The following is a 57,671-nucleotide window of genomic DNA, read 5'->3' on the forward strand; positions in this document are numbered from 1 at the left end:
GTACTCGGTTTCAACCACAACGCGAGTACCATCTTTTAACTCAGCCTGAACATAGTCTACCAACAGATTGCTGCCGTTTGCTTGGTAGTACGCTTTAAGATTGCGCTCTTTACGTTCGATTTCATTGGGTAGGAAGCTATTTGCCCATATTTGTCCGTGTGGATGGGGTTGCGAGCATCCCATGGTATCGCCTTTGTTTTCAAACGCTAGAACCCAAATGAAATCTTTACCCAGCTCTTCTATTTGCTCATTCCAAGTGTCAACCACACGACGAATTTTATTGACCGATAGTTCAGGCAAAGTTTTGCTATGATCGGGCGAGAAACAAATTACCCGACTTAAACCACGTACACCTTGAGTTTTGAACAATGGGTTATCCGACTCTGGAGCATCTGGCGAGTCGACCATCAACGCAGCGAAATCATTATTGAACACATAGGTGTTTTGGTAATCTGGGTTTACGTCACCAGAAATGCGCTCATTGGTTGGACAAAGGAAACATTTTTCGTCATAGCTTGGTAACTCATCCAACGCCAACGATTCATCTGCTCCGCTCCACGGGCGTTTAGCACGATGTGGAGAGACTAAAACCCACTGTCCTGTTAATGGGTTGAAACGACGATGTGGATGTTCCACAGGGTTAAATTCAACGTTAAACATTTTACTTACTCGATTATTAAAGTTTTCTCGCTTTTTCTTTCCTGCCCATCATTCTGAGACATTCTAAGTTACCCCCGTACGGAGTACGTTTGCCAAAAGCTCAACCTTGAGTGTCCACTTTGCTTTTTCCATGATGGAACTTGTCGTAGAAATTAAGACGGGATCTTTGTAATTGAATGTGAGTGGTAAACTGCCTAAACGTCCCTAGTAGGTAGCTTAGGCAGTTAGAGTAGCTCAATTATTGCATCAACACCTTACGTGTGAATTGCTTGCTTATTTGCGAAGCATAAGCTGCGCTAAAAGGCGCTGTAGAGTTAGCACGCATTTCGTTTGACACCAACGAGTTAGAAGCGTCAGCCTCCGGGTGCTGCGGTGCGCTACCAAATTGCTTATTCAATAAACCCTGAGCTTTGGCAGAGGTCAACCAATCAACAAACACCAGCGAAGCTGCAGGATTTCGCGTGTTGCGTGCAATAGTGACAAAGTTACCGCCACCAGACATACCAAATTCCGGAATATAGAATTTGATGCGTTTAGTGATTGCGCCACGCTCTTGTAGCCCAGCAAGGTGGTCCTCCCAAGCAGGTGCGATAGTAATTTCACCATCATTAATTCGTGTTAGGCTATCCGCATTTGACGCTGTGATGAGCATGTTGCCTTTATTTGCTTGAAACCAGTCCCACGTTTTCGACCACGATTTGACGACTTTTTTATCAACCACATCGGTTAAGTTTTGTTCACCATTGATTTGGCGAATAGCGGCTTCAATAAAACGACCACCAGAACCGCCACCGTTAGGATCATTCACGCCAAAGCTGTGCGGGTTGTTCTTAATATACTGCTCTAGTTCTGCGAAAGTTTGTGGTAGCTCACTCTCATCAATGCGTGCCGGATCATAGGCTAGACCGGTTTGATTTCCCCAGAATGTGACGCCATAACCTTGAGAATCCACACCCTCTGACTTGGTTTTTAGCTTGCTAAGCTCCGGCAACTTATCAAGCTTTAATAGCGTCTCTTGGAAGTCGAATGTCTTCATTGTCGCCGCGCCTAACGCAACAACATCCATAGCGCCTTCGTCACGTCGTGCTTCTGCAACAAGCTTGTTGCGATTCGCATCCAGTGTCCCTTCAGGGATTCTTACGGTGATTCCTGTTTCATCTTCAAACGCTTTCACAAACTCACGCCATGCTGGTTGTAAGTACCAGACTGAAAATGTAACTGAACCCTCTTCTTTCGCTTGAGCTTCGATTTCTTCCCAGCTCATGCTGTTGATGTCATACGCTGAGGCTGGCAATGCCATCGCCGCTACCAGTAGTGACAGAGCAGATACTTTCTTCATAATAATCTCCATTGTTCTAAGCTTTCCCGGTAGATTGGGACAAGTAGTTTCCTTTTAATAGGCGTTCAATCACCAACATCAGTAATACGTTCGGTATCACCAGTATCAACGACACAACAGCTGCGTCAGGTCGAATAAAGGAATAACCTAAAAACGAATACAAGATAGTTGGAACAGTGATAAAGTCAGGGGCACCTAACACGTATGCCATATTGAACTCTTCGATACTGATCACTAGGCAAAAGATCGTAGATGCGAGAAGGCTTGGCTTAAGCATCGGTAAAAAAGCGTGTTTAAAGGTACCAATTTTGCCTGCGCCCATATCAGCACAAGCATCGATAAGATCTTGAGGAATGGCTTTAAATCCCGCAGATAAAATTCGTATTGCATACGGCAGCGCAAGTACAGTGTGAGCAATAACGATGTTCAGGTAAGGCTCGGTTAATCCCAGCTCCAGCAACATAGAACTAAAAAAAACCGCCAAGATCATTGATGGCATTACCATAGGTAAAAGAGAAACCATTTCTGCCACTTTTTTACCTCTAAACTCCATCCGCCCGAACGCATAAGCGGTTGGCAACGCAAGAGTTACGGTCAGTAAAGCGACTGCAGGTGCAAGCGTATAGCTGTTACGTAATGCATCAGGCAGTGAGGTGGTTTGCCACACGTCAACCCAACGACCAAACGATAGCACCGTGGGAAACAAATCTGGGTAGCTCCAAGGATGCGCAGGGTCAACCACAGACCATAGAATTGCCATTGAAAACGGAATGCCAAGCCAAATAACATTTACAATGAGGAAAAAAGCAATGGAAATGATGATTATCCAACTGGCATTTGAGCGAGATTTCGTTAACTTCATTTCGCATCCTCCCATTTAACAATTGGTTTTTTACGTGTTGCAAAAGGCTGTGTAAGAAGGGTTAATACCACCGCAGATAGACCAGCAAGCAACATAATGACCATTGCAATCACTGCCGAGTTTTCCCACTCATAATATTGCAAAGCAGTAATATTCATCAGCATGGCAAGAGAGTAGCTACTACGCGAACCCGCTACGGCGGCGAATGAAAAATCGCCGAGTGCACCAATGAAAATGAGAATAGAAGTCGCTTGTAGTGCTGGGATGGTGAGTGGAAAAACAACATTCCAAAAACGAGACCAGCGTGATGCACCCAAATCAAGAGCGGCATCCATAAGATCAGTACGAATACTGGCGATCGCTCCGGTGATTAAAATGAGCGCAAAGGGTAAGTTTTTCCAGATTTGTAGAACTACGATGCTCCAGCCAAACTCATCATTGGCGAGACGCAATGGTTTATCGATCACACCAAGCATCATGAGTGATTCATTAAATATGCCGTGATAAGCGATAACGTTCATCAATAAAAACGCCGCGACCAAGCCAGGAACGAACATAGGTGCACGTAACAAACCAATAATGGCAGGTTTTGCTGGGATCTCTTTTTGCAACCAGAGTGCGATAGGATACGCAAACATCACCGCACCTAGCGTGCCGAGAAAAGACGTACGTAGTGAGTAACCGACAGAACGCCAAAGAATGACATCGTTTAACATGGCATTCCAATATTCGAGAGTAGCGGATGTTCCGTCCGACATACCAAAGCTTTGTACGACAACAACATACAGCGCGCTTCCCATCAATAGGACAATTGTGCCAACGCCAGGAATGATGAGCAGATAAGGTTTTATGTTCATGCGCTCACCTTTTCTAAAAATCGCATTGCGTAACTTGGCAACTGAATATGTAAAACATCACCGTGTTTGATATCTAACCGGCCTGCCAGTTGGACGCGAACTTTGTGTTCATTTAAGCTTCCAACCCAACCAAATACGCTTAAGGTATCCCCCTGAAAAGCGACCGAGCTAACCGTTAGCGCAAAACTGTTTGGCTTTCCTGGTTCACAAACAGTGGCATCTTCTGGTCTCCAACAGATATAGATATTGTCATCAACTGGTGGAGTCTCAGACTCAACATGGAACTCACCCATATCGCAGCTCACATTGTAGTTACCACTGTTGCTGTTGCGTTCAACATACGCCGTATGGATATTGGCAGCACCAATAAAGTCCGCGACGAATCGGCTAGTAGGACGGAAGTAAATGTCTTCGGGTGTGCCGACTTGTTCTATTTCCCCGCGATTGAGAACAATAATGCGATCGCTCATCGCCAATGCTTCAGCTTGGTCGTGCGTTACATATATTGAGGTAAGATTGTGTTGGCGCTGGAGTTCTTTAATTTCGAAGCGAACGCCTTCACGCATTTTGGCATCTAAGTTTGAAAGTGGCTCATCAAATAAGATGATGTCAGGTCTTGTCACCATCGCTCGAGCTAAGGCAACACGTTGCTGCTGACCGCCAGACAGCTGCCCTGGTAGCTTATCTTTGTGATCTTGCAATCCAACTTGGTGAAGAATGTCACTTAAACGCTCTTGCTGCTCACGCTTGTCAACTTTCTGTTGTTCAAGTCCGAAACAGATATTGTGAGAAACACTTAAGTGCGGAAACAATGCGTAGGATTGAAAACACATCGCTGTATCACGTTTCTCTGGCGTGACATTCGTAACGTCACGGTTCGCAATCAAAATTTCACCTTCAGTAGGTTGTTGAAATCCACCGATCATTTTTAACAATGTTGTTTTTCCACAACCACTTGGCCCGAGTAAGGTAACAAACTCCCCTTTCTCGACTACAAATGAAATGTCTTTCGATGCATAAAAGTCACCGTACTTTTTGGTAATGGAACGAAGCTCTAGCACACTCATTGAATAACCTTTTAATGAAAGCTTAATTTGTAAATCAGAATAGATTTAGTTTATGTCAAAATTATTAACAAGCGACAAAAACGGCACAAAAATAATACTCAGATCACAAGTAAAAACACCAAGTAACTGATTTTAAAGATATTTTATTTTTCATTATTTTGTATTGACAACAATGAGGCATGGGAGGAAACTCATATTATACTTTTTAAAAAAGCTTAACATGAGTAGGAAACATACAGATGACTTTTAAATTCAATGTGACTCAATCCGGTAAAGTGTTGGTAAATCCCCACCGAGGTGACTGCTTGTTTTACCCTGAAAATACTCTTCCCGCTTTTCAAAGTGCCGTTGACAAAGGCGTAACCTGTATCGAAATTGACATAGCGATGACCGCTGACAATCACCTTGTGGTTATCCACGATCCAAGTATTGATAGGACGTCAAACGGTTCTGGGTATGTCGAACAGATGTCTTTGACAGAGCTACAACAGTTTGATTTTGGTGCTTGGTTTGGCGAAAAACACGTATCAACGCCTATCTCAACGTTTGAAGAAATCTTAGATTGGGCGATCAATAATGGTGTTGGACTGGTTGTTGAAGCAAAGCAGCGCCGCAGGCATGAAGAATTTGCCCGTACTTTTGTTCAATTGATGAAGGGAAAAGATCAAGTTGCACTAGAACACATCTTGTTGCTTAGCTTTGACCACACGCTAATTAATAGAGTCAAAACACTGCTACCAGAGGTCGCTCTTCAGGTTGTCACCTTAGCTCGATACCAAGATCAATTAGGAGCAGTGCTCGCTTCTAACGCACAGAGTGTTTGTGTTGAATACCCCCATGTGACTGAAGAAGTACTGATGCAATACAAACAAGCAGGGTTGAGCACTCGACTATTTCTGCCGAATAAGGGTAACAATGTGAACACCGCTCGTTGGTTCGACACTTATTATGGTTACGATGTATACAATGAAATTATTAGTTGGATTAACAAGGGACTAATTGACATGCTCAGCCACGATGATATTGATATGATTAGCGCCATGATTCGAGAAGCGGAAATGGAACCGATCTAAGGAAAACACATGCTAAATCCGGTTAAACCCGTTCAACTAGAACTGACACCAGGACAAAAAAAATTGCTGGCCATTTGTCGCCAACATGGGTCAGTGTCTAGAGCGAAAATCGTTGAATTGACAGGTCTAAGAAGCGGAAGTGTTACCAGCCTCTCGAAAGAGTTACTGGCAATGAATTTAATCAAGGAAGGGACGAGAGAACGAATTGGTCGAGGCCAGCCTATTATTCCACTTGAGTTAAACCCATACGGAGCCTTTTCTTTTGGTGTAGCATTTCGAATCAAGCAAATCGAAATCGGCCTTGCGAATTTTTGTGGCGAAGTACTAGAACAAGTCAGTATGCCATATACCGAAGCATCACCTATCGAGGAAGTGCTTGATAAACTGCATAGACGAATTCATTCACTTATCGATAAACATAAGCTACATCGTGCAAGAATATTGGGCATTGGCGTATCAATGCCAGGTCCGACAAACGCCGATGGTAAAACGGTACATACAATACAAGCACTGGCTCATTGGCGTTCAGTGCCGCTATCAGAAAAGTTTGGCGCTTACTTCGATTGGCCAGTGTGGATAGATAACGATTGTAATGCCGCTGTGGTTGGTGAGTACTATTCCGGCCGATGGCCCAATGTCAATAATATGGTTCTGATTGAGGTTGGTCATGGTGTTGGGGGCGGCGCCATCGTCAATGGCCAATTGTATTGTGGTAGCCGTATGAACGCCGGCGAAATAGGCACTTACTTTTCCGTTGTAGGTGATGAAAAGCGTCCAACCGTGCGTAAATTAGTGCAGTCTCTCATTGATGCTGGCTATGACATACACTCGGTAGACGATATTCCCAATGACTCTGACCCGATAGTTAGAGACTGGGTGGTGAGCGCCGCAGAGCAACTTAAACCAGTGATATTTTTAACATTGGGTTGGTTAGACCCAGACTGTTTAGTAATAGGTGGAGAATGTCCTAGTCAATTAAGCACCGCATTGATTAAAGAAATGAACCTGAAAGCGGCTTGGCAGAAATTCGGCCAAGACTACCCTTTGGCAACAATTTCTTCTACAAGAGTCGGTGAATCACTCAACACCTATGGTGCATGTATGTACCCTGTATTTCGTACATTAGGTATTTGATATTTGTACGGAACATTTTTCGACAGTTGTAAGTTCGCCACTGTTCAGCCGCAAAACGAACGTCAACAATAAACCATTCAGCCCCGATAATCGGGGCTGTAATTTTATTCATGTTCACTGAGACTGGATTAGTCAATGCTTGCTTGGTGCGCCGGCATGTAGCCCCAGTTTTCAACCGAAAAGCCTTTTCCACCTTTTGCATTTGCAGCAACTCCGATAAACGCCATATTAAACAGGCCCGGCTTAGACAGCGCGGAAGCCGTTGATCACATTGCTCATTCTCATGTCCTATCCGACCATTCCAAAAAGTAAACGATGATGTATACTTTAGGCACAACAAAACAAAAGGAAACACCATCGTTTACTTTTGGTTGTAGTAGGTTGAGTTCATGATTAAAAGAAGTGATATAAAACAAGAAGATATCATCAAATCCGCTATTGAGGTTTTTTCTCATAAAGGGTTTGAGCAGGCAAGCATGGAAGGTATTTCAAAGCATGCGGGAGTATCCAAGCGCACGCTTTACAAGTACTACCCCAACAAAGACGCCCTGTTTGAAGTGATTGTAGATAGACTGATGTGCCGCTTTGATGACCAATGTGAGCTGAAGTTTGAACCTTCTGTTTCAATCGAGCAGCAGTTGACAGACCTGACTCGTAAACAGATGTGCTATATCAATACCGAAGACTTCCAGATGACTGCACGTTTGGTTATGGCGGAGTGCATACGTTGTCCGCATACTTCTCAGCTCCTGATGAAACGTTTTGAAGCGATTGGAGACACGTATGGATTGCATCAATGGGTTCAGCAAGGTATTGAGGCGGGCGCACTAGAAATAGACAACATCCCATTAGCGATCGATCAGTTTATCGGCAGTATCAAGGCGATTGTCTTTTGGCCACAGCTGCTTGCCCACCAGCCACCGCCAGCCGAAGAACAAGTTCAAGCGGTGATCCAACAAGCCGTTAATTGCTTTGTCTCAACCTATAAGTCAGCCAAATAACTCAAATGTAATCAGGTATTTCACCATCTGGTTACATCCTAACACCACTATTCCCCACACTTTCGAAACCTTCGGCTCAGATTCCGTGAATTAGCTTAGAATATTCGCTTTCCATTTATGTGAGTCCATATTGTGTGAACGCACCATCAGCAACTTGGTCAATATCGCCGGAAAATGAACATATCTTATTATTATAAAAGGGATAATTGGTATGTTGTATTTTGAATTCCTGTTCCTATTGCTGATGCTTTACATTGGCTCCCGTTATGGTGGCATAGGTCTTGGGGTAGTGTCCGGTATTGGCTTGGTTATCGAGGTGTTCATCTTTAAGATGCCACCGACGTCGCCACCCATTACGGTGATGTTGATTATTTTGGCGGTGGTGACCTGTGCTTCGATTCTTGAAGCGGCGGGCGGCTTAAAATATATGTTACAGGTCGCGGAGCGTTTACTGCGTAGAAACCCAAAACGCGTGACGTTAATCGCGCCGTTTGTCACCTATACCATGACGTTTTTACTGGGTACCGGACACGCGGTGTATTCCATTATGCCGATCATCGGCGATGTCGCGCTGAAAAATGGTATTCGACCAGAGCGTCCAATGGCGGCTTCGTCAGTGGCGTCTCAAATTGCGATCACCGCATCGCCGATCTCCGCCGCAGTTGTTTACTACCTAGCGCAATTGGCTGACATTCAACACGACATCACTCTACTTTCTATCTTGTTAGTCACCGTGCCAGCTACGCTATTTGGTACATTGTTGATGTCTCTTTACAGCTTGAAACGCGGTAAAGAGTTAGACGATGATCCTGAGTACCAAGCACGCTTGAAAGACCCTGAGTGGAAAAAGCGGATCGAAACGACAACAGCAACCTCGCTGGATGAAGTGCTGCCAAGCTCAGCACGCAACTCAGTGCTGATCTTTATTGCGTCTATCTTGATGATCGTTGTAATCGCGATGGTGCCAGAAATTCGCACCATCGTTGATGGCGACAAACCGATTAAGATGTCAGTCATCATCCAAATGATGATGCTCTGCTTTGGCGGTATTATCTTGCTTGCGACAAAAACTGATCCGCGTAATGTGCCAAATGGGGTGGTGTTTAAATCAGGTATGGTTGCGGCCATCGCTATCTTTGGTATTGCTTGGATGTCCGATACTTACTTCCAATACGCAATGCCTCAGTTCAAATCTGGTATCGTTGATATGGTAACGACCTATCCATGGACTTTCGCGCTAGCGCTGTTTATCGTTTCTGTCGTAGTCAACTCGCAAGCCGCAACCGCGCGTATGATGCTACCGGTCGGCTTAGGTCTCGGTTTAGATCCTGCGCTGCTCATTGGTATCATGCCTGCGGTTTACGGGTACTTTTTTATTCCAAACTACCCTTCAGACATCGCAACGGTGAACTTCGACACCTCAGGTACAACCAAAATCGGCAAGTGGTACTTTAACCATTCATTCATGTCTGTGGGTTTAATCGGCGTAATTGGTGCTTGCTGCTTAGGTTATGTTCTAGGCCAGATAATTATCGGTTAGTTTCATATACATAACGTATAATATACGCCTGCATAATTTTCTATATTTTGCAGGCGTTTTCATCTGAAACAAGATGATATAAAACAGTATACAGAACGATATTTTGTTATTTAATTGTCTAAATTAACGCTCAAAATTGATGCTTTTATTTTTGCGACCTATTTCACTAAATCTATATGCTTATCAAAACATTTCTCTCAATTGATTATTATATAACCTATTGAGTCAGTGCTATAAAAATCAAAACCACAGGATTTGTCTCAAAAATGAGAAACAACTTAACAAACACCAATAATTAGCGTGATTGAATTCTTAACATACTTATTTCGCTAACATAAGTAGGCGTTTACCTTTTATAGTGGGTCTAGACTGTTGGCCAGAAATACTCTCAATGACTCGAATAACTTCAATTTTAAATAAAGTGGTGAAAGCAGTTTCCACTCATTTCCCACATATTATTCCGATCGCCGCAATATTCATTGCCGTATTTCTCGTTACTGCAGCCACTAATCATTATCAGCTCCGCGAACACGTCATCGCGGACGGCAAAAACTCAATCGCTAAGTTGGAACAGTACATTGATGGCATCGCCGATGACCTGCAGTTATTGCAAGACAGAGTCGGTAACAATTGCACCTTCGAAGATCGGCTAAAACTGAAAGAGCACGTGTTTAACTCGCACATGATCAAAGAAATCGGCCTGTATAAAAACGGGGCAGTTTACTGCACCAATGAAGGTCCCACGAACATCCGCCTTTTTAATTCGACTTTACAACGTATCGCCGCTTCGCCTAAACACATCACAGTGTCACTGAGCAATTCACAAAGTCGACTGAGCACGTTTTTTATCTATACTTCTGAAGGGAAAGATAGCGGCATCAACGCTCTGCTACACCCAGACCAATTTCTCGAACTGATCTCACCAGCCTTTGACCGCCGTAACTACGGCTATCAAATTCAAGTGCTCCACAAAGTGATTCAGTCCCATCAAGAGCAGCAATTAAAAAGCAATCACCTATTCGAGTTTTCTTCTGACCTTTACCCGTTTTCACTGACCATTTTTCTGACACCTGCATCCTACAGAACCCACTACTTCTCTCATCTGGGAGAAACGATTTTGCTGGCGTTGGTGCTATCACTGATTTATTTCATCGTCCGCTATCAAGCACTGGCAAAGCTCTCGGTCGAATACTCACTATTGCACGCGATTAGGCAAGAGCAAATTGAGCTTTACCTGCAACCTATCGTTGATATCCACTCACGAACTGTCGTCGGTAGCGAAGCTTTGATTCGTTGGAATCATCCTGCTCAAGGGCAAATATCACCTGAGCAATTTATCCCTTTAGCAGAGAAACTCGGTGCGATTGACCAAATCACCAAATACGCGTTTAAAGAAGTTACCCGTTTCTTAAAACGTAACCCAAACTACGTTAGTCAAAGTTATATCAGCATTAACATCAGCCGTTTCCAGATCCTCAAACCTGAGTTTGTTAGCTTCATCAACAGCTATGCGAAACGATACCCGCAATACGTCCGTCGCATCGTGTTAGAACTGACCGAAAACGTTGATCTCACGCCAGAGCAGTTAGATATTGCCATCGCCAATCTTAAGCACTTCCAGCAACTGGGCTTTGAGATTGCGATTGATGACTTCGGCACTGGTTACTCTGGTTTGAACTTAGTGCGACAAATGAAGTTTGATGTGGTTAAAATTGACCAAGTGTTCACTAAGAGTCTGCATACCGACTCCAACATTAAACCAGTCCTTAAGTCGATGATTCAGCTTGCAGCGGATCTGGGGATGAAAGTGATCGCTGAAGGGGTAGAAAACGAGTCGCAGATCGAACAACTCGAGCAACTCGGAGTGAAGTACATTCAGGGCTTTTACTACGCAAAGCCAATCAAACCTGACGATTTAGCGCGCTTCCACCAAATGACCAATGAAGCGATTGTGCTCTCAGATCCAATCCCGAGATGGAAAAGCTAACCAAGATTGAAAGCACAAAAAAGCCAGCATATTGCTGGCTTTTTTAGTCATCGACTTCGATCTTTCTATGGCACACCATGACCTTTAGATGCCACCCAAACTCGATACCATTGCTCACGCGTCAACTCGATGTCCATCGCGGCCACCGCCGCTGAAACACGTTCAATTTTACCTGAACCAATGATTGGTAGAGGTTTAGACGGTAAGCGACGTACCCAAGCATAAATCACTTGATCAATGCTCTTCGCTCCGACTTCCTGACGAATCAGTTCTAGTTCAGCACGTACACGTTCTGCTTGTTCGGTTTTACCTGAGAAAATGCTACCACCACCTAAGCAAGACCACGCCATTGGTCGAACACGCAACATTTGCAGTTGGTCGAGTGTACCATCGTGCGCAACCTCGAAGTTGAGTGGGTTGATCTCAACCTGATTGGTCACCAATGGTTTAGAAACACGCGATTGCAACAACTCAAACTGACGTGGAGTAAAGTTAGACACCCCAAAGTGTTTCACTTTACCGACTTTGTGTAGCTCACTGAATGCTTCCGCTACTTCATCAGCATCCATCAACACGTCTGGGCGGTGGATCAACAGCACGTCAATACAGTCAATGTTTAAACGCTCAAGCGAGTTGTTCACGGATTCGTAGATATGCGCTACGCCAGTATCGTAGTGGTTGATCTTACGTTCTGGAGTTTTATCACCACACAATTTGATATCGCACTTGGTCACGATCTCAATTTGGTCACGAATAGACGGCTCTAGCTTAATGGCTTCTCCGAACAATTTTTCGCATTCGTAGTTACCATAAATATCAGCGTGATCGACAGTCGTAATACCCAGTTCAATGTGCTGCTTCAAAAAAGACAGTCGTTGCTGCGGGGTCATACCCCATTCAGCCAATCGCCAATAGCCTTGGACCAGTTCCGACATTTCCGGTCCTTGCGGGGCGATAGTTACTTTCGACACCATATTTTACCTCCTAAAATATCTGCCTATAACACTATGCTTGTTTAACCGTTTGCTCAACGTATACTGTCGATTAATTCGAACTGGAGTACGAAAAATGAGTTTTTCCGAGCGCCTCAAATCACTGATTGGCGAAGAAAGCGTCAGTGGTTTTGCAAGACGTGTCGACATATCCGAAGCCTTGATTCGCAAGTACCTGAAGGGCAGTGAACCGAGCTTCAGTAAAGCCACCCAAACAGAGCAGAGCTAACCCTACTACCTTCGCCTATAAAGCGTGAGCAGCGGCAAGTTTTGGGGCGTAGAAACTAGGAATGATGTCAGGCCTTCTCCTTCAATTTATGATTAAAAAACATCATAAGAACAGGACGCCACGTGAAACACTCAACCTTAGCCACCATGATAGGATTATTGCTTGCCAGCACTGCATCACTGGCGCAGCCTACCCTCTCGCTTTCGACGACCACCACCAGCCGCGACTTTCCGTTAAACACAGCAGAACCATTAGTCGTGCCGCTGACGAAGCAAACCTATCAAATCAAGGTCTCTGAACTGTCTGGTGACTGCCAAGCACCGGTTACACAAAAAGTAAAGTTTCGTTCCCCACTGCAACTGAACTGCGACAAAGAGACCATGTTGGAATTAAAGGTTCGCTTTGCTGGTGATTACTCTTTCACGTTCGACCAAACACAGTACACTCTCTCGATTGCCCGAGAAGCGAAAAAAAACACTAGCGCCATCTTTAAGCGCCCGATTCCTCAAGTCACCTGCGAAACGTATGCGGGCGGCCCGGTGACGATCGCTTTGGATGATAGCTTTCAGGATGGTACGCAATTGCGTGACGCTTATTCAGGACAAATCATCACTGTTACACAGGGCAGTGTCACGCTGACTCCAAGCGCAGAAAGTGGCGGCTTAATACTGCTTGAAACGGTCGAAAGCGAAGACACTAAACAACCCTTTAGCTACCAAAATGCCAATATCTACTTTGTGATGGTCGACCGCTTTAATAACGCCGATGCGACTAATGACAACAGTTATGGGCGCAAGAAAGATGGCAAACAAGAAGTGGGAACCTTTCACGGTGGCGACCTGAAAGGGATCACAGAAAAGCTGGATTACATTCAAGACTTAGGTACCGACGTTATTTGGCTTTCGCCAATCGTAGAGCAAGTGCATGGATTCGTTGGCGACGGTGAAAGCGGCAGTTTTCCATTTTACGCCTATCACGGCTATTGGACGCGAGATTTCACCAAAATAGACGCGAACTTTGGCACAGACGCGGATTTAAAACAGCTCGTGGACGAAGCTCACAAACGAGGCATCAAGGTTTTCTTAGACGCCGTCATCAATCACTCCGGCTATTCAACATTGGCTGACCTACAATTCGACGGTATCCCTGTTGTCGATAGTAGTAAGATGCCAAAACAGTGGTCAGACTGGTCCCCAAGCGAAGGTGAGAATTGGCATAGCTTCCACAAGTCAGTAGACTATCAGAGTCACCAGTGGGCGAATTGGTGGGGAGCCGATTGGGTAAGAGCAGGCTTGCCGAGCTACACACCTCCGGGTTCAAGCGATATCACCATGACATTAGCAGGCTTACCCGACTTCCTGACCGAGTCTGAACAAGCGGTTCAACCTCCCCAATGGCTGCTAAACAATCCAGGTACTCGTGTTGCTGTCAAATCGGACTACCGCGTCTCTGATTATCTAATCGAATGGCAATCTGACTGGGTTAAACGATTTGGAATCGATGGGTTTCGCGTTGATACAGTCAAGCACGTTGAAGGTGAAGTTTGGCAACGTTTAAAAGCATCAGCCAGCGCGAGTCTCGACCAGTGGCGTAAACAAAACAACCAGCAGGGCGAACCATTTTGGATGATGGGAGAAGTATGGGGACATTCAGCCTACCGCTCGCCGTATGCTGATGACGGTTTTGACGCGCTGATTAATTTCGATATGCAGAAGAAACTGGATAAAGGCGCGGCGTGCTTTAGCCAAATGCAGCCGACGTATCAAAACTACGCCGATTCAATGCAAGAAACGCCAGACTTTACGCCAGTGAGTTACATGTCATCACACGACACCGAACTGTTTTTTGACCGTTTTAAGTCATTTGAAATGCAACAAAGCGCCGCGAACGCCTTGTTGCTCAGCCCTGGAGCGATCCAAGTTTATTACGGAGATGAAGTCGCTCGAGAGCTTGGATCTTACGCAGATGACTTTCATCAAGGCACCCGCTCAGACATGGTGTGGGAGCTAGATAAAAAACGCCAATCGTTACTGCAACACTGGCAAACGCTCGGCCAGTTCAGACAACGCCATCCAGCAATTGGCGCGGGGCTACATAAGGTGCTAGAGAACGAATCCGCTTATGTGTTCTCTCGCACGCTAGGCCAAGACAAAGTGGTTGTTGCATTTGTCGGCAAATAAACCACATCTAACAAAAAAAGGGCTCTCAGATGAGAGCCCTTTCTAGATAAAACCATTACTTGTTGTTACGACGCGTTTCTACCGCACCAGCCAATTGACGCAATACTTTTTCAGTGTCATCCCAACCGATACATGCATCAGTAATAGATTGACCGTAAGTCGGTGCAACGCCGTCTACCAAGTCTTGACGACCTTCAACTAGGTGTGACTCGATCATCACGCCGAATACTGCATCTTCACCGTTAGCGATCTGACCAGCGACATCTTCCGCGACCAACATTTGGCGTTGGTACTGTTTAGAGCTGTTCGCGTGGCTGAAGTCGATCATCACTTTCTGTGGTAGACCTGAACCCTCTAACTCAGATTTGATCGCTTGAACGTGTTGCGCGCTGTAGTTTGGCTCTTTACCACCACGTAGAATGATGTGGCAATCTGGGTTACCCGCCGTCTCAACGATGGCTGAGTGGCCATATTTAGTTACTGACAAGAAATGGTGAGACGCGCCTGCTGAGCGAATTGCATCCGATGCAATCTTAATGTTGCCATCTGTACCGTTTTTGAAACCTACCGGGCAAGAAAGACCAGACGCTAACTCACGGTGTACCTGAGATTCCGTCGTACGCGCACCGATAGCACCCCAGCTGATCAGGTCCGCCACGTATTGAGGGGTGATCATATCAAGGAACTCACTTGCGGTCGGCAAGCCCATATCTGTCAGGTCTAGCAGTAGTTTACGACCAAGGCGCAAACCATCGTTGATCTTGAATGTGTCGTTTAGGTACGGGTCGTTAATCAGCCCTTTCCAACCTACTGTGGTTCGTGGCTTTTCAAAGTAAACGCGCATCACGACTTCAAGGCGGTCGCCTAACTCATCACGCAGCACTTTCAATCGTTTACCGTATTCAATCGCCGCTTCAGGATCATGGATTGAACATGGACCGATGATAACCAATAGGCGATCATCTTTACCATTGAGAATATCTGAGATCGCTTGACGTGAACGGAACGTCGTTGAAGATGCGGTTTCAGTCGCTGGAAACTTCTCTAAAACAGCAACTGGTGGCAATAATTCTTTTACTCTACTAATTCTGACATCATCGGTTTGGAACATGGCTTACTACTTCCTATTTTCTTGGTTTGAGCGCCGCACCTAAAAGGTTGGTGCATAAATGCTCAACTTTGTTATTTCCTGTTCCCTGTAACTTATCTATCAAAAAACAAGGTTGCAAGCACTATTTTTATCAAAAGGCAATATTTCCGATAATTTTACACTTTACATATAGCGTAAAGAAATAATTACACCCATAAATAGTAAGTGCCAGCCCAATGGCTAAGCAGGTTGGACAAAGCGTTAAAACAGCAAGAAAAGCAACGTATTAGCGGGTGTAGCGAAGACGATAATAGGTGAAATAAATAAGACTACCCGCAAGTACTCCACCAATATTGATGCTTAAATCGAGGAGAGAAAAATCTCGATTAGAATTGAACATCTGAGAAAACTCATCGATTGTCACCAAAGAGAGCAGCAACCATATCCAAGGCGATAGTGGAAGTGACGAGTGTTGATAATGGCGTTTAGGCGTCGCCCAAGAAGACACATAACCCAGTGTTGTCGCGACACACAAATGCAGCACCCAAGAGCCACCGAGCCATTTCTCTACATCCAAAACAGCGTATGCGTACCAGTCTAAAGATTTTGCTAAGGACGCCGCTCCACCAACAACAACAACCAGCATTAACAATAACAATCTTTTGCTCAAATAACTCGACGGGTAAGACACGGACATCAATGGTTCTCCTTTGTGGGAAACAAAGGTTACTCGATGTCCATGTCAGTTGAAAGTCCCTTAGATTAAATAATGGTCAATAAGCAGTAGCACAAATAAGAGCATCAGGTGATAAATGGAAAATTTGAACGTCGCGATGGCAGTTTGCTTGTCGGGATTGAATTTGAGTTTCCATGCGTAACCGATAAATCCCAAGCTTAAACAGATCGCCCCAACCCAATAGACCATACCGCTCATGCCCACTAACGCAGGAAGCAAGCACACCAATGTGAGTAACACGGTGTAGAGTAGTATCGAGGTTTTGGTGTATTCCACGCCGTGTGTCACTGGCAGCATTGGAATGTTTGCTTTGGCGTAGTCGTCCTTACGATGAATGGCGAGCGCCCAAAAATGTGGCGGCGTCCAGATAAAGATGATCATTACCAGTAGCCAAGCATTCGCGTGCAGTTCTCCGGTGACTGCCGTCCAACCTAATAGTGGAGGCATGGCGCCTGCGATCCCTGCAATCACGATGTTTTGCGGTGTCGCCCGTTTTAGGTACATGGTGTAAATCACTGCATACCCGAGCAAACTAGCGAACGTTAACCATGCCGTCAGTGGGTTAGTTAAGGTGTACAGCACTATAAAACCAAACACACCAATCGATGTCGCAAACGCAAATACACTAAGTGCATTCACATCCCCTGAAGGCAATGGACGCTTGTACGTGCGTGCCATAATCGCATCAATACGCCTGTCGATAAGGTGGTTAAACGCGGCAGCGGAGCCCGCCATCAAGCCTATCCCAGTTAGGCCGAAGATGGTTTCGTAAACAGGAAGAGCACCGGGCACCGCCAAGCACATCCCAACCAGCGCGGTCAGCAACATCAAGGCGACGACTTTTGGCTTAGTCAGCGTAAGATAGACTCGCCAAGTCGATTTTGCGTGCTCTGCGCTATAGCTTATGGTTTTACTCATCGTACGCTCTCCTTACTGACTAATCCTGAATCTACCGTCACCTGACTGGTACGTTTCAGTAACAGGTAAGTGACCTGCAACACTGAGACTAAAAGCAGCGCCGCGCCAAGGTTATGCGCGACGGCAACCACCAGAGGCAAACTAAACAAAACATTGGTCACGCCCAGCAAGAGTTGGATCCCAAGCAACATTGCAACGCGTTTTCCTGCATTCTTAAGCCGCGAACTTTGTGCACAAAACAGCCGATAAACCAGCGCCAGCGAAAGCAATGTCACCAACAACGCGCCAAAGCGGTGGGTAACGTGAATCGTCATTCTTGCGCCGTACTCCAAAGTGCCAAACTCGTAGCTATCACTGTGGGGTTGTAGCGGTTGGAAAGCGGTCTTAAAGTCCAAATAGTTAACCCAATCACCCTGACAAATCGGCAAACTGGTACACATCAGCGCGGCGTAGTTAGATGACGTCCAGCCGCCGAGAGCGATTTGCAACACCACGGCCCCAAATGTCACCAATGAGAGCACTCGCAGACCGGAAGACGCTTTCACCTCATCCAATGCAGGACTGCTGGCATCACTCAGCTTCCAATACAGTAAACACAACAAACTGAACAAGGTGAAACCACCGAGCAGGTGCCCCATCACCACAATCGGCATCAGTTTCATTGTCACTGTCCACATACCCAATAGTGCTTGAAACACAATCACTAAAGACAGTAATACCGGTAAACCAAAAGACACCGCGCGGCTTCTCAGGCACAAGAAGGTAATTGCAAATACCACCAAACCTAGTGTTCCTGCAAAGTAGCGGTGTATCATTTCCAACCATGCCTTGTGCGCTTCGACTGTTAGGGAGGGATAAAGCGATTTAGCCAGCGCAATTTCGTGACTTTCATTGGGTACGGTCAGATGCCCATAACAGCCCGGCCAATCAGGACAGCCCAGCCCCGCATCAGCAAGTCGCGTATAAGCGCCAAGCATAATCACAATAAAGGTCAGTACTAAGCTGAGTCGAACCAGATTAATCAATCTCATATACGACACTCCTTGTCCCTTTCCTGTTAGCCAACGCGCGACAACTTAAGCAGCTTTCTCAGATCCGCCAATACGTTCTTACTCTGGGATACCAGCTCATCCTGAGCTTGCGCTTTTGGGTAGCGCATCACCAGTTGCCCCAAAGGGTCGACAATCACGTATTCGAAGTCCGATAAGACCTGATTCATTTCACCGTTGATATGAACGGTATCGAAACCTTCGCTCTCTATTGCCCCAATATCGCTGGAATCCGTAATCAACAAAACCGGGGACACTCTTGTCTGATACTTGCCAAGTGCAATATGGCTTTGTCCTAACAAGTACAACTGCTCACGACAGAATTCATCACAAACACTTGGCACAACATAACCAAGCTGCCACTGAGCGCCCTGATAAGGATTTTCTAACCCAAGAGATTCAAAGCTAGTTCGCGGTTCAATCAGTACACCTTTGTTGGTCACTCCAGAGTGATACCAATGGTTGACCAATATTGTTTTTGCCACCACGACGGGCAAGGCAAACATCAGTACCAGCGCGATTAAAATAATGCGACCTCTTAGAACCGGATTACTCATGGTGAACTCCTTTTCTTAACGCTCGGTACAACACCCACAAACTCAAGATGACCAGCACAACCGCCATCGAAAACCACTGCACCGCATAACCAAAGTGTTTCGCCGAGCTAAGCGGAATCGGCACCCAAGGCTGAGGATAAGGCCAGGGTTTATTGATCGGTTGCAACACGTAGGGCTCTATATCAACCCGCCAAAGACTGGATAGCTGAACGACATTTAAGTTCTGAATCCGACTTGGTACGCCTTGCTCCAACATCAACTCATCACTTAACGGATTAGTTGAGCGTTGATACAGTCTCGCCTGAATGTCTAATGGCTCTTGTAACCATTCCACTTTGGGTAAGTGACTTCTTGTTCCGCCTGCAGTGACAAACCCGCGTTCGAGCAACACGTGTTTACCGTTGGCCAACGCCACCAACTGATAAGCTAAGTACCCGACCTTGCCCTCATGAGTCTGATTGTCTAGCAGCAGATATCGGCTTGGCATTGGGCGAACGATTCCTTCAACGCGTAAACCAGTAAGATAATCAAACTTGGCTACCTCTATCTCCGCGAGAGGAACCATTGCAGCGGATTCTCTCTCGCTAAGCCTTTGCTCTAACTGCTGTTTTTCATCCGCTCGTGAAAGTTGCCACAATCCCAAGTTGATCAATACCGAAAAAACAACCACAGTTAATAACACCCCCAACCAAAATGTGGGCTTCTTCGATAACCCAACAAAGGACAACCAAATGGTATTCATCTTCAAACTGCTGTTGGTCGTGTTATTACTGTTTATCATCGTCAATCTCGCCAGAGCAATGTTCGAAATGGTCAAAGGTCCTCGTTCAGACCTCGAAGATGAAGCCAACCAAGACAAACCAATGAGCTTCTACCTCGGTAAACGCGTGTTCCTCTCTGCTCTTGCAGTTATTCTCCTAATTGCGGCGTTACTCAGCGGGTTGATAGAGCCCAATGCTCGCCCTTACTAGCTTTGCCTACAACACATAAACGAACGTGAACAAACACAGCCAAACCACATCAACAAAGTGCCAGTACCAACTGCCCGCCTGAAAGCCGAAATGGTCATTGGGCGTAAAATGGTCTTTGGCAATACGTCCTAAAAGCACTGTCAGGAAAATGGTGCCGAGCAACACGTGCATACCGTGGAAGCCTGTAAGCAAGAAGAAAGTGTTGCCGTATACTCCGGACTGCAAAGTAAGCCCTAGCTCCTGATAAGCGTGTATGTACTCCACGCCTTGGTAGTACAAGAAGAAACACGCCAGCACGATGGTAATTTCCAGCCACACCACCAATGCCATCCGGCGGTTTTGCTCTAACGCCACGTGCGCCATGTGCAGCGTGATCGATGATGTGAGTAGAATGACGGTGTTGACCAACGGAATGCCTTGCCAGCTCATTGCCTCTGTCGTAGTTCCTGAAGGCGTAGTGGTTAATGGCCAAAACGCTTCAAACGACGGCCAAAGCAACTCATGAGTCATGGCATTATTACTTGCTCCTCCAAGCCATGGTACGGCAACCATTCGTGCATAGAACAACGCGCCAAAGAATGCACCGAAGAACATCACTTCAGAGAAGATAAACCAGCTCATCCCTTGTCTAAACGAGCGTGAGATTTGGTTGGAGTACTTTCCCGTCATCGATTCAGTGATCACGCTGCTGAACCAGCCGGCAAACATGTAGAGTAAAAAAAGAACCCCGGACAACAGGATTACCTTACCGAAGACACTCCCTTCACCGCCTTCCGCCATATTCTGTACCGTGACTCCTGCCCCGACTGCGATCAAAAACAACGCGACCGCTCCAACAATTGGCCAGCTACTTTGTGCTGGTACGTAGTAAGGCTGATGTTTTGAGCTCATTGATTTGCTCCTTGCGGTTGAGCATTCAAACGCGCTTGCCTGACACTGGCGACTTTCGCCGCTGGGTCTGCTTTTTGAGTAATGTCGTATAGCGTGTAAGACAGCGTCAGCGTGTGAATGGAATCAGGGATATCAGGTTCGATGTAGAAAATCAGCGGCATTTCCGCCTGCGCCATTGCCGCCAACGGTTGTTGGTTAAAGCAAAAGCACTCAATTTTGTTGAAATAGCTCGCACCCAACCCCGGAGACACGGAAGGCACCGCTTGGCCGACAATATCTCGATCGGAAAGATTTTTAGCAAGATAGGCGGTTTGAATCACCTGCCCGGGATGGACTTGCATAAAAGATTGTTTTGGCTCAAACGACCACGGCATATCGTGGTTTAGATGCGCCATGAATTCAACGCGAATCGTACGCGACTCGTCCGGCACCATGCCTTGCGGCTGCAGCACCGATTCGGTATTCGTTTTGCCATTGATTCCCAAGGTATCGCACATCACGTCGTAAAGCGGAACCAGAGCAAAGCCAAAGCCAAACATCGCCACTACCGCTACCAGCAGCTTTAGCGTCAGCTTGCGATTGGATTTACTTTGCTCTTCCATCACTAATCCACCTTAGGCGGTGTTGAGAAAGTATGGTGTGGCGCAGGACTTGGAACCGTCCATTCCAATCCTTCCGCATGTTCCCAAGGTTTGTCTTGCGCTTTCTGTCCTCCGCGAATGCATTTGATCACGACAGCAAGGAAGATCAACTGCGACAAACCAAAGGCAAAACCACCAATCGACACCACTTGATTCACGTCAGCAAACTGGATGGCGTAATCAGGAATACGTCGCGGCATACCCGCGAGGCCGAGGAAGTGCATCGGGAAGAACAACACGTTGACCGAGATCACCGAACACCAGAAGTGCCACAGGCTTAGCTTACGGTCATACATATGTCCGGTCCATTTCGGTAGCCAGTAATACGCTGCCGCCATAATCGAGAACACCGCTCCCGACACCAACACATAGTGGAAGTGAGCGACGACAAAATAGGTATCGTGATATTGGAAATCCGCCGGAACAATAGCAAGCATCAGTCCCGAGAAACCACCGATAGTAAATAGGATGATAAAGGCGATGGTAAACAGCATTGGCGTTTCAAACGTCATTGCGCCACGCCACATGGTCGCGACCCAGTTAAACACCTTGACCCCTGTCGGCACCGCAATCAGCATGGTGCAATACATAAAGAACAATTCTGCGAATACTGGCATGCCCGTGGTAAACATATGGTGCGCCCAAACAAGGAATGACAGTAAGGCAATGCTGCATGTCGCGTAAACCATTGAATGGTAACCAAACAGTTTCTTACCACTGAAGGCAGGAATGATCGCCGAGACGATACCAAATGACGGCAAGATCATGATGTACACTTCTGGGTGACCAAAGAACCAGAAAATATGCTGGAACATCACTGGATCACCGCCGCCTGCGGCGTCAAAGAATGAGGTGCCGAAGTATTTGTCGGTTAACACCATGGTCACTGCCCCAGCCAGCACTGGCATCACGGCGATCAGCAAGAATGCAGTGATCAGCCAAGTCCAGACAAACATCGGCATTTTGAACCAAGTCATGCCCGGCGCACGCATATTAACGATGGTGACGATGACGTTGATCGCCCCCATGATCGAACTGATACCCATAATGTGTACCGAGAAGACAAACAAAGCAGTGCTGTCAGGGCTGTATTGCGTCGACAATGGCGCATAAAAAGTCCAACCGAAGTCTGGACCACCACCCGAAGTAAATAGCGAAGAGATTAAGATCAGAAACGCGAACGGTAAGATCCAGAAGCTAAGGTTATTCATTCGCGGCAGCGCCATATCTGGTGCACCAATCATTAACGGAATCATCCAGTTAGCTAAGCCAGTAAATGCTGGCATCACCGCACCAAATACCATGACTAAGCCGTGTACCGTCGTCATTTGGTTAAAGAACTGCGGCTCGACTAATTGCAATCCCGGCTGGAAGAGCTCTGCGCGAATCACCATCGCCATCGCTCCACCCGTTAAGAACATGATGAAGCTAAACCACAGATAAAGTGTCCCGATGTCTTTATGGTTGGTGGAATAGATCCAACGCGCGATGCCTGACGGCGCCTCATGGTGATGGTCTTCGTCAACGGCAACAGCGCTGTTGGCACGGCTGAGATCCGCATCCGCCGCCGGCGCAGACTTGAGCGCTTCTAATGATTCAGGTTTGGACGTTTTCATTCTCCCTCCTTAGAGGATGGCGATTCAGACGCTCGCATCGCGTTCACATCGGATGCCTGAACAAGATCACCCGTACTGTTGCCTAATCCATTACGCTGGTATGTCACGACAGCAGCGATTTCTTTGTCGGTAAGCTGATTCGAAAACGCCTGCATCGCTGTTCCCGGACGACCGTTAAGCACCGTATCGATATGAGTGGACACCTCTCCGGTCGCCACTTTACTACCAGTAATCGCAGGGAATGCTCCGGGGATACCTGCACCACTTACCTGGTGACACACGGCACAGCGGTCTAGATACGTTTTTTCACCCAATGTCATCAACTCATCTTTAGACAGAGTGGCAGTCAGTGAAGCCGCCGCTTCTTCTTTTGCTTGGGCGATCTCTTGCTTCTTCGCGATCAGCCATTGGTCGTACTCTTCCTCTTCCATGGCATGAACCACGATTGGCATAAAGCCATGAGCACGACCACATAGTTCGGCACATTGACCACGGTAAACACCCGGTTCATCAATCCTCGTCCACGCCTCATTAATGAAACCAGGGACAGTGTCTTTCTTAACCGCAAAATCGGGCACCCACCAAGAGTGGATCACATCGTCCGAAGTCAGCAAAAATCTCACTTTACGATTGATCGGCAGTACCAACGGATTGTCTACTTCCAACAGGTAGTGCGCGCCTTTTTCTTCCACACCGTCGATGGCTTTCTGGCTGGTGGCGAGCAAGCTGTAAAACTCGACGTCTTGGTTAAAATAGCTGTAGTGCCACTTCCACTGAGAGCCGGTGATTCTGATTGTCAGGTCGGATTGAGATGTGTCTTCCATCGCGACTAAGGTTTTGGTCGCCGGAATGGCCATTAAGACAAGGATGATGATTGGAATCACCGTCCAGATGATTTCGACTTTGGTGCTTTCATGGAAGTGAGCAGCGACTGCGCCTTTGGATTTGCGGTGGTGATACATCGAGTAAAACATCGCACCAAACACCACCAGCGCGATCGCGCAGCAGATGTAAAAGATCAACATGTGCAAATCGTAGACTTTGCCACTAATGTCCGTGACACCCTTTGTCATGTTGAATGTGCGTTCTTCTGCACCGGAGGAAGCAGCATAGCCAGCAAACAACAAGCCAGTCACTCGCCACAATGTTACTTGCAATCTTTTCAAAAGACCTCTCCTTTGCCTTTTCGCCTTATTTGGCGAGCTTTCCAAGACGACCTATTCGGACTTCCAAGCAAAAATTTCCACTGATTCTTGGGGACGTAGAGAATTATTTGTAAACAGCAAAATTGATGTAATTTGTTATATTTATGTTAATAAAAACTAGTTGGCGTTTTTAGATTGTGCAAGAAAGTGATATTACTTCTTTGGCACAAGCGCAGTTTAGCGATTGCGCTACCATAAATGATAATCGTTATCAGCCATAACCTCCCAAATGTCATACACTTGGGGTAACGATTGAAGAAGGTAGACAGACTATGATGGAACAAATAATGCGTTGGTTGGAAAAAGACCCCGACCCACGTACACGAGAAGAGTTACAGCATCTGGTAGACGAGCAAAATATTGCTGAGTTAGAAGACAGATTTAGCCATCGTCTCGAATTTGGGACAGCGGGTCTTCGTGGTAAAGTCGGTTGTGGTCCAAACCGCATGAACAGATTGGTGATCCAGGAAACCGCGACAGGACTTGGTCACTACCTGATCGAGCAAATCAAAGATGCCGCTCAGCGTGGTGTGGTGATTGGTTACGATGGCCGACCTGACTCGTGTCAGTTTGCTCACGATACAGCATTCGTTTTGACTAGCCTAGGTATCAAAGTTTATCTGACCCATAAAGTCGCCGCGACGCCTATTGTCGCTTTCGGTGTCAAACACTTCAACGCAGCGGCGGCGGTCGTCGTTACTGCGAGTCACAACCCACCCGAGTACAACGGCTTTAAAGTGTACTGGGAAAACGGCGCACAGATCATTCCCCCCCATGACTCGGGTATCGCGGCCGAAATCGAACAAGCGGCGACAAAACCTGTACCTCTGATGTCACTTGATGACGCGGAAAAACACGGTTTGCTCGTTTGGCTGAAAGACGATTACTATCAAACCTACCGCTCCACAATGAATTCCAATTCACTACTGGCTAACCATACCGCACCAGAATCGATTGGCGTTGCTTACACTGCCATGCACGGTGTTGGTGCTGAAATGGCAGAGACACTTCTGCAAGATGCTGGTTTTGCTAAGGTTTACAGTGTAAAGGAACAACGCGAGCCAGACGGTAGCTTCCCAACAGTAAACTTCCCTAACCCAGAAGAAGACGGTGCAATGGATATGGTTGTCGCATTAGCGAAAGCCAACAACGCAGATATTGCCTGCGCTAATGATCCGGATGCAGACCGATTTGCCGTTGCAGCACGTAAACCGGACGGTGAGTACCAAATGTTAACTGGCGACCAAGTGGGTTCGCTGTTCGGTTACTACCTATTAAGCAAAACCGATGCTAACAAACAGCTGGTTGGCAACACTATTGTCTCTTCGACTCTGCTGAGTAAAATCGCCCGCGCGATGGGCGCGGAATACTACCAAACCCTGACGGGCTTTAAGTGGCTGACTAACATTGCGATGCAAAAACAAACCGCAGAGAAGCAGTTCTTGTTCGCTTATGAAGAAGCACTCGGTTATACCGTTGGCAACAAAGTGTGGGATAAAGACGGATTGTCGGCACTGGTTGCGTTTGCCCAGCTTACCGCAGAGCTGAAAAGCCAAGGTAAAACCGTTTGGGATCAATTAGAAGCGATTTATCGTCAGCACGGTATGTATGTCAACGCACAACATAGTACAGCCTTGGATCCTAAAGACCCGCCTGTTGGTGACAAACTGCGTGCCGCGCAGCCGACGATGATTGCGGGTCGTAATGTCGAAGTATTGGAAGATCTCAAAGCGCTCACCCGTACTTACGCTGATGGCAAAACAGAAAGCATTGATTTACCAGCCAGTGACGTTCTGATTTACCACCTCTCAGGCGGTGCGCGAGTGATCGTTCGCCCTTCTGGAACCGAGCCAAAACTGAAGTGTTACTACGAGGTCGTGGAACCGTTTGATCCAGCAGAATCCTTTGCTGAGGCATACGAGAAAGCCGATCTTGCCATGGACCTCCTGATTGCCGAGCACCAACACACCATTTAATCTTATGATTTAAAAGATTAAATGGTTTCAAACCAAATAAAACGCCTCCACCCTGAATACAGAATGGAGGCTTTTTATGATCCAGTAGTTACAATTAAATCTGCGCTAACCATATCCGAGCAAGTAGCCCCGGTGGCGTAGTTATTCCCGTCGTCACGCTCGCAACCTCTCCATCCTTAACGACAAAAATCGTTGGCGTTAATGAGATACCCCACTGCTTGAATAGGCCTCCGTTAGGGTCATTGATATTGTCAAACTGGTAGCCTTTTTGCTGCAAAAACGCTTTGACCCTTTGGTCGGCTCCTGACGATCCTGAAATTGCCACGACAGTGTAATGGTCACTGAGCCAGTTGACCGTTGGGCTAACAAACTTACACGCTCCACACCAAGTAGCCCAAAAGTAAATCACTACCGGCTGTTCCTGACTGAGCTGATTGATATTGACTACGCGTCCATCCATCGTTTGCACCGCAAAATCCATTGCCACGTCTTTCGGCATATCTTGGCTACGATACCAATCGACACCAGCCACGATCACCAAACCGAGTACGATGTAAAGCGCGAGCTCTTTCAATCGAGAAAGGAATGTTTTCTTCACGAGCCAGCTCCTCCACTTGCGACATCTATCGCTTGAATCACCGATTTATCATTTAAAATCACCGGCAGAGGAATTCCCTCTGGCGCAGCGGGGCCATAGACAATATTGAACGGCACACCAAAGCGGCCATTTTCACGTAAATAACGGCTGACCTCGCTGTCGGGATGCGTCCAATCCCCTTGCATCGCGACAATGGAATCTAACTTTAACGTGGAGTAAACCGGGTCTTGTAGAATCACACCAACCTTGTTGGCTTGGCAGGTGACACACCAATCCGCAGTCACATTCACAAACACTGTCTTACCCGCACTAACTGCGGTTGAAATCGCGCTTTGATCCAGCGTTCGCCACACCAAATCATCAGGCAACGGAGTCACCCATTTATCTGTCGTCATGCTGCCGAGGATCAAAGAACCAGCCAAAGCCATCATCAAAAATCCGCCCGATAAAACAAACATCTTATCGCCATACACACGCTTAATGGCTTTTAGTAGCAGTACAAGCGCGACAAGGGCAATGACCACCACCCAAAAAACTGGCAAGTGGTTGGTGAGCAGGCTGAGTAACCACAAACTCGTGCCGAACATCATTAGACCAAACAAGGATTTGACCTTATTGACCCACGCCCCCGGTTTAGGCAACAAGGTCGCAAGACGTGGGAAAGCCGACACCAACAACCAAGGAAAAGCCATCCCCAAGCCCAATGCGGTAAAGATAACAAACAACTCTACACTGCTTGCAGCTAGAGCAAACGCTACCGCCGTGCCAAGAAATGGTGCGGAACAGGGCGTTGCTAATAGTGTGGCAAACATGCCCTGAGTAAAGTGACCAAGCTGTGACTCATCCCCTCTTGCGGCTAACCAAGTGGTAATTCGCGCTGGAAGCGAAATGTGGAACAAACCGAGCATATTGGCACCAAACAAACCCGTGACTAATACCATCAAACCGATAAACCAGCCACTTTGGAACTGAATCCCCCAACCGACGGTATTACCCGTCAGTTTCAAAATCCACAAAAAACCGGCGAGCAACCAGAATGAACATAAGATCCCAGCCGATGAAGATAAAAACTGGCGACGGATTTGGGTGCGCTTGAAGCCGTGAGCAGAAATCACGCTACTCAGCTTCATCCCCAGCACTGGTAACACACACGGCATGATGTTGAGAATCAGGCCGCCGATGAATGCAAAACCGAGCATCATCAAAAGTGATCCGTTGTAGCTATCAATTACGCCTGCACGGGCTTGCAACTCAACTTCAGCGAGTAGCCCCTCATCTTTCACTGACACTCGCAAAGGGATTTGATTAAGATTGATATCATTCATCCAGCTCGACACGCGAAACGTGACGGACACGGCGCCGTTATCGAGTTGCGTTGTAAGTGGTGTGAAGCTGTACTCTTTGCCGCGCGAATCAAACGAGTCGACAATCAGCTCTGGCGATTGCCAAGGTAACGCTTTGCTGAGTTTAACGCTCAGTAATTTGTTCTGTTGGTCCCAAGTCGCTTCCGAGGCACTAATTTGTGCAGTGCCTTTTGGTACCTGACTGATTGCCTGCGCATAGCGGTAAGCATCAGTCTCACTAACCGCCAGTTGGCTTGGAGTGAACGTGAGTGAGAACGGGTAGTCGGTCAACACACACACCGTGTCACACGAAGAAAGTGTCAGCTTGGCGCTCAATTCAACAGGACGCCGCCAATCTTGAAGAGTAAGAGTTATCGGAATGACCACATCACCCTTATACCCAAGCGTACTGATGCCTAGCAGATCAAATCGCAGTGGAAACGGCCAATGCCACTGGACGTCTTTGAGGTTGGTCGAGCCACTCCAGTCTATTTTCGGTGCAACGCCACCTTCACCGGGATTTCGCCAATAAGTTTTCCAGCCTTCTTCTAACTTCACTTCGAGAAAACCTTCAACCAATGGTTGTGCCGAGTTGGATTGCCCGGTGATAACAAATCGAGTTTGTACTGGAGGATGCTGAGGATTGCTCATCCACCCTGTTTCAGTCGCTACCGATAGAGAAGAAAAGCCAATAAGTAGAACAAGCGTAATTAGGCCAACGAGCTGCTTAAACAGTTTTATATTTAGTATGCGGTTCATATGTTTTCCAAACTTGTCCGCCAGTGACAACTCACATAGTCACGTGCGGGATAGGGTTTAGCGAAACATGTTTTCACCAAACCTTATGAGATCCGTTATAAGACCGCACTAACATAAACAACTGCTCAAACTAGGCAATTTTCTTTTGTAAGAAGATTTTATCGACACCACGAGTTGGAAAACCAGTGTAACGCCCCACTTCCTCGAAACCGAGCTTGGCGTAGAAGCCGGGAGCTTGGAATGTATAGGTATCTAAGTAGATGTCGGTTACACCAAGTTGCTTGGCCTGTTGCTCCACTTCTTCCATCAGCTTTGAGCCGATCCCGGCAGAACGGTTACTGTCATCCAACCATAGGAACTCGACGAACAAAGTGTTGGTAAAGATCTGGCCGGTTAGTCCGCCAAGAAAGTTGCCGCCTGGGTCTTCGGCGACGCAAGCCAGTGACTGCATTTCTTCATCAGGAAAGTGTTTTAGGTTGAAAGACTTTAGCCCGTTATAGATAAGATCTTTGATGTTTTTCGGCGGGTTCAACATGAACTGTATATGCATAACAACTTCCCTATTAAAAAGGCCAGCAAATGCTGACCTTTAAAACTGTGCCAAAAAGTGGCTTAACTGGCAAATGAACTTAGCATACACAACGCCAATATCACGAAAATCAAACCCATAAACTTATGCTGATAGGTTCTGAATTTAGCGTTTTCAAGCAAAGGCTTACCGAGAGTACCAACCAAAGCGACCAGCAGTAGATTAAACGCTAAACCCAGCACATTAAGCAATAGGCCTAGCGCAAGCATCTGTTCGCCAGACGTCGCAGTAATATTACTTGAGACAAACTGGGGCAAGAACATCACAAAGAACACCAACGCTTTCGGATTGAGTAGATTGCTCACCAACGCTCGTTGATAAAAAGTCGTCGCAACTTTACTCGTGCCGTCGAGTTGCGGCGCATCAGACGCGCTGGCGCGTAAACAATCCCACCCCATCTTAAGCAAGTATGCACCACCAAGTAGATGAAGCGCTTTGAGCGCAATTGGGCTCATGGCGATCAATGCCGATACCCCAAGCGCCGCCAATAACGTCAAAATAACTCCAGATGTCGCATTACCCAAGCTCGCAAAGATCCCTACTTTACGTCCGTAGCTCATACTCGAGCTGGCAATCAACAACATATCTGGTCCCGGCAGTAGCAAAAGTGCGACCACAGCCGTCAAATAGACGGGTAGCACTGATAAATCGATCATAATTATTATGTTACAGGAGCAATAAAGTGCGGGATTTTATACCAACATAACCTCCCATTCCATAATTAAAATAGAAGCAAAACACCAAATAACCAGAACAAACAACAAGCAAACGTTAACGTAGATAGTTCAAATAAAAAGCGCAATTTTGTACAAAAAATTCAAACCCCGTTAGGCTAGACTGCAAAAGGGACGCGAACAGAGGAAGTACAATGGCGCATCATACGGAAAAGGAATCAGCAAACTTTCAACTGGCCAGTGAACTGGGCGGGCTTGAACTCCTTGATGCTAAGTACACCAACCAAAACTTTTCGCGCCATAGCCATGAGGGCTACACCGTTGGTGTTATTGAAAAAGGCGCACAACGCTTTTATCGCACTGGTGGAAATCATATTGCACCTCAAGACAGTATTATCTTAGTCAACGCTGACGAAGTGCATAACGGTCAAACCGCGACGGAAGGTGGCTGGGAATACAAAGCCATGTACCCACTGCCAGAACAGTTTGCATCGCTGACCGAAGGCTTACTCCCACAAGGCTCTGTACCTTACTTCCCTGAGCCTGTGGTTTATGACCCAGAGATGGCGCAGCAACTGCGTATGGTGTTCGACACCTTGGCTAAATCAGACAACAAACTCCTGCGTGAGACACTGGTCTACGGCACTTTGGTTAAGCTGATTAGCCGACACAGCAAAACGCGGTTAGATTGGGAGCCACAAACCCGAACTCAGAAACAACTCAAGCTGGTTAAAGAATTTTTAGATGATTTCCCTCAGGCGGATGTGAGCTTAGACGACCTCGCCAAACTTGCTGGTTTAAGCCCGTACTATTTGGCGCGCAGCTTTCAGAAAGAGTTTGGCTTTCCGCCACATGCGTATCAGATCCAATCTCGTTTGCGGTTGTCTAAACAGTTATTGCGACAAGGGATGGACATCTCTGACGTCGCTCAAGAAACAGGATTTCATGATCAAAGCCACTTTCACCGCCATTTTAAGCGCGCGATGGGCGTGACTCCGAGACAGTACAAACCACAGAAGGCTAAACGTAAATAACCTGAGCTAGGGATAATCTAAGCCTCTCAGTACAGCAGTATTGTACAAGCGTTGGCTTTGCCCAAATGTCTAAATAAGGGCAAGTGAACACAACTAGAGATATTAATGAGTACTACAAGTTTGAATTCTACTAGCCAACCTTCACGCGGCCGTTTGTTCCTACAAGGCACGGTTGCGATGTTACCACTCAGTATTGCGGTGATCCCTTGGGGCTTGCTCGCTGGATCGTATGCCGTTGAATCAGGGCTAACCATCATTGAAAGCCAAGCGCTATCGGCGATTTTATTTGCGGGGTCAGCACAACTTGTCGCAACAGGTATGATTAAAGCCGGAGCGAGTTTAACTACTATGTTACTCGCGACCTTCTTTATTACCTCACGACACTTCCTTTATAGCGTGTCGATGCGCAGCAAAGTGAGTCCACTTCCGCTGAGATGGCGATTGGCGCTAGGTTACCTACTCACTGACGAGCTATTTGCGCTTTGTGGTCTGCAGTCGGACAAACAATTTGATCGCTGGTACGCGCTCGGTGCTGGGCTAAGCTTTTATCTGTTTTGGAACATAGTGACGTTTATCGGCATTCTCGCAGGAAATTACATTCCTTCGATGAATGAGCTCGGACTTGAATTTGCGGTCGCAGCAACGTTTATCGCGATCGTCATCCCCAATATAAAAACGTCACCGGTACTTGCGGCCGTAGTCGCGTCTTTGGTCATCGCGGTGACATGCAGCTATTTCGCCATAGAATCAGGACTGATGATCGCCAGCGTCGGAGGTATGGTGGCGGGCTATTTGGTTGAATCGTTTAAAGGAGCGAAGCGATGATTTTGCTGTCAATTCTTGCTATGACGTTTTTGGTTTTCGTCAGCCGATATCTATTTCTGGAGCCAAAATTACCGCTGCGCTTGAACCCGCAAGCGCAGAGGTTGCTCAGCTACTCGAGCCCTGCTGTATTAACAGCGATCTGGGCACCTATCGTATTTATGCCGGAGCAAGAGCTGTGGATCACACCGGACAACCCTTATCTGATTGGCGCCATAGTCGCTGCGGTCATGGCGTGGAAAACCAAAAACGTGTTGCTCACTACCTTTGTCAGCATGGCGGTATTTCTGGTTCTAAAACTGCTCTAGCCGAACCTTTAACCAAATAACGCAGCGATCAAAAACACTACCACTGCGATACACAGCGTCCATTTCACTAAAATACCAATTTGCGGTGAGCCGCCATTCGGTGCTTTGTTGCAACAACCCATAATAAAAAACCTCTGATTGAATCACTCAATCAGAGGTTAAACCTTTGCCTTGGGGTAAGGTAAAGAACTTTATTCAGCCACCCATTCAATTTCGATTAAGGTTTCTTCTTTACACTTCAAACGCGCCAAAAACAGGTCTCCGCGATGTACTTCGCCCACGCCTTGCGGTGTGCCCGTCATGATCACATCGCCATCTTGCAATGTGGTGTAGCTTTGTAACTCTTGTAAGATCACCTGCGGCGGATACATCATCTGTGACACATCGCCTTTTTGCACGCGCACGCAGTTAATGAACAACTCTATCTCTAGACTATTGATGTCTAATCCTGCAATCGGAATAAAACGGCTGAATACGGCAGAGCCATCAAACGCTTTTGCTCTCTCCCACGGTAAGCCTTTCTCTTTCAACTTAGATTGCAAGCCACGCTTGGTCAGATCGAGTCCAAGCCCAACCGCGTGAAACTGGTTGTTTTTGATCAGGAAACAGATTTCGCCTTCGTAATGAAGTGGCTCTTGGTGGGTGGCACGCAGTACCGATGAAATAGAAGTCGATGGTTTGTTAAACACCACCATTTGCTCAGGAACGGCATTATTAAGCTCATGAATATGCTCTAGATAATTGCGTCCTACACAGATAACTTTGGTTGGGTAAACCAACTCTTCATCAAGCTTGACCGAATACATTTCACCTTCCCTGAACCATGAATATCAGCGAACGATTCTAGAGCAAATATGAGTAAAGGGAACTACGATAAGTCTGAAAATCAGATCCAAAACCCATTATTAATCAAAGCTTAAATAGCAAGAAACGTGTTGTATGCCAACCCAGTTTAGCGAAAGCAAGCGCTTGTTCGATCAGGCACTTACCCCATGAACATCTCGGCAGGATTGCTAATAGTTTCGCCAACGTTGCGTGGCACAATTAGAACGCTAAGGCTAAAGCCACCATTAACCTTAGCGTAATTGGAAAGACATCTATTTAGCGTTTACCGATCGTACAAACACTTCTTGTGCACCTTCGATGTTCAACGCTTTCGCTTCTTCAAGTAAGCTCAGTGCCTTATCGATATTGTTGGATTCCACTGCCTGTCGGATAGCATTGTGGTAGTAAGATTGTGTTTCTGGAATAGCTTGAATAGTTGACTGGGTTGGTTTTTGAACCGCTACAGCCTCTTTAGGCTTAGCTTCTACGAGAGATTTTTGGTTATAGCCACTAAGCGTGATTGTTTCCACACTCAAAGAAAAGTGGCCGTTATTGGATGCTAGGTAGGTAGGATCCGTCACAATCGGCATCGGCTCACCAGATTCTTGCGCTCTGATCTTTGCTGGATGAGGCACAACTACTTTTTTACCAAGCTCTGAAGTCTTTACATAGACGACCATATAAGGCGTCTTTACTGTGTCTACTTTCTCGGTCATTTCATAGCGATTCTTAGCAAAAGCATCAGAAAACTTCACAGTAAATGCGTCATCGATCGTTTTAACGACGTTGAACTCCGCATCAAGTAATTCAACTTGAGGAATCGCAACTTCCCCATCTAGCATCAAGCTTCTTAGTCGTATCTCAACTAAGCCTGATTGCTGGGTAAAGGTAAACGCTGAGAAATAGCTCTTGCTACCATCAAACTGATTAACAGGTGACGAAGCGTTCAGTTCAAAGTCAAGGTCTTGATTTTGTTGTAGTCTAAACCAAGGGAAATGACTGGCAGACTCGCAACATACTTCTGTTTGCAGGGGTAAGATATTTTGCTTAAGAGATAAATCATCGCTTGAAGCACAACCGATTAAACTCATGCCGGAGAGTAGCAAGGTAAGGTATTTTTTCATCTCTATATCCATTTCTTATTATATGAGTAAAGGCAGTCTTGAGACTGCCTTCTATGTTATAACTTGTAAGCTTAACCGACCTAGTTAGAACCAGATTTCAGCTTCGACACCAAAGCGAGTTTCGTCACCTTTCGAGTCTTTAGCCCAAGCGTAATCATCATCGCTAGAAGTCATGTAAGTTACGTATGGCTTGATTTGAGGGCGACCCCAGTAGTCAGCATTCACAGTGAACACAGGACCTAGAGTTGCAGTGACGAACGACGTATCGTCTTTATCGCGTCCCCAAGCCGAACCGTCATCAAGCATTTCGTTTGCGTAAGTTAGCACGGCTTCCATACGGAAGTTGTCGTTAATCTTGTATGATGGAGTCACACCAACGAATAGGCGCTGAACATCGTCTTGTCCCCAAACTTGACGGTCATCTTTGTTATCAAGAGCCCAGTAAACAAGCTCAGTACCAATCTGTAGGTTATCTGTAACGTTCGCAACACCGTAAGAAGTCAAAAAGATCGAACGATCACTTTCATTCCAACCACCGTTCCAAGAACCGAAGTTTACACCTTTGGTACCAGCTAAGCCTTCACCGTAAGTCAATGCAGTTAGGGACCAGCCATCAAAACCATAGTAGCTTGTAGAGTAAGTGACAGAAACACCCACACCATCGTCTGCTGCATTTGTTGAAGAATCAACGTTGGTTCTAGTCATGTACTTAACGTCGAAGTCAAACTTACCACCTAGACCTTCCACGCCGTACATGTAAAGGTCAACAGAAGTCATTGTTTTGCTACTTCCATTATCGTCTAAATTATCATTCTTACAGTTGAGTGTAGCGGTACCGACAGTACAGTAACCATCACCAGCGTCAGCAGAAACAACCGCTAAGCCCATGTTGTCGTGTTGGATACCACCGCCCAGACCAGAAGATTGTTTCCAGTACTCTTTTGTAATGATACCTGCTTGGCGGTTTAGGTAACGTTGACCTGCCCAAATACTTGTGCCTTCCGCGAAGAAAGAGAGATCGCCCAATTCTACATACGCTTCTTTGAATTCGAACTCACCAGACTGTAGGTGTCCTTCGTTACCACCTGAAGAGGTGTAGAAACCACGGCCATTACCGCCTTCGTGGTTACCGTATTCCGTTTTTAGGACGTATTTAGACCATGATCCATTCTCGTAATTGTCACCACGAGACACCGTGAATTCAACTTGATTAGGGTTTCCTGAAAATGCTGCACCTGCTGCGCGGTAGTCACGGCGGTGAGCCCAAGTCTCACCAGTATCTAACGACTCACCTACGTTGTATAGCAGGTGGCCATAACCGTTGACTTGCCATCCTTGTTGAACTTTATCGTCTGCCTGAGCAGCACCAATAGCTAGTGTAGAGATCACTGCTGCAGCAACTATGCTTACTTTTTTCATTGTTAACTCCGTTTAGGGTTTCTTATTCTTTTTTACGCTCTCCCCCGATACATCCCGAAAAGGCAGCTACAGGTGGTAAAAAGAGAGGTAAGACGAGACGTGGGCTAAGCCCTTGTCTCCATTTGTTTCAACGGTGGCCAGATTACTGAGGGAGGAGGATTTCTACTTCCTCCGGATGAAAAATAATTCAGGGGGATGAGAAAGGAGGAGAAAGTTAACCGAACAAGATATTAGTGCGATTAATCACAGTTCTGAGGAGGAGTAGACGGTTTTTATTAATTTTCTGCTCAACAAAATGCCAAATAGCTCAAATTTTTTTCTAAAAACGTCTTATTTCTGTAATAAAATTACATTTACAATTTTTTATAAGGCGCTTGACCTGATGCAAACAAAACTATTTACTAAAGCCTCACTACAAGGAAAATAATATTTATAGAGTGATGAATATGCAGCGCTCACATCCCTATCCTCAAGGCGCAACACTGAATCAAGACGGGTGTAATTTTTCGATTTATGCTCCCGGTGCGCCAAATATCCAGCTGGCCATTTTTGATCAGCATGGCGATTTTCAGAGCTATCCGCTTGCGAATGAATATGCGGGGATAAAACACACTTTCATCCCTGGAGTGACCGCTGGCACCAAATACGCTTACATCGTTGAGAAAGATGGTAAGCCGCATTTGATTTCCGACCCATATGCCAAAGCGATTTCCCGACCGCTTCACTACACATTACCTTTCGACTCTGCAAAGAGCTTTAAACTTGCCGAATGTGTGGTGGTCGATGATTATTTTGATTGGCAAGGTATCGAACGCCCTCGCCGTCCTCGCGAAGAGATGGTATTGTTTGAAACCCATGTGAAAGGCGTTTCCAAGCTCAACCCGAGTGTTCCTGAGCACCAACAAGGTCGCTACCTAGGCTTAGTCAGCGACGCGATGATCGAGTTTTACAAGCAGCAGAACATCAACACTCTGCAGCTACTGCCGATTGCGGCTTGTATGCATGAGCCACATTTGCTCAAAATGGACAAGGTCAACTACTGGGGTTACAACCCATACTTGTTTATGGTACCCGACCCTAGATACGCAGAATCTGACGCGGTAAATGAGCTAAAAACGGCGATCCGCGAACTGCATAGACACGGTATTGAAGTGATTCTGGACGTCGTCTATAACCACACCGCTGAGGGTGGTGCAGACGGTCCGGTATTTAACCTAAAAGCCCTCGACCAGCACTACTACCTCAAACACGGACGCCACTTTGCCAATTATACTGGTTGTGGCAATACTGTTGACCTCTCATACCAACCTAGCCTCAACCTAGTGATGGATACGCTGCGTTACTGGGTCAATGAATATAAGGTCGATGGTTTCCGTTTTGACCTCGCCGCAACCTTGGGCCGTCACGGTGACCATTTCAGCCAAGACGCCGGATTCTTCAAAGCCGTCGCTCAAGATCCTGTGCTGAGAGACGTTAAATTGATAGCTGAGCCTTGGGACATCGGTCCAAACGGCTACCAAGTGGGTAACTTCCCGTTTGGTTGGAACGAGTGTAACGATAGACTACGCGACATCACCCGTAGCTTCTGGCGTGGCGACCAAGGTTTTCTCAAAGAGTTTGCCACCCGTATTATGGGCTCACGTGACCTTTACAGCGCCGCAAACTGGCCATACAAACTAACGGTCAACTACATCACCTACCACGATGGTTTCTGCATGCAGGACCTTGTCTCTTACAAGAACAAGCACAACGAAGCCAACGGCGAGCATAACCGTGATGGCCACGGCGACAACCGCTCCGACAATTACGGCGTGGAAGGTGAAACCGAAAACCAAACAATCATTGAGAAACGAGAAAAGCAGAAACGCAATTTTATCGCGAGCCTGCTGTTTGCTTTCGGTATTCCACACGTGCTCACCGCCGATGTTCTGTCGCACACGCAACGTGGTAACAACAATGCCTACTGTCAAGACAACGAGATCAGTTGGCTTGATTGGCACATGACGCCACAGAAAGAGTGCTTTAAAGAGTGGTTGGCGCAGATGGTCAAAGCTCGTCAGACCTACATGGTGCCGTTTATTCGTGCATTCAGTGGCGAAAAACGTAACGACAACCGCATCTTCTGGCGTCGACTCGATGGCAGTTTCATGGAGCACGAAGACTGGAACATGCTGAGCTCTGTGGCGCTGCATTTAGGTTTAGGCAAAAACGGCGATGAGTTGTTCTACTGCATTAACCAAACCAATGCCCCTGCCCGATTCACGCTACCAAGCGATGCGAATCAGGAATGGGTGATGATTTGTAATACAGACTCTCACGAACTGCACCAAAGTATCGACCACAAACAGGTCTTAGTAGCTCCGGCATCTATCGCGATTTTCCACGCCAAATCGTGGGCATCGTACGCGGTGATTTGGTAAAGGCTTACGTTATATCCCCCAACTTCATCTAAAAAGGCACACTGTGCCTTTTTTATTGGCATATCTTACATTTAGCCGCAACTTGTCTTGAATTGGTGCTAAATAGCCTGAACAATACAAACGTCCTATGACTTTTATCCACCTAACAAACAGGCCGAGCGACACCGCTTTCAGGAACAAGGTATGCCAGACAAGATTTCCACCACTGCGCTTGCAAAGCTACGTTCAATTGAACCTAAGCAATTGTTCGCAGAGCTAAAGACTGCGGGTTACATTAATCGTGCAGAAGATAGCTGGGTTCTCACCGAACTCGGGGCAAAGTTTGGTGGAGAGTATGTCGAGCACGCCAAATTCGGCAAGTTTATCGTCTGGCCAGAGAATCTACTCATTGACTCCAGCGCCACCAGCGGCAAAACACTAAGCGCGACACAAATCGGTGAGCGCTTTGACCTCAACGCAAAAAAGATCAATCAACTGCTACAAGAACTCGGCTGGATAAACCGTAGCAAAAACGGCTGGCAAGTGAGTAATTCCGGTCTCACTGTCGGCGGTTACCAGCGCGAAGACAAAGAGAGCAACCAGCAGTTTGTTGTTTGGCACGACTCCATCGTTCGCAATAAGCGCCTAAAACAATCTGTATTGGAGTTCTCCGGGCACGATGCAGAGGTGCATGCCACCGACAAGTCAATTTCCAGTTTCAGACAAAAATTCGAAGCCAAACACCGCACACTTGACGGTCATTATGTTCGCTCCAAAGGCGAGCTGATCATCGATAACTGGTTATACATGAACGGCATTGTGCACGCCTATGACCGACAACTGCCCATCGAGCAAGACGTTCTGAGTGATTTCTACTTACCGCAAGGCAAAGTTTATCTGCAATTTTGGGGCAAAGACAACGGCACCATATCCGATAAAGAACGCGAGCAAATCAGGTCAATCTACCAAACGCACCAGTTTGAACTCATCGAAGTATTCCCAGAAGAGATCGAGCAACTGGATAACGTATTACCGCCAAAGCTGCGTGAGTACGGCATTAAAGCTTACTGAGGCGCTATACAAATTCGTTTTGCTGCTCGGTTGAGGTTAACCAGCCGACGAGATTGGCAACTTTGGCGTTGTCATTGTCACTGTGTGACATCAGGTAATATCCGTTGCCTGACGACACCACTTCATCAAAGGGTTGTATGACCCGCTTGAGTTTTAAGTCTTGCTCAGCCAACGTCAAATCCCCAATTGCAATCCCATAACCGAGCTGCGCCGCATTCATCGCCTGATCGAGCGTGGCAAAGGTCTGGTTGGTTTTTCCTTTCAGTTTTGGTAACCCACAGGCATTAAGCCACAGTTGCCAGTCCGATTGTTCTTGGTTGGCGTGCAGCCAGGTAAATCGGTCAAGTAAAGACTCATCCTCTTGCTCAGACGCCAAACGTTGCTTTTGCCAAAGTTGTGGCGAACATATCGGCGCGAGTTTTTCTTCAAACAACAACGCTTGCTGAACATTTTTGGTTTTGCTTGGTTTGCCATACATCACCACCACATCGAAACTATCAAAGTTAGGAATGGGTTGGTGCTTGGTGGTAGAGGTCAGCTCAACATTGATATCGGGATACACTTGCTGAAAACTCGCCAAACGAGCAAGAATCCAACTGGTAATACAGCTAGGTGCGTTTAGCTTGATCCGGTTTGCGCCTTCAGACACCTCACGCACCGCGCTTTGAAGACGTTTGATGATGTCTTCCGCCATCGGTACAAACTTGTCCCCCTCAGGGGTTAACGCCAACCCTCGAGCCTGACGATAAAACAGCATCGCGCCGATGATTGACTCCAACGCTTGTATCTGACGGCTGATCGCACCTTGCGTCATGTTCAACTTCTCTGCCGCATGGGTAAAGTTAAGGTGCTCAGCGGTTGCTAAGAACGCTTGTAAGTTTTTTGTAGAAGGCAATCGACTATTCATTTTTGCATCTTAAGCCATGTTATTTTTGCATGCCTATTATGTCTTAATTTCGATTCATTATTAAATTCATTTTGACTAGATTAACAATTAACCCCGTTAAAGATGAATTTTATTTCATTCACGTCGATTTATAAGTCATACAAAAGGATTTTCAATGGGTTCACTTGCAGACAAATTAGCGCCTGAGAGCATAAAAAAATTAATACCTTATCAATCTGCACGTCGCATAGGAGGCTCAGGAAGACTGTGGCTCAACGCAAACGAACTCGAACAGTCCATCGCGTTCAGTGAGCAACAGTCCGATTACAACCGCTACCCAGACTTTCTTCCCCATGAGATTGCCAGCGCATACCAACAATACTGCCAAACTCAGCAACCCGTACTTGCGGTACGAGGCGCAGATGAAGCGATTGATCTACTCATTCGCACTTTCTGTAAACCGGGTACGGACAGCATTGCTATCTGCTCACCGACTTACGCGATGTATGAGTTCTGCGCCGAATCTCTAGCAGTCGAGACCATCGACGTACCTTTGCTCGCGCCAGACTTTGCGTTGGATGTAGACGGCGTAGTCAAAGCCGCGAAACGAGCAAACATCGTTTTTCTTTGTTCGCCAAACAACCCGACGGGGCAACTGTTGAACAAAGCTCAGGTCAACGAGATCTTAGAGCAAACCAAACAAGACGCGCTGGTGGTGGTCGACGAAGCCTACATCGAATTCGAACTGGCACAGAACGTGGTGAGCTTAATCGACCAATATCCGAATCTCGTGGTGATTCGTACCCTGTCAAAAGCGTTCGGCTTGGCAGCGGTAAGATGTGGGTTTATCGTCGCGGCGCAAGAGGTGATGGACTACGTGATGAAGCTGATTCCACCGTATCCAATGCCTGACAGCTCGGCAGAAATCGTTCTTAAGGCATTAAGCGAGCAGGGATTAGCGAAAGTCGCGGCCAGCACGCAGGCACTTATCGAGACCAAGCAACGCTTTATCAACAATATTAAAGAACTGCCTTGGATAGAGACTCTCTATCCTTCAGCAACAAACTTTGTTTTAATTCGTACACACGCGGATGTTGATCTGTTTAGTTACTTAGCTGAACAAGGGATTGTGACGCGCAATCAGGCTCATGAGCCGAGTCTGAAACACTGTGTTCGTATCACTATCGGCTCTGAACAGAGCATGCAAGAAGTCGCTCAAACTATCTGTAACTACAGCAAAACGCAGACAACATCGAAGTAAATAAGGGAATAACTATGAAAAAACTACTTAGCGTACTGGCTTGTTCAACCATTCTTTTCGCTGCGCCGAGCATGGCCAAAACGGTCAGACTGGCTTCAGATTTTACCTATCCACCGTTTAACTACATGGACGCAAGCGGCAATCCAGCGGGTTTTGATATCGAAATCGCTGACGCGCTATGCCAAGAAGCTAAGCTGGAATGTACTTGGGTTTCACAGAGCTGGGATTCTCTCATTCCTGCACTGATGGCACACAAATCCGATGTCATCATGGCGTCGATGCGTATCACTGAAGAGCGTAAAAAACGAGTACTGTTCACCGACAAGTACTACCAAACCCCTGCGCGCTTTGTTGCTAACAGCGAGCAAAAGCTAGTGATCAGCAAAGAAGGTTTGAAAGACAAAGTCATCGGCGTACAAACCGGCACTATCCACGACCGTTACGTGACGGATATGTTTGGTGATGTGGCAGATATCAAGCGTTACGCAGGTCAGGATGAAGTGTACATTGATATGAAAAACGGCCGTCTGGATGCAACATTCGGTAACTCAGACCAACTCGCTCTGGCATTCCTAGACAAAGAAATTGGTAAAGGCTTCGAGTTTGTGGGTGACGCGGTGACAGACAAAGCGTACATCGGTGAAGGTACAGCGCTGGCGCTTAGACAGAAAGATAAGGCACTGGCAGAGAAATTTAACCAAGCCATCGAAGCAATTCGCGCCAACGGAACATACGATAAGATCGCAAGCAAGTACTTCACGTTCGATATCTACGGTGAAGAACTATAATTGTTAGCTTCTTAAGACAACAAAAAGCCCCGACACGGGGCTTTTTTATTGGTTTGAATTTGGTTGATTCAATTAGCGTGGGTAGCGTGCCATCGCCGCTTCTTCTTTAGACACCACCGCTTTACCGATTGGTGCTAGCGAAATGTACGCCAGTTTTAGATGCTGCAGCGCAAACGGAATACCGATGATGGTAACGAAACACGCCACCGCAGAAAAAATATGGCCAATTGCCAGCCAGATACCGGCTAAAAGAAACCAAATTACATTACCGATGAATCCCAGCGCACCCGTGCCGATGTCTTTGCGGCGGGTGAGTTCATCGCGTTCAATCACTTCTTGACCGAATGGGAAGAACGAAAAGTTACCCATGACAAAACACGCACGCCCCCAAGGGATGCCGATGATACTGACAAATGCAAGCAGACCGAAGAACCACCACATCAGTCCCATTACAACGCCGCCACACAGAAACCAAATAATATTTCCGAGTACTCTTAACACCTTACTACTCCTTAACGAATTTAGCTGTAGACCGATTCGTAGTGTTCTACAGTTGGGAATGGATCATAAAAATGATGTAAAAGCGCTTTCCATTCCTGATATTCCGCCGATTGCCTAAAACCTTGTTCATGGTCGGCTAATGTTTCCCAGTTTACCAATAAAACATAGCGACTGGGCTTTTCAATACAATGTTGTAACTGGTGTGACACATACCCTTTCATCGAGGCGATGATCGCCTGCGCTTTGGCAAAATTGTGCTCAAATTCTTGTTCTAAACCCGGCTTCACGTCCAATATCGCCACTTCTAGTATCATGTGTTTTCCTTAACCCCAGATGAATATCTTTACATTAGGTGAATATCTTACATTAACCCTTTCCAGACTGCAGTCGCGCCGCTGACGGAACAAAGTAGTAACGCCCCCATACGAATATGTTCTTTGGGCAGAGAATGCGTAGTCTTACGCGCCAGTTTGTAGCCAACCCAAGAGGCAGGAATAAGCGGGACCGTAATCCAAACATGGTGCCAAGAGAGGAATCCAGCGGGGATTTGAATGATCAACGAAATGATCGAACTGAAGACGAAAAACGCCGACAAGTTACCACGCAATTGGTTCGCTTCCTGATGTTGCAGCAGCAACGCCATCGGCGGCCCACCAATCGACGAGCTCGTACCAAAAAAGCCCGAAAAAAAACCAGCAATGGTCATTCGGCTCGGGGTTGGTTCAATGCGAAAAGGCAACAAACTCACTGCCACTGCGAATAGCACCAGCCCACCCAGCCATAAAGCCAGCATATCGGTTGACACCATCACCAACAGCACGCCACCCGCGAGCGATCCCGGCACCCTACCGATCAATGCCATTTTCAAGCCGCCAATCTCCACGCTATCTCGATGCTTTAACGCGTTCAGTAACGATATAAACAACGCCACCAAACAAATAGGTGCAGGCACGTAATCAGGCGAAATCAAAAACAATAACGGCGCAGCCACCACCGCTAAGCCAAAACCGATGGCGGTTTGAACAAACGAACCGAGGAAAATTAACAGCGCAGCAATCAATGCTTCGGTGGAGATCCATTCAGCGAACATACACGAGGGAAACGTTAAGAAACATGTGCCCATCATAAAGGAAATGCGCTTGAATTGCTCAACATTCATCGCAAGATTAAACACTTAATTAACATCTCTGTATCTTGCCTTTTCGGCGTAGTTCGCATCAACAAATTGACCTTAATCAAGCGAAAGGTGTTTATATCCTTTCGGACGATGTAAAAAAGACAACAGCTTGATAGGATTCTGGCACGTTTGTTCCGCTAGTAAAGTCAATGAACCCAAATCTGAATAAAGTGCTGCTTGAGATAGCACTCAATCTTAGCTCTAACCTAAACAGTGAAGCCCAGTATCAACATCTCATCAACGGCATCGACAAAGTCTTTCCTTGTGATGCGAGTGCCTTATTTGTGTTGGACGAAGACGGTTTTCTTACTCCCGTCGCCGTTAAGGGGCTTTCTGCCAGTGTTCTAGGTCGTCGATTTTTCCCCAAAGCGCACCCAAGACTGGAAGCTATCATGCAATCCAAGCAGCCAGTTCGCTTTGGTGCAGACTGCGAGTTGCCAGACCCCTTTAGCGGCGTACTACTCAGCGAAGAAGCTGAATTGGATGTACACGATTGCTTAGGTTGTAGCTTGTATGTTGACGGCCAACTGGTGGGCGTGTTGACGCTCGACTCACTCACTGTTGGCGCATTTGATGTGATTGAATCCGTTACCCTTGAAACCTTCGCCGCGCTAGCCGCGGCAACGCTGCGTAACATTGGGCAGATCAAAGCGTTAAAAGCGCAGAACAAAAAACAAAAGAGCGTCACTCAGGCTTTGATCCAACAGGCACGCTCCAAGCAGGGTGAGATGGTTGGCTTAAGCCCACAAATCCAGCAACTGCGCAATAATATTGAAACCGTCGCTAAGTCTGATTACGCGGTGCTGATCACTGGTGAAACCGGTGTCGGTAAAGAACTGGTCGCGCACAGCGTCCACGCCCAATCTAGCCGCCGTGACAAAGCGATGATTTACGTCAACTGCGCCGCACTACCGGAAGGGCTAGCGGAAAGCGAGCTGTTTGGCCACGTTAAAGGCGCGTTTACTGGCGCAAACAGCCACCGCGCGGGCAAGTTTGAACTGGCAGACGGCGGGACGATTTTCCTCGATGAAGTCGGCGAGTTGCCTTTGGTGTTGCAGGCTAAATTGCTGCGCGTAATTCAACAGGGCGAACTACAACGCGTCGGTAGCGATCAGCATCTGTTGGTGAACGTGCGTATTATCGCCGCAACCAACCGGTCACTAGAGCAAGAGGTCGAGCAAGGCCAGTTCCGCGCCGATCTATTCCACCGCCTGAACGTATTCCCAATCTCTGTTCCACCACTGCGCAAACGTGAAGGAGACATTCCGGTACTGGCGGGCTATTTACTGGAAAAAGTTCGTAGTCAGTTTAATATTCCAAACCTGCACTTACACTCTAAGTCACTCACTTTACTAGAAAAGCAACCTTGGCCGGGCAACGTGCGCGAACTGGAACACACTTTAACCCGCGCGGCGTTAAGAGCGATTCAAGAACAGCAGCAGATCATCAAAGTGAGCCATTTCGATAGCAGCCTAGCTAAGCAAGATGTCAAAAATACATCTAAGTATTTTCCCGATAATAGCCACGGTATGCGTTCGCTGGTTGAAAACTATCAGAAAGACTTGATTGTCTATGCGCTTGAAAAATCGAACGGAACTTGGTCAAAAGCGGCTGAATTTCTGCAAATGGATCGAGGCAACCTATATCGCATGGGTAAAAAATTCGACCTTTCAAACTAGCCTTTAAGCACCTCCGATGTAAAAAAGACAACAATGGCGTTGTCTTTTTTACATCACACACATGCCAAAATAAGAACAAAGTCTTTAAAATTCATATGGTTAACTATTGGCACATAATCTGCTCTAACAGTGACATCGAAAAGAGAAGCGGCTCGACCGCAAATAAAGAACTTACTGTTATTGGAGAAGCGCAATGTTCTGTATTCAATGTGAACAGACTATTCAAACCCCTACCGTTAAAGGCTGCTCATTCGCACAAGGTATGTGTGGTAAAACTTCCGAAGTATCCGACCTACAAGACGTACTGGTTTACACCCTACAAGGTGTTTCTTACTGGGCAGAACAAGCACTACGCTTTGATATCGTTGACGACGAAGTCAACCAATGGGCACCAAGAGCCTTCTTCTCTACATTGACCAACGTGAACTTTGACCCTGAGCGAATTCTGGAACTGTCTGCTCAGGCGGCGACCTTCAAAGCTCGCCTAAAAGAACAAACTCTTGCAGCCGCTAAGCTGTCTGACACCAGCATCGACAACATCCCGGCAGTTGCAGACTTCGAGCTACCGCAAAGCGCAGAAGAGATTCTAACGTTCGCGCCTCAAGTGGCGGTAAACCGCGGTTACCAAAACATTAGCGAAGACGTAATTGGTCTACGCCTACTGTGTCTGTACGGCTTGAAGGGTGCAGCGGCTTATATGGAGCATGCTCGCGTACTGGAACAAACGGACAACGACATTTACGCCCAATACCACCAAATCATGGCTTGGTTAGGCACTGATCCAGAAGACCTAGGCGCACTGCTAGATTGCTCGATGCAAATCGGTTTGATGAACTACAAAGTCATGGAAATGCTCGACCACGGTGAAACCAAAACTTTTGGTCACCCAGAGCCAACCCAAGTGAACGTAAAAACCGTTCAAGGCAAGTGTATTCTGGTTTCTGGTCACGACTTGCATGACCTAGAAAAAATCCTGCAACAAACCGAAGGTAAAGGTATTAACGTCTACACCAACGGCGAAATGCTGCCAGCCCACGGTTATCCAGAACTTAAGAAATACCCACACCTAGTGGGCAACTACGGCAGCGCATGGCAAAACCAACAGAAGGAGTTCGCGAACTTCCCAGGTGCGATTGTGATGACGTCAAACTGCTTGCTGAACCCGAATGTTGGTCAATACGCAGACCGCTTATTCACTCGTAGCATCGTGGGCTGGCCGGGCGTAGCACACATTGAAGGTGACGATTTCAGCCAAGTGATCGAATGTGCATTGGCACAACCGGGCTTCCAGCATAACGAGATCGAACAGATGATCACGGTTGGTTTTGGTCGTAATGCACTGATGAGCGCGGCACCTGCGGTGGTTGAGCAAGTAAAAGCGGGTAACATCAAACACTTCTTCCTTGTCGGCGGTTGTGATGGTGATAAATCTGAACGTAGCTACTACACCGACTTTACTGCAAGTGCACCAGATGACACGCTGATCCTAACGCTGGCCTGTGGTAAGTTCCGCTTCAACAAAAACCAATTTGGCGACATCAACGGCATCCCTCGCCTGTTAGACGTTGGTCAATGTAACGACGCTTACTCAGCAATCCAATTGGCTCTTGCACTATCAAAAGAGTTTGACTGCGACATCAATGAACTACCATTAACGCTGGTTCTGTCTTGGTTCGAGCAAAAAGCCATCGTGATCCTGCTGACGCTGTTTGCACTGGGCGTAAAAGGCATTTACACCGGTCCAACCGCGCCTGCATTCCTAACCGATAACCTAATTAAGATCATCCAAGACAAGTTCGATATGCGCAGTATCGGCAACGTTGAAGACGATCTAAAAACTATCCTTGCAGCTTAAATCCCTGCTGTCCCTTGCCCGGCCAAATTTTTGGCTGGGCACTTTTGTATGAGAGAACTCCATGATTAATGAATGGCAAAATAATCAGCCTACGACGCTGCACTGCATCGACAAGTGGCAGGAAACTTCTGATACCTTTAGTTTTAAGCTAGCGAGCAACCAATCCGATCCGAATGGGCAAGAGCCGCTCACATTCGATTTTAAACCGGGACAGTTTGTTTCATTGGGGTTTGAACTGGCTGGCAAGATGGAATATCGCGCCTACTCGATCAGCTCGACGCCGGCAGAACACTTTCTGCAACTGACGGTTAAACGCGTTGATGGCGGCTTGGTATCGAATCATATGATCGACAACTTTAATGTCGGTGATGAAGTGGCGGTACTAGCACCAACGGGGCCATTTAACTCCGTAGATTGCGTACCAAAGTCCAAAGTTGCGCTGCTAAGCGCCGGGTGTGGTATCACGCCAGTAATATCGATGGCAAAAACTTGGTTAAAAGAGCAGGCAAACATCGAAATTACTTTTATCCATATGGCGAAAAGCAGCGAACAGACGATTTATTTCGATGAACTTGAGACGCTACACGCCTTGTACCCAAACTTCAATTTGCGCTTACTGCTCAAAGACAACACGGCGACAACGCATCCCCAAGGACGCTTGGACAAAGAATGGTTAAGCGCATTATGTCCTGATCTATGCGAACGGACGGTTTATCTGTGTGGTCCAACGCAGTTCATGCAGGATATGGAACAGAACGCCTTAGCACTTGGGGTTGAGCCATCGCAGTTCCATCAAGAGAGTTTTACACCAATTGAAGCGCATACAGAAAACAGCGGCGGTGGCGCAGTGCAGTTTGAAGTCCCTGCCTTCGGTGTGGCAACACAAGTCGAACAAGGCGCGACGTTAGCCGATGTGCTGGAAGAAAATGGCGTACCAATCATCATTGCCTGTCGTAGTGGCATGTGTGGCTCTTGCAAATGTAAGGTAACCAAAGGCGAAGTAAGCCGAACCAGTACAGAAACGCTGACAGAAGAAGAACTGGCGCAAGGCTATACCCTCGCCTGCTCAAGCCAGATACAAAGTGACGTCGAAGTGTCACTCACTTAACGCATACACAAAAAAGCGCCGGTCTAAATCGGCGCTTTTTAGCTGCTTATCGAATCAGTCTAACCACCAGCGAACCGGGCGCTCTGACCGATTCAACATTGTGGCTGATCACTGTGCCATCGATTGGCGAACGATAGGTTTCGACTTCATCACCAAAACTGTTGTATTGCGTTGCCAGCGTTTGCCCTTCGCTCACGCGGTCCATCAATTCAACGTGACAAATCACAAATCCACCTTGGCTCGCACGGACGCTGACAATCTCGTTACCTTCCACGCAAGGAGTCGGCGCAGAGTCAACGCTGCCGGCAATCACTTCATAAGCTTTCAGAATATTGAGTACGCCACGTGTCGCTCTGTCGACCATCTCTAAGTCGGTGTAACGCCCGATACCGACTTCGATGGTAATAGAAGCGATCCCCGCTCGGTTATAGACGGTTTCAAGAATCCCAGGGTCGCCCGGGTCGTTAAGAATCACATCAGGATTGATCAACCTTGCCATGCTAATCGCATCTTCTAAACGGTAGTCGGCAAACGCATAAAGCGGATACGCCGAGCCGCTGGTTTGAGAGTGAAGATCAATCGCTAGGTCTGCGTTTGGCTTGAGCAGATTTTCCCACAAACTATTCGCGTAACGACTGGCATCATCACCGTTTGGACTGCCGGGAAACACTCGGTTTAAGTTGGCAGAAGAGCTATCCGGTGCCGCGGAATGAAAGTCACGACTATGACGGGCAATCCCCGACAGGTTAACCGTTGGTACAATCGTCACCACGCCAGCGATCTCTTTACCCACCAACTCGCGCGCTAAACGTTGTGCGGTAAGAATGCCGTTTTGTTCATCACCGTGAACACCCGCTGTGATCACAAAGCGTTTCCCCTCTTTTGCCCCTTTAAACACTCTGACAGGCAGGGTTTGTGGATGACCAATCGCATCGGTTGCGACGGCAAACCAGAACTTATACTCTCCGGCGTTTAGTGAGTTCACATCCAGAGCCTGGATGGTCGGGTACATTGGCACAATGCACTCGTTGAGAGGTTTGGTCATTGACATCTCCATAGCTTGCGGGCTCGACCGAATGACCATCCAGTATAATCTCAGCGATGTTAATTTTCACGAACAGATGTGACAACTACGCTCACAAGAATTAACCCTCCTCCCAACAATTGCAGCGCCGATAATGACTCCTGCAGCCACAACATAGCAAACAGAGCGCCAAACAATGGTTCGCTGCCCATCAATAAAGAGACCCGTGTGGGTGACGTTTTTCTCACCGCGTAATTCTGCACGTAGAACGCAAACAAGGTACAAAACAGCACCAGATAGGCGACGATCAACCAAAACTCCTGTTCTACTGGCAGCACGAATTGTGAACTCGGCAAATAGCCCCACGCCGCGACCAATGCGACCAGCGCCACTACCAACGACTGCAGACAGGTAAGCGTTGAGGTTGTGATCCTTTTACCTTCGGTAAACCGCTTGGTTGACGTCACCATCAACGCCCTCAATAGCGCAGCGGTGAGGATCAAGTAGTCACCTCGATTTAGTGACAGCTCAAAGCCTTGTTTGCTGGTCAGCAGTAATACGCCGACAACACTGCATAGCGTGAGCACTAACAAGGTATTACTCACGCGCTTTTTATTGATCACCAACTCCGCAAACGCCGTTAGAATCACGCTTAAGCTGATCAAAAAAGCTGCATTAGACGCCGAGGTTTGCGCTACTCCGAACACTTCGCATAAAAAAATCGCCGAGAGAATAAAACCGGTCGGTATCGCAATTGACCAGTCTTGATTCAGACCTCGACGAAAATCTCGAATCACCACAGGTAAGATGGACAAAAAAGTGATTGAGAAACGAATCGCAATAAACACCAAAACACTGGTATACAGCAACGCACTTTTGGTGAGTCCATAACTGGTTCCCCAAAATACCGCCACCAGCAATAACAGCCCTTCGGTTACCGGTAGGCGAACTCCTCGCCTTAAATATGAACTCTCTGCCGTGGTCATCGCCGTCTCCTTTTGGCTTACATATTGACTTAAGCAGTATCTATAAGTAACCATACCGAAACAATACAGCCATTGCGCAAAGGATAATTGCATTATGGATACAAATAAGCTCATCCCTTTATTGTCAGAGATGGCAGTTTTCGTGCAGGTGGTTGAGTCAGGGAGTTTCTCAGCCGCAGCGACGAAACTTGGCGTCGCTCCGTCATCAATAAGCCGTTCAATTGCGCGGTTGGAGGGTGCGCTGGAAGAGAAACTACTTGAACGCACCACGCGCCAGATGCGTTTAAGTGCAACAGGTCAGCAAGTCTTTAACCTTTGTCGCGATATGCTTAGTGCGGCGAAGCTGGCGGTATCTGCGGCTCAGGTCGACAAAGCAACTGTCTCTGGTTCGCTGCGAGTCGCCGCGCCCAAAGCGTGGTCGAGACAAGTATTGATGCCGCACATTCTCGATTTCAGCGCCGCGTACCCTCAAGTTGAGTTGCAACTGAAAGTCGCTGATCATTACATTGATCCGATCGGCGATGAAGTCGACGTCATCATCCATATCACTGAAACGCCAGTGGTGGGACTGATCGCTAAACCGCTGGGCAGTTATAAGTTGGTGCTGTGCGCCAGCCCAAGCTATCTCGCGCAACATGGCGAGCTTAACCACCCGAGCGAGCTAAGCGAACACAATTGCATCCGCTTAGGTGAAGACCCTAAAGATTGCATTTGGGAATTTTTGCGCCACGAAGAAAAGCACTCGATTGGTATTCGCGGCAGTTTCGCCGTCAACCACAGTGAGTTGCGCCGAGAAGCGATGTTGCGAGGGATGGGAGTTACCGTTTTACCTGAGTTCACGATTCGTGATTATATTACGTCAGGTGAAGTAGTCGAACTATTGCCAGAATGGCGCTTATTAGGGCGTTATCAGGGGCAAGTCGTGGCTCAGTATGCACAATCAAAATACATCCCGAGCCAGATTAAGGTATTCATCGAGTTTTTGCAGTCTCGCTTAGCGCAACTTAGCGTGTAGCTTTTCGACTAAGCGTTCTGCCAGTTGGTGACTGGCGATATTTCTCACCATCACCGAAGTGTCGAGTTTGCCTTGCTCGATCACTTGAATCCAGTCTGCGATCATCGCCTCAAAACCTTTGCTCGCTAACATTGGTGTCCAGTCTTTCAAACGCAGTACCGATTCCTCGCCGTTTTGCCAACAACGACCTTGAGTGAACGAATCAAACTCAAACGCTTGGTTGGTGTAGCTGGCGGATACGCGCTCTGAGGTAATACCAAACTGGCGGTTCATCGACGCGTGTAAAAGAGTGTTACCCACTTGCCACTGTACATCTAACCGCGCCAGTTGCTGACCTGAAAACTGCTGGGTGACGTAGACATCATCCAACGTCGTTTTGGCGTTTAGATTGATGCTATCCAAAGGATGAATAAAGTCGTCGAACACAAAGGTACGAATCTTACCCGGAAGGTCCAACCGATGTTTTTCCCAGCGTAATGACAGCAAATCGCCACATTGACCGAATTGGTACTCTGGCATCGATTGGTTAAAAAGTGGGATATGGCGGCGATTAAAGCCAACGTAAAGCGGCGTCCGATGCCGTTCGGCGAGCTCATACAACTCTTCTACGTCCGCCGCGCTATCGGCGAGTGGTTTATCGACAAACGTCGGAATGCCCAGCTTAAGAAAGTAACCGGCGATCTGGGTATGTACAGACGTCGCCGCGTGTACCATTACGGCGTCAACACCCAGCTCCACTAATTGACGATAATCTTGGCAAGATTGGGAGACTCGGTATTTTTGGCTTAACTGCGCCAACGTCTGTGCATTACGGGTGCAAAATATCGGTTCGACATTGTCTAGCTGGCTAATGATGGGCAAATACGCTTTCTGCGCAATGTCACCTAAACCAATGATTCCGATCTTCATCTTAGATTAACTCCATCTTAAAACGCGCACTTCATTGCCTTCGTCTGGCTGCGCTGGAATGTTCATCGACAACGCAAATGAGACGCTCGCCATCGCTGCACCAATGTAAAACACCGCCGCCGGCGATACCAACCAAATCAAACCAAATGTGACCGGGATAAACACCGCTGCGATATGGTTGATGGTAAATGCGACACCTGCGGTGGATGCCATATCTGCCGGGTCAGCGATTTTTTGGAAGTAGGTTTTAATTGCCAGCGCTAACGCAAAGAACAGATGATCGACCACGTATAGCGCGGCTGCCCATTCCGCCGATTGAACCAAGGCGTAACCGATAAAGACACAAATTAGGCCGGTGTATTCGAACATCAGAGCTTTTCGCTCGCCGACTTTACCGATAAAGCGACCAATTTTTTTCGCAAACAGGAAGTTAAATAAGTAATTGATCAAAAACAGCATGGTGATATCCGCAGCGGAATAGCCAAATTTTTCCACCATCAAGAAGCCCGCAAACACAGTAAAGATCTGACGGCGAGCGCCGCTCATAAACGTTAAAGCGTAGTAAAGCCAATAGCGTTTTCTCAGTACCAGTTTTTTATTTTGCGGCACTTCAGACTTAAACTGTGGAAAAGCCAACGTCATCCACAATACCAACAGAAAACCCACGCCACCAAAACTCAGATAAACCCACTTAAAGTCCATGTTGAGCACTTCTAAACACACCCAAAGCGCGCCGTAAGTACAGAGGGAAGCCAGTGCGCCAACGGAAATGAATTTGCCCAGCATTTCTGGCGCTTCATCTTTCGACAACCATTGCAGCGAGAGCGATTGTTTGAGCGTTTCGAAGTAGTGGAAGCCTGTCGACATTAATAAAGTCGTCAGCAACAAACCAAACAATGAAGGAAAGAATCCGGTCAGCGCCGTGCCTAATGTCAGCGCACAAAGCGATAACAGAATGAATTTTTGCTCACGGATAAACAACAGAACAAACACCGCGGTAAACGCTAAAAAGCCCGGAATTTCGCGCACGCTTTGCAGCAAACCAATGTCTGCACCATCAAAATTGGCTTTTTCAATCACAAAATTATTCAGTAACGCCATCCAACTTGAGAACGCGATGGGCACCACGATTGAAATTATTAACAGGAAGTTTTGTGGGTTTTTCCAACTAGCCGACTGATCCATTTTATATATCCGAATTGTATTTTTATTTTACATTATAGCCATAAAAAGTAATAAACAAGGTTCTATTCTCTGGTTGAGCGATTAATAAAAAGAAAATCAAATTATAGACTTAAAAATTTTCTTTAAAACAACACTTTAACAAATACAAATTAATCGCTATTGTTGAGAAATGTTGAACCAGTCGAGAAGATAATTATATGGAAATAATCATTCGTCCTACGTTAGTTAGTGATGCTGCTGCATTATGCGATATCTATTCACAGCCGAACGCACAGCGTGAAACTCTGCAACTGCCAAAACCTTCTTTCGCCATGTGGACGAAACGACTGGAAAACATGCCGGCAGGCGTTTATAGCTTTGTCGCCGAAGTGGACGGACGCGTCGTCGGGAACATTGGCTTTGAGCATTCCCAACGCCCTAGGACCGCGCACTGCGCCTCATTTGGAATCGGGGTTCACGATGACTTTCATGGGTTGGGCATTGGCAGCAAGTTGATTGAAACCGTGATTGATCTCGCCGACAACTGGCTACAGGTGAAGAGAATTCAAATCGAAGTAAACAGCGACAACGAAAAAGCGATTGCGTGCTACAAAAAATTTGGCTTTGAAATTGAAGGCGAAGCGAAATTTGGTTCGTACCGAGACGGTGAATATATCAATACCTATTTTATGGCGCGGATTAAATCTTAACTCGTTTAGGCTTACTCTAGGGTAAGCCTGTATTCCTTCATCCAGCTAGAACCTCAAATTCACTCTTCAATTATTTAATTCCCCCCCCCCCCCTTTTAGTAAAAATCATCAAAGACGCCACACGGTTTAAGCAAATAAACTCGTTCCAAAGTTGTGAGAGTTTTATGAGAATTCGGTGATATTGCCGAGAGATCTATTCGTCATCCTTGAAAGTAAGCGCAATACATTCAAAACGTAGCGCCTCAGTGACTCAAGTCGTCCATTTGGAAAAGCCGTAACAGGACTTGGGAATTTACTCTCATTAAAGGATGGAATTACAATGAAAAAACCTACCCAACTCGGACTCATCATGACTTCAGTTGCGCTCGCTCTTGGCTCAGGTGCAATCAATGCAAAAGAGCTGGAGATAACAATCACCAACGCAACAAAAGGGATCTACTTTACGCCACTGATCGTTGCTGCTCACGGTTCGGATCTACAGATGTTTAGAGCGGGTGACGCTGCGACGCCAGAACTTGAAGCCATGGCGGAAGGTGGTGATATCTCTGGTTTATCGAGCTTAATTGGTAACGCTGGCGGCGAAGTAGTCGAAAACCCTGCAGGTGGCATTCTAAATCCAGGCGTCGCGACCACGTTTACTATCAACACGGGCAGCCATAAATACCTTTCTCTCAGTGCGATGCTGCTGCCGACCAACGACGGTTTTGTCGGCCTAGATAGCTGGAAAATCCCGTCCAAATCTGGGATCTATCAAACCACGCTGCTTAGCTATGACGCAGGCACAGAAGCCAATGATGAGTTAGCGAGCAGTATGCCTAACCCGCCGTTTATTACATTTGGCTCTGGCGGTTCTGGTGTAGAAGCCACCGTGAGCAACGACAAAGTTCACATACATCCGGGTAACTTGGGCGATAACGATGCAACAGGCGGCATCAGCGACTTAGACAGCAGCAACCACCGTTGGTTAAACCCTGTTGCCACCATGACCATTGTCGTTAAGTAAGGGGGGATGTATGAAATACAGAATCTTACTTGTCGCAGCGTCAGTGGCTTTGCTCGCTGGCTGCCCAAAAACTGACGACGACAAGACGTATCGGTTTACGGTCAATGTCACCAACTTAACCGCCAATCAGCCTATGTCTCCTCTGGCTTTGCTCACGCATAATGAGAGCTATCAGCTGTTTTCCGTCGGGCAAAGTGCTTCCGTTGAATTAGAACGCTTAGCGGAGGGGGGCAGCAATGCGGAGCTGATTACGCTGATGAACGGCAACGCTAATATCCATGAAGGGATCTCTGGGCATGGTTTAATTCTTCCTGGCACATCAGATCAAGTCACCTTCACCGTCGATCCAGACAGCTACGGCTACCTCTCTGTCGCGTCGATGCTGGTTAACACCAACGACGCGTTTGTCGGTGAATCAGGTCTGTCACTCAAATCGCTTTCCGTGGGTGAACATTTTGAAATGAACATGAATGTTTGGGATTCTGGTACCGAAGCAAATGATGAGTTGGCGTCAACGATCCCAGGGCCAGCAGGTGGTGGTGAAGGCTTCAATGCAACTCGAAACGACAGCAATGACGTGGTGAGTTTCCATCCGGGCGTGGTCAGTCAAGACGATGGATTAGCGAGTTCAACACTGTCTGCTGTTCATCGCTTCTTAAACCCCGGTGCTAAAATCACCATCACGCGAATAGAGTAACTCAGGTTGCCTGTTGTCGCGCTTTCCATAGAGCCTTTAGCCGGGCTCTTTATTAACCACACTACTAGAAATGTCTTTAATGAAAGAAACTCTAAATAAATCCGGTCATGTGCAGAGGGATAAAACTCTAGCACAGGGAAAGGTTTATGGAACGACAAGCAGGCAATGCAGTCGCCAACATTTTGCTGGTAGAAGATGACGATGACTTGGCAGAACTGGTGCAGATACACCTTAAGTTTCAGGGGCATCGGGTGTCTCGTGTGACTACGATCGCCGATGCAAAGGCTCAATACCAACAACAGCCTTTTGATTTACTGGTTCTTGATCGAGGCTTGCCAGACGGTGACGGCTTAGATATTTGCCATGCTCTTCGCCAACAGCAAGATTGGAGTCCGGTGTTAATACTGACCGCCCAAGATGGAGAAATGGACAAAGTTGAAGGGTTGGAGGCGGGTGTCGATGATTACATCACTAAGCCCTTCAGTGTGTTGGAGTTTCAAGCCAGAGTGCGAAATGTACTGCGTCGACTCAACCAAACCGTAGATGCGAAAGTGGAAAATGAAGCTGCACCAGTGAGCATGACGTTTGGCGCATTGAAAATATTGCCCGAGCTGCATCAAGTTTCTTTGAACAACCGAGAGATCGCGCTGACGGCTACTGAGTTTACCCTGCTTCAGTTTCTTGCTACTCGCCCTGGCAGAGTCTACAGCAAAGATGAGTTACTCGATTATGTCTGGCATACCGACCATTCCGGTTATCACCATACGGTGTGCAGTACCATCAACCGGCTAAGGCGTAAGTTATCTTTGTCTGATTCACAGCACCACTTCATTCAGACGGTGTGGGGCGTAGGCTATAAATTTCAACCTCAGCAGTAACTTCGGTTGTTTAGAGAGGTGAACAAAATGAGCTTTAAATCCCGCTTGATTATTTTTACCAGCCTATGGTTCTGTTTGGCCTCGGTTGCGATTTTACTCACCTATCAATGGCAAAAAGAGACCATTGAACAAGGCACTAAACAAAGCCTGCACAAAGAACTCGCAAGCCATATGCGCGATGACAACCCGCTAATGATAGGCACGGATTACAATCCCAACGCGTTGAAAACCATTTTTCACACCTTGATGCTGCTTGGCCCCGATTTCGAAATTTATTTCCTTGATAGCCAAGGTAATATTACTACCCATGCGGCACCAGAAGGGACTGAAATGATGGAGGCCGTTGACTTAGTTCCTATCCGACAATTCCTAAACAATGAACCGTTTCCTATCTTAGGTGAAGACCCACGTAATCGCGGTGAACACAAGGTGTTTTCAGTGGCGGCTATCGAGGAGCTCGGTTCAACGATCGGTTATCTTTATGTGGTGATAGG

The 57,671-nt window shown here is 46.9% G+C and carries 55 protein-coding genes and 1 pseudogene (1 of these 56 running past the window's edge); 25 read left to right on the forward strand and 31 right to left on the reverse strand.

All coding sequences use genetic code 11. The annotated features are described in order from the left end of the window. The 5 genes from galT to HCZ42_RS04885 all read right to left on the reverse strand — a co-directional run. A partial coding sequence (gene galT, locus HCZ42_RS04865) for a galactose-1-phosphate uridylyltransferase (RefSeq protein WP_167419619.1) occupies nt 1–660 on the reverse strand: 660 nt, incomplete at its 3' end. 238 nt (nt 661–898) lie between these two features. After that, on the reverse strand, nt 899–1,999 hold the full coding sequence (locus HCZ42_RS04870; protein WP_167419620.1) for an ABC transporter substrate-binding protein: 1,101 nt from the start codon (nt 1,997–1,999) through the stop codon (nt 899–901). A 16-nt stretch (nt 2,000–2,015) separates the two neighbouring features. Further along, entirely contained in the window at nt 2,016–2,861 is an 846-nt protein-coding gene (locus HCZ42_RS04875) for an ABC transporter permease (protein WP_167419621.1), read from the reverse strand. Next, nucleotides 2,858–3,718: an ABC transporter permease gene (locus tag HCZ42_RS04880; protein WP_167419622.1), complete on the reverse strand. Its 861-nt coding sequence runs from the start codon at nt 3,716–3,718 to the stop codon at nt 2,858–2,860. Before HCZ42_RS04880 ends, HCZ42_RS04875 begins: the two co-directional genes overlap by 4 nt. Beyond that, nucleotides 3,715–4,785, reverse strand: coding sequence for an ABC transporter ATP-binding protein (locus tag HCZ42_RS04885; protein ID WP_167419623.1), 1,071 nt, complete (start codon nt 4,783–4,785; stop codon nt 3,715–3,717). Before HCZ42_RS04885 ends, HCZ42_RS04880 begins: the two co-directional genes overlap by 4 nt. Nucleotides 4,786–5,024: 239 nt before the next feature. Between HCZ42_RS04885 and HCZ42_RS04890 the strand changes: the two genes are divergently transcribed. The 5 genes from HCZ42_RS04890 to HCZ42_RS04910 all read left to right on the forward strand — a co-directional run bounded on the left by HCZ42_RS04890 (nt 5,025) and on the right by HCZ42_RS04910 (nt 11,520). Further along, a complete protein-coding gene (locus HCZ42_RS04890) occupies nt 5,025–5,858 on the forward strand; it encodes a glycerophosphodiester phosphodiesterase (protein ID WP_167419624.1) in 834 nt (277 codons plus the stop codon). Nucleotides 5,859–5,867: 9 nt separating this feature from the next. After that, complete coding sequence (locus tag HCZ42_RS04895; protein ID WP_167419625.1) at nt 5,868–6,992, forward strand: ROK family transcriptional regulator; 1,125 nt, start codon at nt 5,868–5,870, stop codon at nt 6,990–6,992. A 389-nt stretch (nt 6,993–7,381) separates the two neighbouring features. Continuing rightward, nucleotides 7,382–7,993 carry a TetR/AcrR family transcriptional regulator gene (locus HCZ42_RS04900; protein ID WP_167419626.1) on the forward strand — a complete coding sequence of 204 codons (612 nt, stop codon included), beginning with the start codon at nt 7,382–7,384 and terminating at the stop codon, nt 7,991–7,993. A gap of 211 nt (nt 7,994–8,204) precedes the next feature. Continuing rightward, on the forward strand, nt 8,205–9,533 hold the full coding sequence (locus HCZ42_RS04905) for an anaerobic C4-dicarboxylate transporter (RefSeq protein ID WP_167419627.1): 1,329 nt from the start codon (nt 8,205–8,207) through the stop codon (nt 9,531–9,533). Between the two features lie 391 nt (nt 9,534–9,924). Next, nucleotides 9,925–11,520: an EAL domain-containing protein gene (locus HCZ42_RS04910; protein ID WP_167419628.1), complete on the forward strand. Its 1,596-nt coding sequence runs from the start codon at nt 9,925–9,927 to the stop codon at nt 11,518–11,520. 65 nt (nt 11,521–11,585) lie between these two features. Here HCZ42_RS04910 and HCZ42_RS04915 read toward each other — a convergent pair whose 3' ends face one another. After that, on the reverse strand, nt 11,586–12,494 hold the full coding sequence (locus HCZ42_RS04915) for an aldo/keto reductase (RefSeq protein WP_167419629.1): 909 nt from the start codon (nt 12,492–12,494) through the stop codon (nt 11,586–11,588). A 94-nt stretch (nt 12,495–12,588) separates the two neighbouring features. Here HCZ42_RS04915 and HCZ42_RS04920 point away from each other — a divergent pair. Together HCZ42_RS04920 and HCZ42_RS04925 are read left to right on the forward strand one after the other, a co-directional pair. Continuing rightward, nucleotides 12,589–12,726 (forward strand): annotated as a pseudogene (locus HCZ42_RS04920) (XRE family transcriptional regulator); the annotation flags it as partial. Nucleotides 12,727–12,887: 161 nt separating this feature from the next. Beyond that, nucleotides 12,888–14,921, forward strand: a complete 2,034-nt coding sequence (locus HCZ42_RS04925) for an alpha-amylase (RefSeq protein ID WP_167419798.1) — start codon at nt 12,888–12,890, stop codon at nt 14,919–14,921. Between the two features lie 55 nt (nt 14,922–14,976). Here the strand turns inward: HCZ42_RS04925 and aroG are convergent, their stop codons facing one another. From aroG to HCZ42_RS04955, 6 genes are all read right to left on the reverse strand, one after another. Then, on the reverse strand, nt 14,977–16,032 hold the full coding sequence (gene aroG, locus HCZ42_RS04930; RefSeq protein ID WP_167419630.1) for a 3-deoxy-7-phosphoheptulonate synthase AroG: 1,056 nt from the start codon (nt 16,030–16,032) through the stop codon (nt 14,977–14,979). Between the two features lie 265 nt (nt 16,033–16,297). Then, nucleotides 16,298–16,708 carry a hypothetical protein gene (locus tag HCZ42_RS04935; RefSeq protein WP_167419631.1) on the reverse strand — a complete coding sequence of 137 codons (411 nt, stop codon included), beginning with the start codon at nt 16,706–16,708 and terminating at the stop codon, nt 16,298–16,300. A gap of 60 nt (nt 16,709–16,768) precedes the next feature. Next, nucleotides 16,769–17,665: a heme o synthase gene (gene cyoE / locus HCZ42_RS04940; protein WP_167419632.1), complete on the reverse strand. Its 897-nt coding sequence runs from the start codon at nt 17,663–17,665 to the stop codon at nt 16,769–16,771. Then, nucleotides 17,662–18,696, reverse strand: a complete 1,035-nt coding sequence (locus HCZ42_RS04945) for a COX15/CtaA family protein (RefSeq protein WP_167419633.1) — start codon at nt 18,694–18,696, stop codon at nt 17,662–17,664. Before HCZ42_RS04945 ends, cyoE begins: the two co-directional genes overlap by 4 nt. A 26-nt stretch (nt 18,697–18,722) precedes the next feature. Beyond that, on the reverse strand, nt 18,723–19,271 hold the full coding sequence (locus HCZ42_RS04950; RefSeq protein WP_167419634.1) for a hypothetical protein: 549 nt from the start codon (nt 19,269–19,271) through the stop codon (nt 18,723–18,725). Further along, entirely contained in the window at nt 19,264–20,013 is a 750-nt protein-coding gene (locus HCZ42_RS04955; RefSeq protein ID WP_167419635.1) for an SURF1 family protein, read from the reverse strand. The genes HCZ42_RS04950 and HCZ42_RS04955 overlap by 8 nt, the downstream gene beginning before the upstream one ends. On the opposite strand from HCZ42_RS04955, the gene HCZ42_RS04960 reads away from it, so the two are divergent. Further along, nucleotides 20,003–20,242, forward strand: a complete 240-nt coding sequence (locus HCZ42_RS04960; protein WP_167419636.1) for a DUF2909 domain-containing protein — start codon at nt 20,003–20,005, stop codon at nt 20,240–20,242. The genes HCZ42_RS04955 and HCZ42_RS04960 overlap by 11 nt on opposite strands. Nucleotides 20,243–20,248: 6 nt before the next feature. Here the strand turns inward: HCZ42_RS04960 and HCZ42_RS04965 are convergent, their stop codons facing one another. The 4 genes from HCZ42_RS04965 to coxB are packed head-to-tail and all read right to left on the reverse strand — an operon-like array spanning nt 20,249 to nt 24,517. After that, nucleotides 20,249–21,133, reverse strand: a complete 885-nt coding sequence (locus HCZ42_RS04965; protein ID WP_167419637.1) for a cytochrome c oxidase subunit 3 — start codon at nt 21,131–21,133, stop codon at nt 20,249–20,251. After that, the gene (locus HCZ42_RS04970; RefSeq protein WP_167419638.1) at nt 21,130–21,735 is read right to left on the reverse strand and encodes a cytochrome c oxidase assembly protein; all 606 of its coding nucleotides are present in this window, start codon (nt 21,733–21,735) and stop codon (nt 21,130–21,132) included. The genes HCZ42_RS04965 and HCZ42_RS04970 overlap by 4 nt, the downstream gene beginning before the upstream one ends. Nucleotides 21,736–21,737: 2 nt before the next feature. Next, entirely contained in the window at nt 21,738–23,390 is a 1,653-nt protein-coding gene (ctaD, locus tag HCZ42_RS04975) for a cytochrome c oxidase subunit I (protein WP_167419639.1), read from the reverse strand. After that, complete coding sequence (gene coxB / locus HCZ42_RS04980) at nt 23,387–24,517, reverse strand: cytochrome c oxidase subunit II (protein WP_439848984.1); 1,131 nt, start codon at nt 24,515–24,517, stop codon at nt 23,387–23,389. The genes ctaD and coxB overlap by 4 nt, the downstream gene beginning before the upstream one ends. 350 nt (nt 24,518–24,867) lie before the next feature. On the opposite strand from coxB, the gene HCZ42_RS04985 reads away from it, so the two are divergent. Further along, nucleotides 24,868–26,571 carry a phospho-sugar mutase gene (locus HCZ42_RS04985; RefSeq protein ID WP_167419641.1) on the forward strand — a complete coding sequence of 568 codons (1,704 nt, stop codon included), beginning with the start codon at nt 24,868–24,870 and terminating at the stop codon, nt 26,569–26,571. Nucleotides 26,572–26,665: 94 nt separating this feature from the next. Here HCZ42_RS04985 and HCZ42_RS04990 read toward each other — a convergent pair whose 3' ends face one another. The 4 genes from HCZ42_RS04990 to HCZ42_RS05005 form a co-directional block, all read right to left on the reverse strand. Then, a complete protein-coding gene (locus tag HCZ42_RS04990) occupies nt 26,666–27,169 on the reverse strand; it encodes a protein disulfide oxidoreductase (protein WP_368484165.1) in 504 nt (167 codons plus the stop codon). Further along, the gene (locus HCZ42_RS04995) at nt 27,166–29,271 is read right to left on the reverse strand and encodes a protein-disulfide reductase DsbD family protein (protein WP_167419642.1); all 2,106 of its coding nucleotides are present in this window, start codon (nt 29,269–29,271) and stop codon (nt 27,166–27,168) included. The genes HCZ42_RS04990 and HCZ42_RS04995 overlap by 4 nt, the downstream gene beginning before the upstream one ends. Nucleotides 29,272–29,401: 130 nt before the next feature. Continuing rightward, on the reverse strand, nt 29,402–29,821 hold the full coding sequence (locus tag HCZ42_RS05000; RefSeq protein ID WP_167419643.1) for a GNAT family N-acetyltransferase: 420 nt from the start codon (nt 29,819–29,821) through the stop codon (nt 29,402–29,404). Nucleotides 29,822–29,883: 62 nt separating this feature from the next. Continuing rightward, nucleotides 29,884–30,516: a LysE family translocator gene (locus HCZ42_RS05005; RefSeq protein WP_167419644.1), complete on the reverse strand. Its 633-nt coding sequence runs from the start codon at nt 30,514–30,516 to the stop codon at nt 29,884–29,886. A gap of 212 nt (nt 30,517–30,728) precedes the next feature. Between HCZ42_RS05005 and HCZ42_RS05010 the strand changes: the two genes are divergently transcribed. From HCZ42_RS05010 to HCZ42_RS05020, 3 genes are all read left to right on the forward strand, one after another. Continuing rightward, nucleotides 30,729–31,568: a helix-turn-helix transcriptional regulator gene (locus HCZ42_RS05010; protein ID WP_167419645.1), complete on the forward strand. Its 840-nt coding sequence runs from the start codon at nt 30,729–30,731 to the stop codon at nt 31,566–31,568. A gap of 105 nt (nt 31,569–31,673) precedes the next feature. Then, on the forward strand, nt 31,674–32,393 hold the full coding sequence (locus tag HCZ42_RS05015; RefSeq protein WP_167419646.1) for an AzlC family ABC transporter permease: 720 nt from the start codon (nt 31,674–31,676) through the stop codon (nt 32,391–32,393). Beyond that, nucleotides 32,390–32,698: an AzlD domain-containing protein gene (locus tag HCZ42_RS05020; RefSeq protein ID WP_167419647.1), complete on the forward strand. Its 309-nt coding sequence runs from the start codon at nt 32,390–32,392 to the stop codon at nt 32,696–32,698. Before HCZ42_RS05015 ends, HCZ42_RS05020 begins: the two co-directional genes overlap by 4 nt. Nucleotides 32,699–32,889: 191 nt before the next feature. On the opposite strand, the gene HCZ42_RS05025 is transcribed toward HCZ42_RS05020, so the two are convergent. From HCZ42_RS05025 to HCZ42_RS05035, 3 genes are all read right to left on the reverse strand, one after another. Beyond that, a complete protein-coding gene (locus HCZ42_RS05025; RefSeq protein WP_167419648.1) occupies nt 32,890–33,504 on the reverse strand; it encodes a fumarylacetoacetate hydrolase family protein in 615 nt (204 codons plus the stop codon). A gap of 291 nt (nt 33,505–33,795) precedes the next feature. Next, nucleotides 33,796–34,647: a MalM family protein gene (locus tag HCZ42_RS05030; RefSeq protein WP_254868894.1), complete on the reverse strand. Its 852-nt coding sequence runs from the start codon at nt 34,645–34,647 to the stop codon at nt 33,796–33,798. Between the two features lie 84 nt (nt 34,648–34,731). Then, nucleotides 34,732–36,066 carry a carbohydrate porin gene (locus HCZ42_RS05035; protein ID WP_167419650.1) on the reverse strand — a complete coding sequence of 445 codons (1,335 nt, stop codon included), beginning with the start codon at nt 36,064–36,066 and terminating at the stop codon, nt 34,732–34,734. A gap of 446 nt (nt 36,067–36,512) precedes the next feature. Between HCZ42_RS05035 and glgX the strand changes: the two genes are divergently transcribed. Continuing rightward, complete coding sequence (glgX, locus tag HCZ42_RS05040; protein WP_167419651.1) at nt 36,513–38,486, forward strand: glycogen debranching protein GlgX; 1,974 nt, start codon at nt 36,513–36,515, stop codon at nt 38,484–38,486. A gap of 183 nt (nt 38,487–38,669) precedes the next feature. Then, nucleotides 38,670–39,536 carry a glycerol kinase gene (locus HCZ42_RS05045; RefSeq protein ID WP_167419652.1) on the forward strand — a complete coding sequence of 289 codons (867 nt, stop codon included), beginning with the start codon at nt 38,670–38,672 and terminating at the stop codon, nt 39,534–39,536. A gap of 4 nt (nt 39,537–39,540) precedes the next feature. Here the strand turns inward: HCZ42_RS05045 and HCZ42_RS05050 are convergent, their stop codons facing one another. Further along, the gene (locus HCZ42_RS05050; RefSeq protein WP_167419653.1) at nt 39,541–40,443 is read right to left on the reverse strand and encodes a LysR substrate-binding domain-containing protein; all 903 of its coding nucleotides are present in this window, start codon (nt 40,441–40,443) and stop codon (nt 39,541–39,543) included. 154 nt (nt 40,444–40,597) lie between these two features. On the opposite strand from HCZ42_RS05050, the gene hisC reads away from it, so the two are divergent. After that, nucleotides 40,598–41,683, forward strand: a complete 1,086-nt coding sequence (gene hisC, locus HCZ42_RS05055) for a histidinol-phosphate transaminase (protein WP_167419654.1) — start codon at nt 40,598–40,600, stop codon at nt 41,681–41,683. A 14-nt stretch (nt 41,684–41,697) separates the two neighbouring features. Next, nucleotides 41,698–42,471 (forward strand): ABC transporter substrate-binding protein, encoded by a 774-nt coding sequence (locus HCZ42_RS05060; RefSeq protein ID WP_167419655.1) that lies wholly within the window; start codon nt 41,698–41,700, stop codon nt 42,469–42,471. A 72-nt stretch (nt 42,472–42,543) separates the two neighbouring features. Here HCZ42_RS05060 and HCZ42_RS05065 read toward each other — a convergent pair whose 3' ends face one another. From HCZ42_RS05065 to HCZ42_RS05075, 3 genes are read right to left on the reverse strand one after another with little or no spacing between them, the layout of a single operon-like run. Continuing rightward, on the reverse strand, nt 42,544–42,972 hold the full coding sequence (locus HCZ42_RS05065; RefSeq protein ID WP_167419656.1) for a YccF domain-containing protein: 429 nt from the start codon (nt 42,970–42,972) through the stop codon (nt 42,544–42,546). Between the two features lie 20 nt (nt 42,973–42,992). After that, nucleotides 42,993–43,286, reverse strand: coding sequence for an antibiotic biosynthesis monooxygenase family protein (locus HCZ42_RS05070; protein WP_167419657.1), 294 nt, complete (start codon nt 43,284–43,286; stop codon nt 42,993–42,995). 47 nt (nt 43,287–43,333) lie between these two features. Further along, nucleotides 43,334–44,062: a sulfite exporter TauE/SafE family protein gene (locus HCZ42_RS05075; protein WP_167419658.1), complete on the reverse strand. Its 729-nt coding sequence runs from the start codon at nt 44,060–44,062 to the stop codon at nt 43,334–43,336. Nucleotides 44,063–44,298: 236 nt separating this feature from the next. On the opposite strand from HCZ42_RS05075, the gene norR reads away from it, so the two are divergent. From norR to HCZ42_RS05090, 3 genes are all read left to right on the forward strand, one after another. Next, a complete protein-coding gene (gene norR, locus HCZ42_RS05080) occupies nt 44,299–45,828 on the forward strand; it encodes a nitric oxide reductase transcriptional regulator NorR (protein WP_167419659.1) in 1,530 nt (509 codons plus the stop codon). A 193-nt stretch (nt 45,829–46,021) separates the two neighbouring features. Continuing rightward, nucleotides 46,022–47,683 carry a hydroxylamine reductase gene (hcp, locus tag HCZ42_RS05085; RefSeq protein WP_167419660.1) on the forward strand — a complete coding sequence of 554 codons (1,662 nt, stop codon included), beginning with the start codon at nt 46,022–46,024 and terminating at the stop codon, nt 47,681–47,683. 61 nt (nt 47,684–47,744) lie between these two features. Then, on the forward strand, nt 47,745–48,791 hold the full coding sequence (locus HCZ42_RS05090) for a hybrid-cluster NAD(P)-dependent oxidoreductase (protein WP_167419661.1): 1,047 nt from the start codon (nt 47,745–47,747) through the stop codon (nt 48,789–48,791). Between the two features lie 46 nt (nt 48,792–48,837). Here HCZ42_RS05090 and HCZ42_RS05095 read toward each other — a convergent pair whose 3' ends face one another. Both HCZ42_RS05095 and HCZ42_RS05100 read right to left on the reverse strand, forming a co-directional pair. After that, a complete protein-coding gene (locus tag HCZ42_RS05095; RefSeq protein ID WP_167419662.1) occupies nt 48,838–49,836 on the reverse strand; it encodes a succinylglutamate desuccinylase/aspartoacylase family protein in 999 nt (332 codons plus the stop codon). 59 nt (nt 49,837–49,895) lie between these two features. Next, complete coding sequence (locus HCZ42_RS05100) at nt 49,896–50,801, reverse strand: DMT family transporter (protein ID WP_167419663.1); 906 nt, start codon at nt 50,799–50,801, stop codon at nt 49,896–49,898. A gap of 94 nt (nt 50,802–50,895) precedes the next feature. Here HCZ42_RS05100 and HCZ42_RS05105 point away from each other — a divergent pair, with 94 nt between their 5' ends. Beyond that, nucleotides 50,896–51,816, forward strand: a complete 921-nt coding sequence (locus HCZ42_RS05105) for a LysR family transcriptional regulator (RefSeq protein WP_167419664.1) — start codon at nt 50,896–50,898, stop codon at nt 51,814–51,816. On the opposite strand, the gene HCZ42_RS05110 is transcribed toward HCZ42_RS05105, so the two are convergent. Together HCZ42_RS05110 and HCZ42_RS05115 are read right to left on the reverse strand one after the other, a co-directional pair. Beyond that, entirely contained in the window at nt 51,796–52,725 is a 930-nt protein-coding gene (locus tag HCZ42_RS05110; protein WP_167419665.1) for a Gfo/Idh/MocA family protein, read from the reverse strand. The two genes, HCZ42_RS05105 and HCZ42_RS05110, sit on opposite strands and share 21 nt — an antisense overlap. Nucleotides 52,726–52,731: 6 nt before the next feature. Next, the gene (locus HCZ42_RS05115; protein WP_167419666.1) at nt 52,732–53,910 is read right to left on the reverse strand and encodes an MFS transporter; all 1,179 of its coding nucleotides are present in this window, start codon (nt 53,908–53,910) and stop codon (nt 52,732–52,734) included. 197 nt (nt 53,911–54,107) lie between these two features. Here HCZ42_RS05115 and HCZ42_RS05120 point away from each other — a divergent pair, with 197 nt between their 5' ends. The 5 genes from HCZ42_RS05120 to HCZ42_RS05140 all read left to right on the forward strand — a co-directional run. Then, complete coding sequence (locus HCZ42_RS05120) at nt 54,108–54,599, forward strand: GNAT family N-acetyltransferase (protein WP_167419667.1); 492 nt, start codon at nt 54,108–54,110, stop codon at nt 54,597–54,599. A gap of 319 nt (nt 54,600–54,918) precedes the next feature. Beyond that, entirely contained in the window at nt 54,919–55,602 is a 684-nt protein-coding gene (locus tag HCZ42_RS05125) for a spondin domain-containing protein (protein WP_167419668.1), read from the forward strand. 10 nt (nt 55,603–55,612) lie between these two features. After that, nucleotides 55,613–56,299 (forward strand): spondin domain-containing protein, encoded by a 687-nt coding sequence (locus HCZ42_RS05130; RefSeq protein ID WP_167419669.1) that lies wholly within the window; start codon nt 55,613–55,615, stop codon nt 56,297–56,299. Between the two features lie 146 nt (nt 56,300–56,445). Continuing rightward, on the forward strand, nt 56,446–57,177 hold the full coding sequence (locus HCZ42_RS05135; RefSeq protein ID WP_167419670.1) for a response regulator transcription factor: 732 nt from the start codon (nt 56,446–56,448) through the stop codon (nt 57,175–57,177). A gap of 27 nt (nt 57,178–57,204) precedes the next feature. Next, on the forward strand, nt 57,205–57,671 hold the 5' end (the start) of the coding sequence (locus tag HCZ42_RS05140; RefSeq protein ID WP_167419671.1) for a sensor histidine kinase. The gene runs 937 nt beyond the window's last position; only the first 467 of its 1,404 coding nucleotides appear in the window; the start codon lies at nt 57,205–57,207; its stop codon lies beyond the right edge, outside the window.

Origin of the sequence: Vibrio hepatarius (genome assembly GCF_011806575.1) — a bacterium.
GTDB classification, from domain to species: domain Bacteria; phylum Pseudomonadota; class Gammaproteobacteria; order Enterobacterales; family Vibrionaceae; genus Vibrio; species Vibrio hepatarius_A.

Bases quoted from the DNA above. Each gene is read 5' to 3' on its own strand.
- HCZ42_RS05075 (WP_167419658.1), bottom strand. From the start codon at position 44,062: ATGTTCGCTGAATGGATCTCCACCGAAGCATTGATTGCTGCGCTGTTA.
- HCZ42_RS05020 (WP_167419647.1), top strand. From the start codon at position 32,390: ATGATTTTGCTGTCAATTCTTGCTATGACGTTTTTGGTTTTCGTCAGC.
- HCZ42_RS05105 (WP_167419664.1), top strand. From the start codon at position 50,896: ATGGATACAAATAAGCTCATCCCTTTATTGTCAGAGATGGCAGTTTTC.
- cyoE (WP_167419632.1), bottom strand. From the start codon at position 17,665: ATGAGTAAAACCATAAGCTATAGCGCAGAGCACGCAAAATCGACTTGG.
- HCZ42_RS05135 (WP_167419670.1), top strand. From the start codon at position 56,446: ATGGAACGACAAGCAGGCAATGCAGTCGCCAACATTTTGCTGGTAGAA.
- HCZ42_RS04890 (WP_167419624.1), top strand. From the start codon at position 5,025: ATGACTTTTAAATTCAATGTGACTCAATCCGGTAAAGTGTTGGTAAAT.
- HCZ42_RS04950 (WP_167419634.1), bottom strand. From the start codon at position 19,271: ATGAGTAATCCGGTTCTAAGAGGTCGCATTATTTTAATCGCGCTGGTA.
- hisC (WP_167419654.1), top strand. From the start codon at position 40,598: ATGGGTTCACTTGCAGACAAATTAGCGCCTGAGAGCATAAAAAAATTA.
- HCZ42_RS04925 (WP_167419798.1), top strand. From the start codon at position 12,888: ATGATAGGATTATTGCTTGCCAGCACTGCATCACTGGCGCAGCCTACC.
- HCZ42_RS04945 (WP_167419633.1), bottom strand. From the start codon at position 18,696: ATGAGATTGATTAATCTGGTTCGACTCAGCTTAGTACTGACCTTTATT.
- HCZ42_RS05000 (WP_167419643.1), bottom strand. From the start codon at position 29,821: ATGCATATACAGTTCATGTTGAACCCGCCGAAAAACATCAAAGATCTT.
- HCZ42_RS04995 (WP_167419642.1), bottom strand. From the start codon at position 29,271: ATGAACCGCATACTAAATATAAAACTGTTTAAGCAGCTCGTTGGCCTA.
- HCZ42_RS04905 (WP_167419627.1), top strand. From the start codon at position 8,205: ATGTTGTATTTTGAATTCCTGTTCCTATTGCTGATGCTTTACATTGGC.
- HCZ42_RS04895 (WP_167419625.1), top strand. From the start codon at position 5,868: ATGCTAAATCCGGTTAAACCCGTTCAACTAGAACTGACACCAGGACAA.
- HCZ42_RS04910 (WP_167419628.1), top strand. From the start codon at position 9,925: ATGACTCGAATAACTTCAATTTTAAATAAAGTGGTGAAAGCAGTTTCC.
- HCZ42_RS05130 (WP_167419669.1), top strand. From the start codon at position 55,613: ATGAAATACAGAATCTTACTTGTCGCAGCGTCAGTGGCTTTGCTCGCT.
- HCZ42_RS05025 (WP_167419648.1), bottom strand. From the start codon at position 33,504: ATGTATTCGGTCAAGCTTGATGAAGAGTTGGTTTACCCAACCAAAGTT.
- HCZ42_RS05035 (WP_167419650.1), bottom strand. From the start codon at position 36,066: ATGAAAAAAGTAAGCATAGTTGCTGCAGCAGTGATCTCTACACTAGCT.
- HCZ42_RS05095 (WP_167419662.1), bottom strand. From the start codon at position 49,836: ATGACCAAACCTCTCAACGAGTGCATTGTGCCAATGTACCCGACCATC.
- HCZ42_RS05070 (WP_167419657.1), bottom strand. From the start codon at position 43,286: ATGATACTAGAAGTGGCGATATTGGACGTGAAGCCGGGTTTAGAACAA.
- HCZ42_RS05010 (WP_167419645.1), top strand. From the start codon at position 30,729: ATGGCGCATCATACGGAAAAGGAATCAGCAAACTTTCAACTGGCCAGT.
- ctaD (WP_167419639.1), bottom strand. From the start codon at position 23,390: ATGAAAACGTCCAAACCTGAATCATTAGAAGCGCTCAAGTCTGCGCCG.
- HCZ42_RS04875 (WP_167419621.1), bottom strand. From the start codon at position 2,861: ATGAAGTTAACGAAATCTCGCTCAAATGCCAGTTGGATAATCATCATT.
- HCZ42_RS04880 (WP_167419622.1), bottom strand. From the start codon at position 3,718: ATGAACATAAAACCTTATCTGCTCATCATTCCTGGCGTTGGCACAATT.
- HCZ42_RS05120 (WP_167419667.1), top strand. From the start codon at position 54,108: ATGGAAATAATCATTCGTCCTACGTTAGTTAGTGATGCTGCTGCATTA.
- norR (WP_167419659.1), top strand. From the start codon at position 44,299: ATGAACCCAAATCTGAATAAAGTGCTGCTTGAGATAGCACTCAATCTT.
- HCZ42_RS05100 (WP_167419663.1), bottom strand. From the start codon at position 50,801: ATGACCACGGCAGAGAGTTCATATTTAAGGCGAGGAGTTCGCCTACCG.
- HCZ42_RS05115 (WP_167419666.1), bottom strand. From the start codon at position 53,910: ATGGATCAGTCGGCTAGTTGGAAAAACCCACAAAACTTCCTGTTAATA.
- HCZ42_RS04935 (WP_167419631.1), bottom strand. From the start codon at position 16,708: ATGTCCGTGTCTTACCCGTCGAGTTATTTGAGCAAAAGATTGTTATTG.
- HCZ42_RS04955 (WP_167419635.1), bottom strand. From the start codon at position 20,013: ATGAATACCATTTGGTTGTCCTTTGTTGGGTTATCGAAGAAGCCCACA.
- HCZ42_RS04870 (WP_167419620.1), bottom strand. From the start codon at position 1,999: ATGAAGAAAGTATCTGCTCTGTCACTACTGGTAGCGGCGATGGCATTG.
- HCZ42_RS05015 (WP_167419646.1), top strand. From the start codon at position 31,674: ATGAGTACTACAAGTTTGAATTCTACTAGCCAACCTTCACGCGGCCGT.
- HCZ42_RS04970 (WP_167419638.1), bottom strand. From the start codon at position 21,735: ATGGAAGAGCAAAGTAAATCCAATCGCAAGCTGACGCTAAAGCTGCTG.
- glgX (WP_167419651.1), top strand. From the start codon at position 36,513: ATGCAGCGCTCACATCCCTATCCTCAAGGCGCAACACTGAATCAAGAC.
- HCZ42_RS05030 (WP_254868894.1), bottom strand. From the start codon at position 34,647: ATGAAAAAATACCTTACCTTGCTACTCTCCGGCATGAGTTTAATCGGT.
- HCZ42_RS04900 (WP_167419626.1), top strand. From the start codon at position 7,382: ATGATTAAAAGAAGTGATATAAAACAAGAAGATATCATCAAATCCGCT.
- aroG (WP_167419630.1), bottom strand. From the start codon at position 16,032: ATGTTCCAAACCGATGATGTCAGAATTAGTAGAGTAAAAGAATTATTG.
- HCZ42_RS05110 (WP_167419665.1), bottom strand. From the start codon at position 52,725: ATGAAGATCGGAATCATTGGTTTAGGTGACATTGCGCAGAAAGCGTAT.
- HCZ42_RS05060 (WP_167419655.1), top strand. From the start codon at position 41,698: ATGAAAAAACTACTTAGCGTACTGGCTTGTTCAACCATTCTTTTCGCT.
- hcp (WP_167419660.1), top strand. From the start codon at position 46,022: ATGTTCTGTATTCAATGTGAACAGACTATTCAAACCCCTACCGTTAAA.
- HCZ42_RS05090 (WP_167419661.1), top strand. From the start codon at position 47,745: ATGATTAATGAATGGCAAAATAATCAGCCTACGACGCTGCACTGCATC.
- HCZ42_RS05045 (WP_167419652.1), top strand. From the start codon at position 38,670: ATGCCAGACAAGATTTCCACCACTGCGCTTGCAAAGCTACGTTCAATT.
- HCZ42_RS05125 (WP_167419668.1), top strand. From the start codon at position 54,919: ATGAAAAAACCTACCCAACTCGGACTCATCATGACTTCAGTTGCGCTC.
- HCZ42_RS04960 (WP_167419636.1), top strand. From the start codon at position 20,003: ATGGTATTCATCTTCAAACTGCTGTTGGTCGTGTTATTACTGTTTATC.
- HCZ42_RS04885 (WP_167419623.1), bottom strand. From the start codon at position 4,785: ATGAGTGTGCTAGAGCTTCGTTCCATTACCAAAAAGTACGGTGACTTT.
- HCZ42_RS05050 (WP_167419653.1), bottom strand. From the start codon at position 40,443: ATGAATAGTCGATTGCCTTCTACAAAAAACTTACAAGCGTTCTTAGCA.
- HCZ42_RS05005 (WP_167419644.1), bottom strand. From the start codon at position 30,516: ATGATCGATTTATCAGTGCTACCCGTCTATTTGACGGCTGTGGTCGCA.
- HCZ42_RS04965 (WP_167419637.1), bottom strand. From the start codon at position 21,133: ATGAGCTCAAAACATCAGCCTTACTACGTACCAGCACAAAGTAGCTGG.
- HCZ42_RS04915 (WP_167419629.1), bottom strand. From the start codon at position 12,494: ATGGTGTCGAAAGTAACTATCGCCCCGCAAGGACCGGAAATGTCGGAA.
- HCZ42_RS04985 (WP_167419641.1), top strand. From the start codon at position 24,868: ATGATGGAACAAATAATGCGTTGGTTGGAAAAAGACCCCGACCCACGT.